The sequence below is a fragment of the Bacilliculturomica massiliensis genome (assembly GCF_900605495.1).
Classification (GTDB): Bacteria; Bacillota; Clostridia; order Peptostreptococcales; family Anaerovoracaceae; genus Bacilliculturomica; species Bacilliculturomica massiliensis.
Genome location: NZ_LR027603.1, coordinates 1,766,767 through 1,824,437 on the forward strand (window position 1 = coordinate 1,766,767; position 57,671 = coordinate 1,824,437).

The 57,671-nt window shown below is 57.4% G+C and carries 43 protein-coding genes (2 of these 43 only partly in view); 11 read left to right on the plus strand and 32 right to left on the minus strand.

Annotated features, from left to right (window positions below; all coding sequences use genetic code 11):
• The 3 genes from E0E37_RS17205 to E0E37_RS17215 form a co-directional block, all read right to left on the minus strand.
• A protein-coding gene (locus E0E37_RS17205) for an NAD(P)/FAD-dependent oxidoreductase (RefSeq protein ID WP_130864205.1) crosses the window boundary here: on the minus strand, window positions 1–269 show its beginning. It extends 1,498 nt beyond the left edge of the window; only the first 269 of its 1,767 coding nucleotides appear in the window; the start codon lies at window positions 267–269; its stop codon lies off the left edge, out of view.
• Between the two features lie 89 nt (window positions 270–358).
• Window positions 359–1,726, minus strand: coding sequence for a BaiN/RdsA family NAD(P)/FAD-dependent oxidoreductase (locus E0E37_RS17210; protein WP_246019794.1), 1,368 nt, complete (start codon window positions 1,724–1,726; stop codon window positions 359–361).
• Window positions 1,727–1,931: 205 nt separating this feature from the next.
• Complete coding sequence (locus E0E37_RS17215) at window positions 1,932–4,019, minus strand: immunity protein Imm33 domain-containing protein (protein WP_246019774.1); 2,088 nt, start codon at window positions 4,017–4,019, stop codon at window positions 1,932–1,934.
• A gap of 424 nt (window positions 4,020–4,443) precedes the next feature.
• Here E0E37_RS17215 and E0E37_RS17220 point away from each other — a divergent pair, with 424 nt between their 5' ends.
• From E0E37_RS17220 to E0E37_RS17230, 3 genes are all read left to right on the plus strand, one after another.
• The gene (locus E0E37_RS17220; RefSeq protein ID WP_130864207.1) at window positions 4,444–4,713 is read left to right on the plus strand and encodes an ACT domain-containing protein; all 270 of its coding nucleotides are present in this window, start codon (window positions 4,444–4,446) and stop codon (window positions 4,711–4,713) included.
• 205 nt (window positions 4,714–4,918) lie between these two features.
• Window positions 4,919–6,280 (plus strand): PFL family protein, encoded by a 1,362-nt coding sequence (locus tag E0E37_RS17225; RefSeq protein ID WP_130864208.1) that lies wholly within the window; start codon window positions 4,919–4,921, stop codon window positions 6,278–6,280.
• Between the two features lie 61 nt (window positions 6,281–6,341).
• Window positions 6,342–7,214 carry a metallophosphoesterase gene (locus E0E37_RS17230; protein WP_165445430.1) on the plus strand — a complete coding sequence of 291 codons (873 nt, stop codon included), beginning with the start codon at window positions 6,342–6,344 and terminating at the stop codon, window positions 7,212–7,214.
• A 159-nt stretch (window positions 7,215–7,373) separates the two neighbouring features.
• Here E0E37_RS17230 and E0E37_RS17235 read toward each other — a convergent pair whose 3' ends face one another.
• Window positions 7,374–8,930, minus strand: a complete 1,557-nt coding sequence (locus tag E0E37_RS17235; RefSeq protein ID WP_130864210.1) for a Na+/H+ antiporter NhaC family protein — start codon at window positions 8,928–8,930, stop codon at window positions 7,374–7,376.
• 155 nt (window positions 8,931–9,085) lie between these two features.
• Between E0E37_RS17235 and E0E37_RS17240 the strand changes: the two genes are divergently transcribed.
• Window positions 9,086–10,540, plus strand: a complete 1,455-nt coding sequence (locus E0E37_RS17240) for an aminotransferase-like domain-containing protein (RefSeq protein WP_130864211.1) — start codon at window positions 9,086–9,088, stop codon at window positions 10,538–10,540.
• A gap of 59 nt (window positions 10,541–10,599) precedes the next feature.
• Here the strand turns inward: E0E37_RS17240 and E0E37_RS17245 are convergent, their stop codons facing one another.
• The 9 genes from E0E37_RS17245 to dinB form a co-directional block, all read right to left on the minus strand.
• Window positions 10,600–11,550: a sensor histidine kinase gene (locus E0E37_RS17245; protein WP_165445431.1), complete on the minus strand. Its 951-nt coding sequence runs from the start codon at window positions 11,548–11,550 to the stop codon at window positions 10,600–10,602.
• 114 nt (window positions 11,551–11,664) lie between these two features.
• Window positions 11,665–12,429 (minus strand): ABC transporter permease, encoded by a 765-nt coding sequence (locus E0E37_RS17250; protein ID WP_165445432.1) that lies wholly within the window; start codon window positions 12,427–12,429, stop codon window positions 11,665–11,667.
• A complete protein-coding gene (locus E0E37_RS17255) occupies window positions 12,422–13,345 on the minus strand; it encodes an ATP-binding cassette domain-containing protein (RefSeq protein ID WP_130864214.1) in 924 nt (307 codons plus the stop codon). The genes E0E37_RS17250 and E0E37_RS17255 overlap by 8 nt, the downstream gene beginning before the upstream one ends.
• A gap of 278 nt (window positions 13,346–13,623) precedes the next feature.
• Window positions 13,624–14,349, minus strand: coding sequence for a response regulator transcription factor (locus E0E37_RS17260; RefSeq protein ID WP_130864215.1), 726 nt, complete (start codon window positions 14,347–14,349; stop codon window positions 13,624–13,626).
• Between the two features lie 238 nt (window positions 14,350–14,587).
• Window positions 14,588–15,130: an HdeD family acid-resistance protein gene (locus E0E37_RS17265; protein WP_130864216.1), complete on the minus strand. Its 543-nt coding sequence runs from the start codon at window positions 15,128–15,130 to the stop codon at window positions 14,588–14,590.
• A 165-nt stretch (window positions 15,131–15,295) separates the two neighbouring features.
• On the minus strand, window positions 15,296–16,201 hold the full coding sequence (locus E0E37_RS17270) for an ATP-binding cassette domain-containing protein (RefSeq protein ID WP_130864217.1): 906 nt from the start codon (window positions 16,199–16,201) through the stop codon (window positions 15,296–15,298).
• On the minus strand, window positions 16,192–16,944 hold the full coding sequence (locus tag E0E37_RS17275) for an ABC transporter permease (RefSeq protein WP_130864218.1): 753 nt from the start codon (window positions 16,942–16,944) through the stop codon (window positions 16,192–16,194). Before E0E37_RS17275 ends, E0E37_RS17270 begins: the two co-directional genes overlap by 10 nt.
• On the minus strand, window positions 16,919–17,935 hold the full coding sequence (locus E0E37_RS17280; protein WP_246019775.1) for an ABC transporter substrate-binding protein: 1,017 nt from the start codon (window positions 17,933–17,935) through the stop codon (window positions 16,919–16,921). The genes E0E37_RS17275 and E0E37_RS17280 overlap by 26 nt, the downstream gene beginning before the upstream one ends.
• The gene (gene dinB / locus E0E37_RS17285) at window positions 17,922–19,157 is read right to left on the minus strand and encodes a DNA polymerase IV (protein ID WP_130864219.1); all 1,236 of its coding nucleotides are present in this window, start codon (window positions 19,155–19,157) and stop codon (window positions 17,922–17,924) included. Before dinB ends, E0E37_RS17280 begins: the two co-directional genes overlap by 14 nt.
• A 298-nt stretch (window positions 19,158–19,455) precedes the next feature.
• On the opposite strand from dinB, the gene E0E37_RS17290 reads away from it, so the two are divergent.
• A complete protein-coding gene (locus E0E37_RS17290; protein ID WP_130864220.1) occupies window positions 19,456–19,836 on the plus strand; it encodes an adenine nucleotide alpha hydrolase family protein in 381 nt (126 codons plus the stop codon).
• Between the two features lie 260 nt (window positions 19,837–20,096).
• Window positions 20,097–20,849, plus strand: coding sequence for a gamma-glutamyl-gamma-aminobutyrate hydrolase family protein (locus E0E37_RS17295; protein WP_130864221.1), 753 nt, complete (start codon window positions 20,097–20,099; stop codon window positions 20,847–20,849).
• An 890-nt stretch (window positions 20,850–21,739) separates the two neighbouring features.
• On the opposite strand, the gene E0E37_RS17300 is transcribed toward E0E37_RS17295, so the two are convergent.
• From E0E37_RS17300 to E0E37_RS17310, 3 genes are all read right to left on the minus strand, one after another.
• Window positions 21,740–23,425, minus strand: coding sequence for a Na/Pi cotransporter family protein (locus E0E37_RS17300; protein ID WP_130864222.1), 1,686 nt, complete (start codon window positions 23,423–23,425; stop codon window positions 21,740–21,742).
• 201 nt (window positions 23,426–23,626) lie between these two features.
• Window positions 23,627–24,586, minus strand: a complete 960-nt coding sequence (pfkA, locus tag E0E37_RS17305; RefSeq protein WP_130864223.1) for a 6-phosphofructokinase — start codon at window positions 24,584–24,586, stop codon at window positions 23,627–23,629.
• Window positions 24,587–24,602: 16 nt separating this feature from the next.
• Entirely contained in the window at window positions 24,603–28,289 is a 3,687-nt protein-coding gene (locus E0E37_RS17310) for a DNA polymerase III subunit alpha (protein ID WP_130864224.1), read from the minus strand.
• 344 nt (window positions 28,290–28,633) lie between these two features.
• Here E0E37_RS17310 and E0E37_RS17315 point away from each other — a divergent pair, with 344 nt between their 5' ends.
• From E0E37_RS17315 to E0E37_RS17330, 4 genes are all read left to right on the plus strand, one after another.
• A complete protein-coding gene (locus tag E0E37_RS17315; protein ID WP_130864225.1) occupies window positions 28,634–30,055 on the plus strand; it encodes an S-layer homology domain-containing protein in 1,422 nt (473 codons plus the stop codon).
• Window positions 30,056–30,127: 72 nt separating this feature from the next.
• Window positions 30,128–32,008, plus strand: coding sequence for an ABC-F family ATP-binding cassette domain-containing protein (locus E0E37_RS17320; RefSeq protein ID WP_130864226.1), 1,881 nt, complete (start codon window positions 30,128–30,130; stop codon window positions 32,006–32,008).
• A gap of 1 nt (window position 32,009) precedes the next feature.
• Complete coding sequence (locus tag E0E37_RS17325) at window positions 32,010–32,741, plus strand: acyl-ACP thioesterase domain-containing protein (RefSeq protein ID WP_130864227.1); 732 nt, start codon at window positions 32,010–32,012, stop codon at window positions 32,739–32,741.
• Between the two features lie 201 nt (window positions 32,742–32,942).
• Window positions 32,943–33,218, plus strand: coding sequence for an S-layer homology domain-containing protein (locus tag E0E37_RS17330; RefSeq protein ID WP_130864228.1), 276 nt, complete (start codon window positions 32,943–32,945; stop codon window positions 33,216–33,218).
• Window positions 33,219–33,513: 295 nt separating this feature from the next.
• On the opposite strand, the gene E0E37_RS17335 is transcribed toward E0E37_RS17330, so the two are convergent.
• The 5 genes from E0E37_RS17335 to E0E37_RS17355 form a co-directional block, all read right to left on the minus strand.
• Window positions 33,514–34,506, minus strand: a complete 993-nt coding sequence (locus tag E0E37_RS17335) for a dimethylarginine dimethylaminohydrolase family protein (protein ID WP_130864229.1) — start codon at window positions 34,504–34,506, stop codon at window positions 33,514–33,516.
• A 166-nt stretch (window positions 34,507–34,672) separates the two neighbouring features.
• The gene (locus E0E37_RS17340) at window positions 34,673–36,238 is read right to left on the minus strand and encodes a Na+/H+ antiporter NhaC family protein (protein ID WP_130864230.1); all 1,566 of its coding nucleotides are present in this window, start codon (window positions 36,236–36,238) and stop codon (window positions 34,673–34,675) included.
• A gap of 307 nt (window positions 36,239–36,545) precedes the next feature.
• Window positions 36,546–38,699: a sigma-54 interaction domain-containing protein gene (locus E0E37_RS17345; RefSeq protein ID WP_130864231.1), complete on the minus strand. Its 2,154-nt coding sequence runs from the start codon at window positions 38,697–38,699 to the stop codon at window positions 36,546–36,548.
• Entirely contained in the window at window positions 38,674–39,390 is a 717-nt protein-coding gene (gene cuyB, locus E0E37_RS17350; RefSeq protein WP_130864232.1) for a cysteate racemase, read from the minus strand. Before cuyB ends, E0E37_RS17345 begins: the two co-directional genes overlap by 26 nt.
• Window positions 39,391–39,534: 144 nt before the next feature.
• Window positions 39,535–39,726, minus strand: coding sequence for a hypothetical protein (locus tag E0E37_RS17355; protein ID WP_130864233.1), 192 nt, complete (start codon window positions 39,724–39,726; stop codon window positions 39,535–39,537).
• A gap of 98 nt (window positions 39,727–39,824) precedes the next feature.
• Here E0E37_RS17355 and E0E37_RS17360 point away from each other — a divergent pair, with 98 nt between their 5' ends.
• Window positions 39,825–40,025, plus strand: a complete 201-nt coding sequence (locus E0E37_RS17360) for a ribbon-helix-helix domain-containing protein (RefSeq protein ID WP_130864234.1) — start codon at window positions 39,825–39,827, stop codon at window positions 40,023–40,025.
• A 242-nt stretch (window positions 40,026–40,267) separates the two neighbouring features.
• Here the strand turns inward: E0E37_RS17360 and E0E37_RS17365 are convergent, their stop codons facing one another.
• The 11 genes from E0E37_RS17365 to E0E37_RS17410 all read right to left on the minus strand — a co-directional run.
• Window positions 40,268–41,632 (minus strand): amidohydrolase family protein, encoded by a 1,365-nt coding sequence (locus E0E37_RS17365; protein ID WP_154939189.1) that lies wholly within the window; start codon window positions 41,630–41,632, stop codon window positions 40,268–40,270.
• Between the two features lie 196 nt (window positions 41,633–41,828).
• Entirely contained in the window at window positions 41,829–42,800 is a 972-nt protein-coding gene (locus E0E37_RS17370; RefSeq protein WP_207302983.1) for an ABC transporter ATP-binding protein, read from the minus strand.
• Window positions 42,793–43,773: an ABC transporter ATP-binding protein gene (locus tag E0E37_RS17375; protein WP_130864237.1), complete on the minus strand. Its 981-nt coding sequence runs from the start codon at window positions 43,771–43,773 to the stop codon at window positions 42,793–42,795. The genes E0E37_RS17370 and E0E37_RS17375 overlap by 8 nt, the downstream gene beginning before the upstream one ends.
• A 10-nt stretch (window positions 43,774–43,783) precedes the next feature.
• A complete protein-coding gene (locus E0E37_RS17380; RefSeq protein ID WP_130864238.1) occupies window positions 43,784–44,614 on the minus strand; it encodes an ABC transporter permease in 831 nt (276 codons plus the stop codon).
• A gap of 19 nt (window positions 44,615–44,633) precedes the next feature.
• On the minus strand, window positions 44,634–45,563 hold the full coding sequence (locus E0E37_RS17385) for an ABC transporter permease (RefSeq protein ID WP_130864239.1): 930 nt from the start codon (window positions 45,561–45,563) through the stop codon (window positions 44,634–44,636).
• A gap of 230 nt (window positions 45,564–45,793) precedes the next feature.
• Window positions 45,794–46,840, minus strand: a complete 1,047-nt coding sequence (locus tag E0E37_RS17390) for a serine hydrolase domain-containing protein (RefSeq protein ID WP_130864240.1) — start codon at window positions 46,838–46,840, stop codon at window positions 45,794–45,796.
• Between the two features lie 5 nt (window positions 46,841–46,845).
• Window positions 46,846–48,426, minus strand: coding sequence for an ABC transporter substrate-binding protein (locus tag E0E37_RS17395; RefSeq protein WP_130864241.1), 1,581 nt, complete (start codon window positions 48,424–48,426; stop codon window positions 46,846–46,848).
• 192 nt (window positions 48,427–48,618) lie between these two features.
• Window positions 48,619–49,812, minus strand: coding sequence for a helix-turn-helix transcriptional regulator (locus E0E37_RS17400; RefSeq protein WP_130864242.1), 1,194 nt, complete (start codon window positions 49,810–49,812; stop codon window positions 48,619–48,621).
• A gap of 100 nt (window positions 49,813–49,912) precedes the next feature.
• The gene (locus E0E37_RS18630; protein WP_165445433.1) at window positions 49,913–50,089 is read right to left on the minus strand and encodes a hypothetical protein; all 177 of its coding nucleotides are present in this window, start codon (window positions 50,087–50,089) and stop codon (window positions 49,913–49,915) included.
• A 132-nt stretch (window positions 50,090–50,221) separates the two neighbouring features.
• Window positions 50,222–51,718 carry an S-layer homology domain-containing protein gene (locus E0E37_RS17405; RefSeq protein WP_165445434.1) on the minus strand — a complete coding sequence of 499 codons (1,497 nt, stop codon included), beginning with the start codon at window positions 51,716–51,718 and terminating at the stop codon, window positions 50,222–50,224.
• A 5-nt stretch (window positions 51,719–51,723) separates the two neighbouring features.
• Window positions 51,724–57,671: the 3' portion of a beta strand repeat-containing protein gene (locus tag E0E37_RS17410; protein ID WP_130864244.1), read on the minus strand. 2,278 nt of this gene lie beyond the right edge of the window; the window shows 5,948 of its 8,226 coding nt (coding positions 2,279–8,226); the start codon falls outside the window, past its right edge; the stop codon is at window positions 51,724–51,726.

The following is a 57,671-nucleotide window of genomic DNA, read 5'->3' on the forward strand; positions in this document are numbered from 1 at the left end:
ATCTTCAGCTTCCGTTTCCGGCCCTGACGCAGCACGGACTCCCGGCAGTCTTCCGCTGACCGGCATCCCTTTCCGTCCCGCAGCACCGGAAGAAAATCCACGGTGTAGACTTTTCTGATGCGCGGCTTTTCTCTGGCGTCCACAGATTCCTTGACCGGTCTCCACTCTTCGATCTCCAGTCCTCTGAGCCCCAGCTTTTTCTTGATATGCTCCGGTATGGCCGTCATCGGCTCCCCCGGCTCCAGTTTGATCTCGTGTATACGTATCATGGTTTCCCCTGTTCCTCTGTCTGTTTCAATTCTCCGTCGGATCTCTTCGTTGTATCCCTATGTCCGGTCTCTCCGGCCCGGTCCTCCGTCTAGTCCCGCCCAGCCGTTCCCGGCACCATTCCGGCGGCCTTTCCAGCGACCATCCCGGAGGCGAAAGCCCACTGCAGATTGTAGCCGCCGCAGGGCGCGTCCACATCGATCAATTCTCCCGCAAAATACAGCCCGGGGATCAGTTTAGACTCCAGTGTGCGCCTGTGGATCTCCGCGGTATCCACTCCGCCGGCCGTGACCTGGGCGTCTTTCCAGGACTTCGTCCCCGTGATCTTCACGTCGAAATTCTTCAACATGGCCGCCAGCGCCGCCAGATCTTCCTCCCGAAGTTCCGCGGTTTTTCTGCCGGCAGGAATTCCCAGCTTCTGCATAAAAACAGCGGCCAGCTTTTCGTGCAGCACTCCGCTGAGAAAAGCCCGCGCCTCCCGCTGACCCAGATACTCCTGCCTCAGCCTGAGGATGGCCAGTACCGTTTCCTCCGGATACTCTTCCATAAAGTCGATGCCGACGTGATAACGCTCCGGCGCGCTGACAGGATTTCCACTGTAGCGCACATAGCGGCTCAGATTAAATATGCAGATCCCCGACAGCGTATCTTCTGTAAACTGTATTTCTCCCCTGTCGTCCCTGATCTTCTCCGATCCTTCAAAGAGCGCCGCTCTGGCCTTGACCCGAACGCCTTTCAGCGACGGGAGATCCGGATCGTCCGCTGTCAGCTGCACCAGCGCGGGGATGGGCTTGACCACCCCATGTCCCAGTTCCCGGGCCAGCGCGTAGCCGTCGCCCTCCGAACCGTACTGACAGCCAGCCTTGCCTCCCACCGCCAGAATGAGCCGTTCACAGGTCAGTTCGGATCCGTCTCTCAGCGTCAGGTGAAAACCGCCGCCAGGCAGGGCTTCCGCCCTTTTCAGCACGCTGCCGCAGCGGATCTCTACGCCCAGAGACGCCAGTTTGGAATACAGAGCCTGACAGATGGAAGAACCCTGACCAGAGTAGGGATAAACGCGGCCTTCATCCTCCTCCCTCGGCAGGATACCCATGCGAAAAAACGCCTCCATAACGCGCTTGGGCGGCGCCTGTACCATTACGCTGTCCGGGAAACCGGAAGTCTCCTTTTTCAGCAGAAAGGCGCCGGAGTAATCCCAGGACGTGCACTTTGCATTCGTAAAATTGCAGCGGCCGTTGCCTGTGGCAAGCAGTTTGCGGCCGGCCCTTTCATTCTTTTCCAGTATGCAGATGTCCTCCGGCCGGGCAAATCCGTACCCGCCCGCCGGCCCTTTATCCTGTCCTCTTTCGGCCGCATCCTGGCCCTGTTCTCCGTCCATCTCCGATAAACCGCCCGCCGCGGCTATGGCCGCCATCATCCCCGAGGCCCCGGCCCCGGCTATTACGATCTTCTTCCCCATTCCCGTCACTGCACGTCGTCCTTCCTTTTGAATTTATTTCACTGCCCACATGGCGCCTTCCGTCATCATCCGATCGTGGCCGCCGCGCACAGCATTCCGTATAATATCTGCTCTGCGGATATTATACCACAAAACCACCCGCCCCGTCCCGCTTTCTGCTCAGGACAGGACGGGCGTTGGACACAGGCTCCGGCCTTAAGCCAGATCAGTTGAGTCTCATCGGCTGCACGCGGACCTGCATAGTTCGGTCGCTTCCCTCCTGACAGTAGATAAGCTCGGCGCTGTAGTCTCCGTCAAAGATCACCCCGCACAGTTGGTACACGGAACCGTCCTTGCCCTTCCTGATCATGTTGTCTTCCTGTGTGACGCTTTCTTTCTGCGCCCACAGCCGGCTGTAGTCCAGTTTGGACAGCGCCGCCTCGTTCATGCGGAACATGCCTTCCAGTTCCGTGCCGCGGACCTTGAAGAAAAATGTGCAGTAAGGAGAGTCCGCCGTCCAGCCGTACGATTCAAAGAGTTCCTTGATGCGCGTCAGCCCTTTCTGATCGCAGCGAATGCCGGCGATGGCACGGAGCTTGCCGGTACTGTCCGAGAGCTCGCCTTCCTGAAGCTGGCGATCATTTTCCGGACTGATGTAGTGATATTCCATATCTTCCAGCGTACGTCCTTCTCCGATCTCTCTTTTCAGGGTCAGGAACTCAAAGTCTCCCGGCACCAGCTCCAGCCCGCGTTCCACCGCCGCCAGCGCCCCTTCTTTATCGCCGAAGTGACAGCGGAGCTTTGCCGCCTGCAGATAGCCCCAGGGATAATCCGGCTCCTCCATCAAGCCCTTCTCCGCGTATTCCAGCGCTTCCTCCAGTCTGCTGCAATACATCAGAGCGCAGGAGTAACGGTAATACCAGGTGCCGCAGCCCCCGGCGTTTTTTTCCGACGGCGGCATCCACTGCGTGGTCATATAATAATGATCGTAGTCGTCCAGATTGTTGCAGGCGTAAGAGTACCAGAGCGCAATATCCAGGGCCTCCCCGGCCTCCGTCTCGGTAAAGCGTCCCTCTTCCACGCCTCTTTTCAGGAATTCGTCGAGATAACCCAACATCTGTCCGTAGTAACCGCTGGAATCATCCTCCAGAGATTCCAGGACCGCTATGTCGTCCTGCCCCAGCAGGAACTTCCGCGGAGCCGAAACCGTCCGTTCACCCACGCTCCTGCTCTCTGCCTTTTCTTCCTCCACGCAGTTCCCCTCTCCGCAGTCTTCCCCGTTTCCGCAGGCTTCATCCCACGGCTCTGCCTGACAGAAAGCGCCGTTTTCATCCCGATAAAAAGCGGAGCCGTAAGGCGCCCTCAGCAAGGGCATGATCTCCGGGTCGGCGTTGCAGATCGAATTGAGCGAAAAGATCCCGGAGTGTTCCGGGTCGTCCATATACTCGTCGCTCTCATCTCCCGCGGTAAATCTCCAGCCGCTGTCCCAGAGATCGTCGCCTGCATCCGGCCGCTGCCGATAACAATATCCTACCGGGCAGCCGTCCACCGTGATCCGGTCGGTGGCCAGACATCCCTCGGGACCATCCCAGTCGGTGAGCAGGGGCTTTATGTCCTCGGGTCTGATCCTGTACTGTTTCTTACTTTCGGCGCACACGTTTTTCCGTTCCGGATCCAGCGGCAGGGGCGGGATCGCGTCCTCGCCCTCCCCGAACAATTCCATCAGCGCGTCGGCGCCGTTTCTGCACTTAAATTCCATCTCTTCCGCATACAGCGGAACTACGGCGTAAAAATTGATCTCGCCGCCGTCGGGCAGCCGGCATACCGACGCCTCCTGCGGAAATTGGCCGGGAGACAGCAGAATACTGCCGGACAGACCTGTATCTGCCGCGAAAGGAACCCCTCCCGGATTCGCTACAGTATGGCCCCAGCCCAGCCAGGAATCCTCTGCCACAGGCAGACGGGCCAGCATCTTCAGCCAGCCGATGGGCCAGAACCATTTCTCCTCTGAACTGTCGATCTTCCAGTAATCCGGCAGCGAGATGACCAGTTCCGCCCGTTCCAGCCTGTATTCCGCCAGTTCTTCGGGCACAGACATGAAGTGAGCGCCCATGCCCATGGTGACAAGGGTATAATAGTTCCGCTCTGGCGTGGGTTCGACGATACAGACATCCACGTGGATATCCGGTGAAGCGATCTCGTGGAGCACGTTGCGAAAAGGTCCAAAATAGTTCTCAATATGTTTTTCCAGCACGTTCAGCTCTTCTTCCGAATACATTTCCAGCATTGTATCTACCTCATTTTCTCTCTGCATTTCCTATACTCCCATCCAGACTGCTGCGGCCATTTTAAGCTCCTATGCCGGACTCTCCGCCCGGTCCGTACCGCACGCGCGGCCCCCGCAGCAGACCAGAGACTTCCATTTATATTAGCGATCATACCGGATAGCTGCCGGAATTGCAATATACTTCAGGGGAAAATCCGCCCATGCCGAATAAAAACCGTCATTCTGGCAATATGGAATTATGAGGTCTGCCAGTTTTCTGCACAGGCCTGGTCCATCCGCCGATAGTCCTTGAGTTTACCCAGCCGATTTGATATAATGATAAAGATTTTTGAACGACATCGATAAAACAACAGAAAAAACGGCGGCAAATGCAGTCCGGCGCGAAGGATCGGCCACGGGAAATATCCGTGGGGGTCTGCCGGTTCCTTCTGCCGCAACAGGAGGTGTGCATATGAAAGCAGTTATCACCGTCATCGGTAAGGATCAGATCGGAATTCTGGCTAAGATCAGCACGCTCTGCGCGCAGAAACAGATCAACGTGGAGGATGTAACGCAGAGCATCGTTCAGGGCATGTTCGCCATGACCATGGTCGTGGACCTGTCCCGCTGCGACGAAGAGATCACCGCATTGTCGGAACGGTTCGCCAAGGAAGGCGAAACCATGGGACTGGACGTCCGCATGACCAGAAGCGAACTGTACGACGCCATGCACCGGATCTAAGTCCGGGCCGGGCCGCGGCAGAGGCCGTAACGCCCGCTTCCCTATCCGGCGCGGCGGCAAGCGCCGCCGTCCTTCGTTCAGGTCAGAAAAAATCCACAGAGAGGGCCAGAGAGCGGACAAGATCCCGTGTAAAGCGCGGCAGGGATGCAGATAAAAACGTCCAGAAAAAAGACCGATCAACTCCGGAAAGGACTATAATCAAACTATGCTGAATACAAATGATATATTAGAAACCATACGCATGATCAGCCAGGAAAACCTGGACGTCCGAACAGTCACCATGGGTATCTCCCTGCTGGACTGCGCGGACGAGGACCCCAAACGGGCCTGCGAGAAGATCTACAGAAAAATTACCACAAAAGCCAGAGATCTGGTGCCCGTAGTGGAGAGGATCAGCTCCGCCTACGGTATCCCGGTGGTGAATAAGCGGATCAGCGTCACTCCCATCGCCATGATCCTGGCCAGCGCCAGAAACCCCAATCCCGTGGACTACGCCGAAGCGCTGGACCGGGCTGCGAAGGAGGTCGGCGTCAATTTCATCGGCGGCTTTTCCGCCCTGGTACACAAGGGCTTTTCCGCAGGAGATCAGGAACTGATCCACTCTATTCCCGAGGCGCTGGCAAAGACGGAATTCGTCTGCTCCTCCATCAATATCGGTTCGACGAAAAGCGGCATCAACATGGACGCTGTTAAGCTCATGGGCAGTATCGTCAAACAGACGGCGGAAGCTACGAAAGACGATCAGTGCATGGGCGCAGCCAAATTGGTAGTGTTCTGCAACGCTCCCGAAGACAATCCCTTCATGGCAGGCGCGTTTCACGGCCCCGGCGAACCGGACTGCGTCATCCACGTAGGCGTCAGCGGTCCGGGCGCGGTGCGGGCCGCCCTGGCCAAAGAAGGGAAAAGCTGTTCCATCGACAAGGTGGCTGAGCTGATCAAACGCACCGCCTTCAAGATCACCCGCATGGGCCAGCTGGTGGGCAATCTGGTCTCCGAGGAACTGGGCGTGCCCTTCGGCATCGTGGACCTGAGCCTGGCGCCCACTCCGGCTCCGGGAGACAGCGTGGCCAACATTCTGGAAGAGATCGGTCTGGAAAGCTGCGGTTCCTGCGGCACCACCGCCGCTCTGGCCATGCTCAACGACGCGGTGAAAAAGGGCGGCGTCATGGCCAGCAATCACGTGGGAGGTCTCTCTGGAGCCTTTATCCCCGTCAGCGAGGACGACGGCATGATCAACGCCGTTCGCAGGGGCGCGCTCTCTCTGGAAAAACTGGAAGCCATGACAGCGGTCTGCTCCGTGGGGATCGACATGGTCGTGGTCCCCGGGGACACCAGCGCCGCCGTTATCAGCGCTCTGATCGCCGACGAGGCGGCCATCGGCATGGTGAACAGCAAAACCACTGCGGTCCGCGTCATCCCCGCCATCGGCAAGAAGGTGGGCGACGAACTGGATTTCGGCGGACTTCTCGGCTACGCTCCCGTCATGCCCATCAGTACCTGGTCGCCGGAACGCTTTATCGGCCGCGGCGGGCGGATCCCGTCCCCCATCCAGGCTCTGAAAAACTGATTTTGCTGCGGTCCCGGCCGCGGCGCACCAAAAATAAACACTGACAGATCGAGGTATCAGCTTGATTCGATTTTTAAAAGCAGTCCTGCGTCTCATCGTTCTTCTTTGTCTCGCGGGACTTCTTCTGTTTGCTTACGCCAGATATGTGGAACCCCACCTTCTGATAACGGAAGAAGTCTCTATCTACAGTACGCACGTGACGCCGGAACAAAAAGAACTCAATATCGTAGTTTTCGCAGACACTCATTTCAGCGATAACTACACCATAAAAGATTTTGAACGGGCCGTCGGCAAGATCAACGATATGGAGCCCGACCTGGTCTTCTTCCTGGGCGACCTGATCGACCACTACGACCGCTACGAAGGCAGTACGGAGGCCATCTCGGAAAAGCTCTCGGAGATCAGGGCTTCGTACGGAAAATTCGCCGTCTTCGGGAACCACGATTACGGCGGCGGCGCGGAGCGGCACTATAAGGACATCATGACAGCCGGCGGATTTCAGGTGCTCGTCAATCAGCGGTCCGACCTGAAAGATCTGGGCGTCACTATCGTTGGCATCGACGACGTGATCATCGGCTACGGAGATCCCACGGCGGCCAGCCAATGCCGTCCGGAGTCGTTCAACATCGTTCTGGCCCACGAGCCGGACCTTGTCACAGAGATGACCGACTACGACATCGATCTGATGCTGTCCGGACATACCCACGGCGGCCAGGTGCGGATCCCCTATTTATCCGACGCCTACCTGCCGCCCTACGGTCAGCAGTATGAACGGGGGATCTACCGCTTTGAGAACGAGAGACAGACCACGCTGTACGTAAACTCCGGCCTGGGCACCACCTATCTGCCTCTCCGCTTCCGGTGTCCGCCGGAGCTCACCGAATTTTCGCTCACCGACGATCCCGACGCATCTTCCGCATCAGAATCCGAATAAAGAACAGATGATGTTCCAGGCAGGCGGCCGATGAGAGCCCATGCAAAAAGCGATTCCCGACCCGGAGGTACCGGATCAGGAATCGCTTTTTAGTGCATATTTATATGGTGAAGATTGATATCAGCCTATCCTTTCAGCAGACAGACGGCAGCTGTCTTCTTATTTGGCCGCAAGCTCTGCCGCGGCTTCAGACACTTTCTCCGCGTCCGCCTTCTGGGCGTATTTTTTCAGCCGCACCTGAGGCTCTGACGGCAGACGGAACAGGGGTACGAAGCGGTCGCCTCCGGTGAGCGTCAGCAGCAGGATGGATACCACCGCCACCATGGCCATCACATTATATCTGATGATATCCATGGCCACAAACTGGTGCAGCGGATAGACCGCCGTGGCGATGCCGATGTAAAATCCGATATAAACGTGCCAGGGGATCAGCTGTGATCCAAACACGCCCAGCGCGTCGGAGTACGTGGCGTTTCTCAGCTTCAGCTTATACAGATCCGCCTCGCTGCCCTCCACGTTGTCGTCCACCAGATCCTTGATGATCGGACCCACGGTGACGATCTGAGCCATCTCATCCGCCAGACAGGCGTTGCCGAACAGGGACAGAATTCCGTTGCAGAACATCAGCTGTCTCACGTTGTTGGAGATGCGGGCCACAAAATTGGAAAGCGGTGCAAAAGCCGCGATCTTTCTCATGATGCCGCCGAAGGCCGCCACCCACATCATCATGACGACGACCCAGGATCCGGCGTCCGCAAAACCGTCCATGAGCAGATCCAAAAAGAAACTGCCGTGATTTACGAAATCGGCGAACGCTCCGCCTCCCTCTAAAACCAGTTCCTCAGGCATGCCGATGGTCCCCGCGAACATGCCGAACACAAAGGCGGAAAAAATGCCGATGCCCAGGCAGATAAAGGTGGACAGCCCCATGATCGCCGTAGCGATGACCAGGATCAGAGGGATCACCATGAAATAGGGAACGCCGGACTGTACCTGATTAAGCAGATCCACGGCGGCCGGGCGCTCTTCCGCCAGCACCGTCCAGACCTCCTGCGGGATCTCCGCGATAACGGTGCCGGCATTGGTAGCGGCGGTAGGCAGTCCCATAAAGCTGCCGATGCCAAAGATGGCGGCGGCAGACAGCAGCAGGCAGGACACAGACCACACGCCCTGGTGACGTATCCGGTCGATCACTTCCACCCCCTGAATACCGGAGGACACTACCGTGGTATCGGAGATCAGTCCGATATTGTCTCCGAAGCACGCGCCGCCCGCGATGGCGGCTGTGGTCAGCAGCAGATCTCCTCCTACGATGTGATTCAGCCACAGGAAGATGGGCGCGCATGCCGCAAAGGTTCCCCAGGAGGTACCCGTGGCCACGGACAGGATCCCTGTGACCAGAATGCCCACCATCGCCACCGTCCTTCCGTTTACGCCCAGAGAGAGCGCCACATTTACAATGGACGCGCCCACCCCTGTGGACATGAACGCGCTTGCCATTGCGTAGGCAAACATCAGAATAAATAATGCGATCAATATTTTGCTGACGCTTTCCATCGCCGCGTCAATGCAATCCTGAAACTTCAGCTTATCTGTAGTCATGGCTACCACCGCGGCGCAGATCGTCGCGACAGGCGCAGCCATCAGTGCGTCCATGCCGCTGATCATCAGCGCGGCCAGAACGAAAACCGGTAAGAATTTGATAAAAGATTTCATTTGTCCTCCACCCGTCAGTATGTTTTCTTCGTCATTGATACTTTTTTAACAGCTGTTTACTGACAAGTTACTATATATTCGACAAAGATGCGCCAACCAAACGTTGACTTTTTTCCCAACCAAGTTTATAGTGAAAGCCCGGAGGTTTTTGAAACATGTCAAAAATTTCGATCGACTGGAGACCTGATCGAAGCAGTTCAGTCCCCGTATATAAACAGATCATCGACTATATGAGCATGAAGATTTCCACCGGCGACTGGGCGGTGGGAAGCCGGCTGCCCGCTCAGCGCCAGCTGGCGAAACAGTTCAACGTCAACCGCAGCACCATCGTCACCGCCATGGACGAGCTTTCCTCCTACGGCGTGCTGGAAAGCGACTTTGGAAAAGGGACCTATGTGGCCAGCAATACCTGGTCCCTCATGATGACCGACGCTCCGCCGGACTGGAGCCGCTACATCCAATCCGGTTCTTTTCATGCCAGCGATCCGATCATTCAGGAATGCCGGCGCTGCGAAGCCGACCCCCGTTTCATCTCTTTAGGCACCGGTCAGCTCTCCCCTTCCCTGTTTCCCCGAGAGGAGATGAGCAGAGCCATGGAGCGGGTGGCGGGAAAACTTTCCGCGCTGAATTATCAGGAGCCCCTTGGGCTGCCTGCCCTCCGAAGGAGCGTGGCCAGGCGCCTGCAGCGGGATGGCATCGATATCTCTCCCTCCTGCATACTGATCACCTCCGGAGCGCTGCAGGCTCTGCAGCTGATCTGTCTCACCATGCTGAAATCCGGTTCCACGGTATTCACCGGCGATCCGTCCTACCTGAAGAGCCTGCAGTTCTTTCAATCCGCAGGCATGAATCTCTCCGGCCTTCCCATGGATCAGGAGGGACTGGTCTACTGGCAGATCGATCCGGAGCGCATTCAGCGGGAAGAGGCGCTGCTCTACGCCATACCGGACTTCCACAATCCCACCGGTACGGTGATGAGCGCCGATCGCAGGAAAGCGCTCTTCCGCTTCTGTCAGCAAAACCACCTGCCCATCATAGAGGACGCCTCCTACCGGGAGCTCTGGTACGATGAAAAACCTCCGGCCACGCTGAAATCCATGGACAAGAATGGCATGGTGCTCCATATCGGTACCGTGTCAAAGACCCTGGCTCCCGGTCTGCGGACCGGCTGGATCGCCGGGCCGGAATCCGTCATCCACCGTCTCGCCGACATGAAAATGCAGATGGACTCCGGCGCCAGCACCGTCTCCCAGCTCATCCTGGCTGAATTCTTCTCAAGCGGCGCCTATGACAAATACCTGCCGCAGCTGCGCGTTCAGCTGAAAAGCCGCAGAGATACGGTGGTCGCCGCACTCGAACGCAACTTCAGTCAGATCGCCTCCTGGGACGCGCCTGCCGGCGGCTTTTACGTCTGGCTCCGCTTTGACGAAAACCTGAGCGCCAGGCAGCTGTTCCGCGCCGCTGTACGCGAACATATTCTGCTCTTTCCCGGCACGCTGTACGAATACGGCAAAAGCTGCAGTCTGCGCATCTCCTACGCCTATGCGGAGGAGCGGGAGATCCTCTACGCCCTGGCCCGGCTCTCCCGCATCGTGAGATCCATGATGTAACGATACATTAAAAGACCCGGCTTATCTGAGCCAGGTCTCCCGGTGGTGCCATCGTTTGGTTATTTTTTTCCGGACCCCTTATCCGCCTGCCTTTCCGCCCGCCAGGCGATCCGTACGGTAAACCAGTCTCCGTCCTCCCCCTGGGTCAGGCTGGCGTCCACCTGGTGTCCCATCTCTGTGAGCAGCTTCTGTACGATGGTCATGCCCAATCCCGTATTCTGCCCGGTACGCATCTCGTCCGCAGTAAAAAAACGTTCAAAGACCCGCGGCACATCCTCCTGCCGCATGCCCTGCACCATATTGGAAAAAGTGGTGATCACTTCGGCGCCTTCCCTTCTCTGCTCAATGCGCACCTGTGAGGTGCCGTGATTCAAAATGTTCTGCATCAGGTTGAAAAACACCCGCTTCGCCGCCTTTTTATCAGCCGTCACAAAGACCCGCTCCTGACTGATGCATGTCTCCACCGCCAGTCCGGCTGTCTGAAAATCCTCATAGAAGGCCGCCAGCGTCTCGCAGAGCAGGCCGTAAAGTTCCGTACGCTCCGGATCCAGCGAATACTCTCCCGATTCCAGCCGGGACAGATCGTAAAAAGCGGAGATCAGTTCCTGCAGCGCTTCCGCCTTTCGCCTCACCACATTCAAAAATTCCCTTCGTTCCATCTCCGATAGATCCGGGTCCTCCAAAAGCTCCAGATAGCCCAAGATCGAGGTCAGCGGCGTCCGCAGATCGTGAGAAATATTGGCGATCTGCCGCCGAAACTCCTTTTCCCGGCCGCAGTAAACGACCTGTTCCAGCCGTGCGTTCTCAAGCCCCTGATTGACGGTCTCCAGAAGTCTCTCCAGCTCCCTGTCGGGAGCCGTAAGGATCAGCTTCTGATTGGTGACCCTCCGGCCGTTGATCTCCTCCATCAGCCGTCTTGAGCTCCGCAGGCCGCGGCGCAGAGAATAAAAACGGGCGGCATAGAACACAGCGGCCGCCATGGCTGCCGCCAGCAAAATCCTTTCTATCATCTCCGCCCCTCCTTTCCCTCCGAGCCTATATCCCCGCCCTGTTCCCGCTTTCTCTCTCATCGCCGGGAGGCATACCGCTGAGCCCAAAAGCTCTGCGGTACGCCTCCGTTTGTTTTATATCTCCTTCCTCCGAAACAGCGCCATGCCGATCAGCAGGAGCACGACCATGTGTCCCAGTCCTACCAGCGCAGGATGGATCAGCTGATCCGGCGTCAGCATCTGCCCGGTCATCATCATGGGCGTCGTCATATGTCCGATCTGGTTCCACAGCAGATTTTCCCGTATAGCCGTGCAGAACGGCCCAAAACCTTCTTTCATGCCAAGCAGTGCAAATACCGAATCCGGAATGACCAGAAGTCCGGCAAAGAGAAAACTGGCGGCCGTTCCCCCTCTCACGAAGAACAGACACAGGTGAGCCAGAGCCAGGCATCCCAGCCACACCGGCACGCTTCCCAACAGCAGCAGGAAATAGGACTCTACCATGGGTCTTGCCTCCGGCGGATTTTCCAGAAGCAGGAACACGGACAGCAGATAGATCCCAAACACCGCGATGGCGATCCCAAAGGCGAAGATCACTTCCGTGGCGAATTTCCCCAGATAGATGGCGTTTCTGCTGTATCCATAGGCCAGGGCGTTTTTAAAAGTCTGATTTTTATATTCATTGCAGAATACCATGTCCGCCACCCCTATGGTCAGCAGGGACACCATATTAAACGTGTTCAGAGTCAGTGCCAGAGATACGGACGTGTTGTTAAACGGTTCCGTGTTCCTCATAAACAGGCTCGTGAGCACCAGCAGCACCGCGCAGGCCCCGAAAAAGATCACATAGCTCCTGCTCCTTATCGTTCGGTAACATTCGCTTCTGATGTAGTTAAGCACGCCGCTCACCTCCCACCAGATCCACAAAATACTGTTCCAGATCCGCCCCTTTCGACTGGATCACGGAGAGTGCGATCTGCCCTCCCACCAGCGCGGCGGCGATCTTTTCCGGCTGTTCCAGACAGGCGTAGATGTGAAGCACGCCTCCGGGCAGCACTTCGTATTGGTCGCACTTCAGCTCCCTCTCCAGCAGAGCGGCCGCCTTCTGCGGCTGATCCACTTTGACCTCCACATAGCGCCTGCATTTTTCATGCAGCGCTTCCGCCGAGATCTGTTCCACCATCCGTCCCTGCTCAATGAATGAGTAATTGGTGGCGATGGCGGAAAGCTCGCTCAGAATGTGACTGGAAATGAGGATGGTCAGATCCCGCTGCCGGTTGAGGCGCTGGAGCAGACTGCGCATTTCCACGATACCCATGGGATCCAGACCGTTCAGCGGTTCGTCCAGGATCAGGATGTCCGGGTCGGAGAGCAGCGCCAGCGCGATCCCCAGCCGCTGTTTCATCCCCAGTGAAAAATCCTTGTATTTCTTTTTTCCCGTACTTTCGATCCCCGCTTCCGTCAGTACATAATCGATCCTGGATCGCTCCGGTATCCCCTTCTGCAGCCGGTAATATTCCAGATTCTGCGCCGCTGTCAGATTCGGGTAAAAAGCCGGCGCCTCTACGATGATCCCCATCCGTTTTCTGGCCCTGGAAAGCTCCGACGGCGTTTCTCCGGAAAACAGCGCCATAGTCCCTCCCGTGGGATCCGTCAGCCCTGTGAGAAGTTTGAGCAGCGTGGTCTTTCCCGCGCCGTTTCGTCCCACCAGTCCCATGATCTGCCCCTTTTTCAGCTCAAAGTCCGTGGGCGCAAGAGCGGTAAACTGCCCGTAGCGCTTGCACAGCTGCCTTGTGACTGCGATCTTTTCTTCCATTTCTATCTGATTCCCCTTTCTCTGCTTCGCCGGCTTCCGTTCCTTCTCGGAGTTCCCTCCCCCGGGGTATTCCTTCCGGCCTCCAGACGTCCGCTTTCCTTTGCCGGCCGCCTGACAAATACGATTATAAAGGAGAATTTCAAAATAAGTCTTTAAGCAAATTTAAAGAAAGTATAAAGTTCACCGTCTCTGCCTCAGTCCCGGTCTCTTCCTCTGTTCAGGCTGCTTCTTCGGTCCCGGTCTCCCGGTCCCGGCGGGGCCGCGGCTCAGTCTCTGCTTTATTTATTCCGCCCGCCGCCGTCTGCCATCTTAAAACCGATGCCCCACACGGTCTTGATGTATTCTCTCCCGGGATTCAGCCTGCCCAGCTTGTTTCTGATATTGCTGATATGCACGTTCACCGTGTTGTCCTCGCCGTAGTATTCGCCGCCCCAGCCGTGAGTATACAGCGCTTCCCGCGTAAACACGCGGTCCGGATCGGACATCAGCAGCCACAGCAGATCGAACTCCGTAGCCGTCAGCGTCAGCGGAGCTCCTGCCGCTTCCGCCCGGCGGCTCAGACGGTCCAGACGCAGATCGCAGAAAGTCAGGTACCGGTCCGTTTCCTCCTTCGCCTCCGCCCTGGGCGCAAACTTCCGGAAACGGCGCAGCTGCGCCTCCACTCTGGCCAGCACCTCCGCCGCCTCAAAGGGTTTGGTCATATAATCGTCGGCGCCCAGAGACAGGGCGGACACCTTGTCCTCCAGCGCCGTTCGAGCCGAGATGACGATGACCGGCGTCACATTTTCCTCCCCTCTGATCTCCCGCAGAAACTCTTCTCCCGACAGACCCGGAAGCATGAGATCCAACAGGATCAGATCGAAAGACTCCACAGACAGCCTCAGTCTGCCCTCGCTGCCTGAGAAAGCCCCTTCTGTCCGGTATCCCTTCTTCGACAGGATCGTGCGCAGAAGGCGGTTGATGTCCTCATCGTCCTCCATGACCAGTATTTTGTACTCTTCCAAACCTACCACCCCACTTAGTCTATATATCCCTATCCGTTATCCGTTCAATGCCCATATCCGCACGGCGACTCCCGGGTGCAGCTCCTGAATGCGGCTCCCTGATCTCTCCCGCATACGGCCGGCGCACCGCACAGCATGCCCCCTGCTCCGGCCGCCGCAGCCCGCAGTTTCCCGATGTCTTTTCCCCGCAAATATGGAAATACTGTGCCCGGTATCCGGAACACAGTATCGACGCTCACTATTCGGCTTCTTTTCTTCTGAGCCGCTTTGTGTGTTTCTTGAAATGAAGGCCCAGCACAGTCACGCTGATCCCCTGGGCAATGAAATAGATCCCCAGAAGCAGTACGGTGGCTGTTTTCCCGGTGATGGGCCGGGCAAAGCAGCTGATCCCCACCACCGCGGCCAGAAGCCCGAAGGTCAGCCCAAGTCTCCAGTTTCGCTCCCCGAATCCCTTCACCACAATGGCCTGCAGAGCGTGCATAGTGCCGGAAAAGAGCAGCCACATGCCGAAAAATATGGGCACCACAGCTTCAGTGGCCAGCAGATTGGCCAGAACAGGCACCGACAGGACCAGCGTCACCGCGCCGTCTGCCAGCACATAGCCTGAGGCGTAGCCCTGGCGTTTTTCCGTAGCGCAGCTGGCGATGCTCATTACCCCGTGGATCAGCATAGCGATCCCCAGTACAAAAGCCATGGCCGCGTAAGTGGTCCCCGACCGGATAATGCAGTAAATTCCGGTCAATGTCAGGATGACGCCGGAAATTATCGTTACAAGTTTCATATTATCCTATCCTCCATCGACATTATACCGGTCTTCACGATTTCCGTCAACAGAAAGCGACAGAACCGGCCCCTCCGCAGTCCGGCCGCCGGCCGTCAGACGGCCGTCTGACGGCTGTCTGAGAGCCGGTTGTTCCAGTCAGGTCCACAGGCCGGAAAAAAGAACTCACCGACTGTAGACCAGCCTGGCCTCCACCGGCTGACCGGAAAACTCCCACAGCCGGTCGCCCAGAAATCCGGCGTCTTTTCTGTCGTGGGTGACCAGCACCACCGTGCTGCCTTTCTTCTTCCACTCAGCGGACAGGGCCGCCATGACCCGCATCTTCAGCGCGTCGTCCAGGCCCTTGAACGGCTCGTCCATGAGCAGCAGCATCCCGCCCCGGCCTGCGCCGCCTGCCGGGCTGCATGGGCAGTCCTGGCGCTCCGGCCCGGCAAACTGCCCACGGCCTTCACATTCCCGGTCTCTAACATATTCCGCGCTGTCTGCGTAGAGCAGAACCCGTCCGATAGCCGCCCTCCGCCGCATTCCTCCGGAGAGCTTCTCCGGATAATAATCTCCAAATCCGGACAGTTCCAGCAGACTCAGAAGTTCTTCCAGCCTTTCTTCTGCCTGCTGACCTTCCGCTTCCCGTGGCAGTACCAGCCGCATGTTCTCCCTCACCGTGAGCCAGGGCAGCAGCCGGTCTTCCTGAAAGAGGATCGCTGCCGACGGATCCCGTTCCGCCGTTTTTTCCCTTTTGACTGTTTTTTCCCGTTTCACTGGATTCATCGTTTCCGAGCCGTCCGCTGGTCCTGTCGGTCTTATCTCTTTCGCGCCCTCCGGTCTCGCGGAGCCGCCGCCCGGCTCCGCGAAGCCTTTGAACACGATGCTGCCGCCGTCCGGCTCCGCCAGCCCGGCGATCATCCGCAGCAGCGTAGTCTTTCCGCATCCTGACGGTCCGGTGAGCACGGTCACCGCGCCTCTTTCGATATCGAAAGAGAATCCGTCGTAGAGCGGCAGTTCCCCGTACGCCTTCCTCAGATGGCGTATCTCCACGGCCGCGTCCTTTACCCTGTTCTTTTCTACATCCATTTCAGCGCCTCCCTCACCCCTTTCTCAAAGAGAATGGACAGAATGATGATGGCGATGGTCCAGGCAAACAGCCGGTCGGCTTCCAGATAGACCTTGGCCGTAAGAAGCTGATATCCCATAGAATGGGCGGGGCTGGCCAGCACTTCAGCCGCCACCACCGCTTTCCACGAAAGTCCGGAAATCAGACTGAGGGCGGCCTTTATGTTGGCGGAGATCGCCGGCAGGTACACCTGCCGCAGCCGTTTGCGAAAGTCGATGCGATAAGCCCGGCAGAGCTCCAGATATTCTTCTCCGATACTGTCCAGACCCTCCAGCAGATTGGTGTGTACCACAGGATAACACATCAGGAAACAGGCAAAGACCGGCACTAAGCCGGAGACCATGCAGAGAATGGCAAAGAGGATCACCGACATCACGGGCATCGCCTTGAAGGCCGCGGCCACCCCTCCCAGAAGCATTCGCACAAAGGGAACGAAATACGCCAGCACCGCGCTGACCGCCCCAGCCGCAAAGGACAGCGCCATGCCAGACAGCACTCTGCCCAGCGTCACCGCCGTATCCACATAGAATTCCCCCGTACCCAGCATGGAGACCAGGACTTCCGCCGTATGAAAAGGAGAAGGTACAATGTAGTCCTTCTCCATCACCATATAGACCGCCTGCCAGATCAGCAGCCAAAACAAGCCGATCATCAGAGCCCTGACGGGTCCGCCGGCATTAATAAACGTAGTAGAACGTTTCATCCGGAAGCTTTCCTCCTAACGACTTTGGCTCCATCTCAAATAATATCTGATAGAAAGGCTCCAGCGCCGCTTTCGCATCGCCGCACGACAGGAAAATGATATTGCACCGCGGAATGGCCTTCTCAGCCACGGCCGCGTCCGCAGCGATCCCCGCATCTGCGATCATCTGCGCCGCCTCCGCGGGGTTCTGATTTACAAAGTTGACCGCCTCCTCATAATCCCGCAGGAAGATCTGCAGATCTTCCGACCGGTCGTCGATCATCGACCTGGAGGCGATGGTCACGCCCATAGGCAGCTCCTGTCCGTAAGTTTCCTTCCAGATGGCGTTGAGATCCGCCGCCACTCTCATATCAGGATTTTTCCCGGTGGTCACGGTCACAAAGGGCTCCGGCAGCAGCGCCACCGCTCCTTCCTCAACGGAAGCAGACGAGGCTACGTCGCTGTGATTTGCCAGCCACTGGATATTGACGTCCGATTCAGCCAGTCCCGCGTCCGCCAGCAGCCTGCGCAGAATGTATTCCGGCGCTCCGCCCTGCCCGCTGGCATAGATGGTCTTGCCCCTGAGATCGGACAGCCCGTTCACCGCCGTTCCGTTTTCCAGCACGTATAGAACGCCGCCGGTATTCACCGCCGCCAGTCCGACCTTGCCTTCCGTCTTGTTGTACAGGATCGAAGCCATGTTGGACGGCACCGCGGCCACGTCCACCTCGCCGGAGGTCACCTTCCCGACCACCTCGTCGGGACTCTGGTACACGGTGATCTTGTAGTTCTCGTTATCCATGAGCGGGGCCATTCCCATGCCTGTGGGTCCGTTCAGCGCCGCGATCCTGATGGGCTGCGATACCGAGGCCTGTCCGCCCTGATCCTGCCCGCCCGATCCGCCTGCTCTTTCCCCCTGGTCCTGCCCGCCGCAGCCGCCGAGGGCCGCCGCCAGCGCCAGCAGCACAGCCGCCGTCATTGTGATCCTTCTCATCCATTTACTCTTTTTCATTATTTACCTCCTCTTCTTCGTACAGCTCGATGCCGATGTCATTCTTCACGATACCGCCGAAGGTTATGGCGCTGCCGCCGTATTTTGCCCGAATGGAATCCATCGTCCTCTCCACCTTCTCCTGCTTTTCCCGGTCCCTGCTCCCCGCTGTAAAAAGGGACAGCTGTTCGGCGCTGTCCTCAGGGCACAGCGAGATCGCCGTCACCGTGATCAGCCGGATGGGTTTATCCGGATTCCAGCTTGCAGAGATGAGCTCCATGGCCGCCCTGGCGATCTCCTCGCCCAGATTGGTGGTCATATCCAGCTGCTTCTGCCTTGAGATCGTCTTGAAATCAGGGTCCCTGATGTCCACTTTCACCCCGCCGCACTTCAGCCCGTGGCCCCGCAGTCGGGTAGACACCTTGTCCGCCAACGCCGTGACCGCCGTCCGGCAGTCGGAAAGCCCCAGCAGATTCCTCCGGAAGGTCATTCCATTTCCCACTGACTTGACCTCCTGACGCTCCCGATACAGCGCCACGGGGCTTTCATCCTCGCCCCGGGCGTAATCGCACAGCTGACCGCCCTGCTTCCCAAGCACAGAGACCAGCAGCCTCCGGTCGGCGGCCGCCAGATCGCCGATGGTGCGGATACCCATTCTGATCAGTTTATCCGCCGTGGCCTGCCCCACAAAAAAAAGCTCCCGCACGGGCATGGGCCACAGGATGTCTTTATAATTCTCCCGGGAGATCACCGTGGTAGCGTCGGGCTTTTTGTATTCGCTTCCCATCTTGGCGAAGATCTTATTGAATGAGACGCCCACCGAAAGGGTCAGACCCAGTTCGGATCTTACTGTGGATCGGATCTCGTCGGCGATCTTTTCTCCTGAGCCGAATAGATTTAAGCTGGCCGACACGTCAAGCCACGATTCATCGATGCTGAAAGGCTCGACCATGTCCGTATACCGCTGATAAATGTCGTTGATCATCAGGGAATACTCCCGGTAGCGATCGTGATGTGGACGCACCAGTCTCAGCTCCGGACATTTTTTTCTGGCCTGCCAGACCGTTTCCGCCGTGACGACGCCAAAGGCCTTGGCCTTCTCATTTTTTGCCAATATAATGCCGTGTCTGTTGTCCGGACTCCCGCACACCGCCACCGGCAGCCCTTTCAGGTCCGGACGTGAAAGAAGCTCTACAGATGCGTAAAAGCCGTTCATATCACAGTGCAAAATTGTTCGCTCCATACAAACCCCCTTCCCTATTTTACACGCACTTCCCCGCCGTTACAAGAGCCCGGGACTGTGACGGCCAAAAAAATCCCCCGCAGATCTTCGACAAAATGTTTCCGGATTTTCTCCGCACATTTCTTCATTAATTCTCTCGTACCTGTGGTTATTCTCTCCGAAATCCTGTATAATTGAATGTAGGGTACGACTCTCGCGGGCGCGCCCGCAGTCAGGGCCCTGCGATACAAATGTTATAGCATGATTCTTTCATCCGGCAGAGCCACTTCCTGCCGGTCCAAACGGGGGTAGCAGCAAAATGAAAAACGTGATGGTCTGCGTGACGCAGCAGCGAAACTGCGAACGTCTGATCCAATTCGGCTACAATTTTCTGGGCGAAGAAAAGGGGGATTTATTCGTCGTACACGTCATAGGAAAACAGTATAAATTTCTGGGGACCGCCAAGGACGGCGACGCTCTGGAATATCTGTACGAGATCGCGCACGATTACGGCGCCAGCCTTACCGTTCTCCGCTCTGACGACATACTGAAGACGCTGGTGGAACAGGTCATGAAAAATAATATCACCCACGTCATCATGGGTGAATCCGGAAAGGAAAGCGGCAACAGCGATACGATCATCGCACAGCTGGCCAACAAAATTCTGGGAAGCGCGGAAGTCATCGTTGTGCCGGCCTGATATGCGCAGATAAAGCGGATATCGACAGTAAAATTGACAAAGGAAAAAGAATATCCGGCCCTGTCTGCGGGCCGGAATGAAAAAAGCGGTCTGAAATCCGGCTCGACCTGTGATTTCAGACCATTTTTGTGCGGTATAAGATTCTTGTGCGGCACGAACAGTAGCTTCAATTGACAAGAATAGAATTTCACTCTCAGCCGACGCCTTCCGGAGGTGGACAGCCCCTCCTCCGCACCGATAAAAGAAAGGAACCAGAACCTATGAAAAAAATACTTGTGGCAGGGCCGGACGATCCTCAGAAATGTACGAAAAACTGCGTCGACGCGGCGGCCCTGTTGGGACTGAATCCCTTCGTCTCCCTGGATCCCGCCGCTCTGGATCAGTGCGGCGCTGTCATCTTTCCCGGAGGATTTCCCGACATCGCCCCCAGCCGGTGGGGCGAGGCAGAAAACGGCAGCCGCGACGTGGACCCCGAGCTGGACAGGCAGCAGCTTGAAATGATCGAAGGGGCCATCGCGCGCGGCCTTCCTCTCATGGGGATCTGCCGCGGCATGCAGCTTCTCAACGTCTATTTTGGCGGAAGTCTCATCCAGCATATCCGCTGCGAAGACATCCACCGCTACGTGGAAAATACAGAGACCGTACACGACTCTGTCTGTACTCCCGGCCTCTTCCTCCACAGTCTTTACGGGGACCGCGCAGTGATCAATACCAAGCACCATCAGGCGGTCCGCAGGCTGGCCGACGGCTTTTCCGCGGCCCAGACCTGGTTCAGCGACGAAATCACGGCGGCTGAGCAGAAAGCCTGGCTGGACCGATGCGGGATGGGCCCATCCTCCCCATCCCACCCCATCGAAGGCACAGACGACTGCATCATCGAAGCCATCGTTCACCGATCGCTGCCCGTCTTCGGCCTGCAGTGGCACCCGGAAAACATGGTGCTGACACCCACCGAAGGCGCGGCAGACGCCGAACCGCTCTTCCGGTATTTTGTCTCCCTTATGACGGCATAGCCGGGCGGACGGCTGTCGGTTCCCTGCGGAGTGCGGGTACTCCGGGGCTGCGGTATCTGGCTGGCGGCGGGTGTCCTGGGGCTGGTGATATCTGGCCGGTGGCGGGTCTCCCCCGGGGCTGGCGGTATCTGGCCGGTGGCGGGTCTCCCGGGACTGGTGATATCTGGCCGGCAGTGGGTCCCCCCGGGACTGGTGATATCTGGCCGGTGGCGGGTCCTCAGGACCGTTATATCTGATTGGCGGCGGAGCTGTCGCAGTTATTAATATCCTGCAGGCGACGGATCGCCTGTCCGTCGCCTGCAGACAGCCCATCGGCCGCCGGTCTCTGTTGAATGCTTTGCACCGTTGGGCTTTCAGTACCTGGCCGGCGGCTGATTCTGATCACGAATAGGCGAAATACAGATTTTTTTCTCAATCTCACCGAAAAAGAGCTTCCAAATAGGTGAGAATCATTATTTTATTAAGTTTTCGCCCATTTTATGTAAAATATTGGTTAATATCTGTTGCTTTCTACGTGAATATAGGTGATATTTAATTTTTTTTGTCATTTTCACCTATCCTGCGGTCCGATCTTCAAACGATCAACCCATCAAACCATCTAGCAGTTAAGCGGTCCAGCTATCCAGCTCTCCCTGCATCCGACCAGCGGCCGCCCATTTAGGACATGCAGCCATTCGAGATATGCAGCCCTCTCGGGATATGCCCCCCTCCCAGGATATGCAGCCATTCGGGAAACGCAGCCCTCCCAGGAAACGCAGCCCGCTTGCGAAATGCAACCACTTAAGATATGCAGCCCACTCAGAATATGATCAGAAAAAGATATGGCGGGTGAAACAGAAGCAGAAGGATCGAAAAAGGCCGGCCGCAGTTTTCTGCAGCCGGCCTTTTTCCTATTCCGCGTACTCCTTCGAGTTGAAGTTGATATCCTTGAGCACCGCCTGAGCGATATTTTTGCAGTAATCGCCGATCTTTTCCAGATTGTGCAGCACGTCGGTGTAGAGCACTGTGAACTCCGGCGAACACTCGCCCCGTTCCAGCCGCTCCAGATGGTGATTTCTGAGCCGCAGTTCCAGATGATCCAGAGCGTCCTCCTGCACCAGCACGTCCCGGGCCAGATCTTCATGGCCGTCGTTCAGCGCGCGGATCGTATCCTCCACGATGCTTTTGACCTGGGCAAAACCGCCGGACAGCTCCAGCACCGCCCGATCTGAGAAACGGTAGCCCTTCTCCATTTTCTCCCTGGCAAACTCCGCGATGTTCTGGCACTGGTCGCCCATGTGCTCAATGTCTCCGGCCACGTGCATCAGCCCGGAGATCTGCGCCGACTGGTGAGCCGTCAGGCCGCCCCCCGCAAAGATGGAGGACATGTACTTCACCGTGGCCGCCTGCAGAGCGTCGATATTTTCTTCCAGCTCCGTGACCTCGTCCACAGCGCTCTCATCTCCCTCAAAGAACGCTTTCTCCGCAGATTTCAGCATGGGGAGGATCATCTGAGCGATGCGGGACAGTTCCCGGGTAGCCAGATGCAGCGCGAATACCGGCTGATCGATGATCTTGTAATCGAGATAGAGCGGCGTACAGGTGGCCACCAGCTCTTCTTCCTTCTCCGGCAGCAGCCTTGTCACCAGTTTTACGAGAAAACCAACAAAGGGCAGCCACAGCAGGGTACACACGATATTGAAGATAGAATGGGCGTTGGCGATCTCCCGGGAAATAATGGCCAGTTCCGGTCCAGGCGGCGAGACCAGCCGCACGATCCCGCAGAACTGAGGGATGAACCACATGAAGATCAGCGTGCCCGAAATGTTGAAGATAGTGTGGGCCGCAGCCGTCCGCTTGGCGTTGGTGGAACCTCCGATGGTGGCCAGGATGGCCGTGATGGTGGTTCCGATATTGCTGCCGAACAAAATGGGCAGCGCGCCCTCCAGTCCAATGATGCTGGCGCCGTCCGGCCCTGCCTGGGACGCCAGATTCTGCAGCACGGCGATGACTGCGCTGCTGCTCTGCACGATCACCGTCATTACCGTACCCAAAATGACGCCCAGAACGGGTATCTCGCTGACCTCAAGCATCAGATCCGAGAAAAACGGCAGCGCCACCAGCGGCTTCATGGTGCTTCCCATATACATGATGCCCAGGAACAGAAGTCCGAAGCCGAAGACTGTTTGTCCCACAAATTTGATCTGCGGCTTCTTGGCCGCAAAAAAGAGCAGAAAACCAATAAAGATGATGGGCCAGATGTAATCATCCAGCTTGAATGCGATGAGCTGTGCCGTCATCGTCGTACCGATGTTTGCGCCGAGGATGATACTGATCGCCTGCGGCAAGTTCATGAGTCCTGCGCTGACAAAGCCGATCACCATTACCGTGGTAGCGCTGCTGCTCTGCAGAACAGCCGTGGTCAGGGCCCCCGCCAGAACTCCTACGAAAGGATTCTTCGTCAGCAGCCCCAGGACCGACCTCATTTTCTCTCCGGCGACCTTCTGAAGTCCTTCGCTCATCAGATTCATACCGTAGATGAAAACAGCCAGGCCTCCCAGGAGTCCGAACACCATCTGTACTGTCTCGTTTCCCATATTCTTTCTTTTTCTCCTTTTGCAGACCTTGCTCCGCGCCCGCGGCAAACCGTCGGACTCCGGCAGGTCCTACACAGATTTTGCCGGATGATCCGGCCACATTTGCCGGATGACCCGGCCACATTCTCTGACGATCCCGGACGGACGCGTCTCGCCCCCGCAGGCTGTACGCCGCCCGCCGTACTGTCAGACCGTCCTATTTTACGACAAAATCTCCGCCAGGTCAATAATGGATTCATCGTGAGGGCGCTTCATTTTCAGAGCCTCTTCCAGATCATAATCCACGATCTCCGATCCTCTGATCCCGATGGCTCTGCTCCCGCTGTCCGCCAGCAGCAGTTCCACTGCCCGGTATCCCATGCGGCTGGCCATCAGACGGTCTCTGGCCGTTGGGGATCCGCCTCTCTGGATATAGCCCAGAACGACGACCTTCGTCTCCATGCCGGTGCGCTCTTCGATCATGTCCGCCAGATCCGCGGAGGACATGGCCACGCCTTCCGCCCGGATGATTATACTGTGCAGTTTCCCCCGGTTCCTGCCCTGGATCAGCTTGCGGCAGACCGCGTTGATGTCCACGGGGACCTCGGGGATGAGTATCGTCTCAGCGCCTCCGGAAAGACCGGCGTAGAGGGCGATATCCCCGCAGTTTCTTCCCATTACTTCCACCACGGTGGCCCGTCCGTGGGAGGAGGACGTATCCCGGATATTGCCGATGGCTGAGAGGGCCGTGTTCACCGACGTGTCAAAGCCTATGGTAAAATCCGTATAAGCCAGATCGTTGTCGATGGTGCCGGGAAGTCCCATCACAGGCACGCCCGCCTTCGTCAGATCCAACCCTCCCCGCAGGGAACCGTCGCCGCCGATCACCACCAGCCCCTCGATCTCGAAATTCTCGATCATGTCCAGAGCGCGCTTAAACCCTTCCGGCGTCTGAAACCGTTCGCTTCTGGCCGTCCGCAGCACCGTGCCGCCTCTCTGGATGATATCCGACACCGAAGAGATCTGCATCTCGTCGATATCTCCGCTGATCAGCCCCTCGTAGCCTCTCTTGATCCCGTAGATCTCCATCTTGTTGTAGAGTCCGCCTCTGACCACGGCGCGGATAGCCGCATTCATGCCCGGGGAATCTCCCCCGCTGGTGAGCACACCGATACGCTTCATATATGCACCTGCTTTCTTACTTCCTTATATTATCTCTCCCTATGAGAGCTTCCATCTCTTTAAAAAATCCATCGTCCGCCGTGATCCACATGTCGGATCTCGTGCGGTATTTCTTTCCGCCCGCAGCGGCGATGATCACAGGCGTGTCTCCCGGATGGGCCCGCAGCACAGTGCTGATGAGTCCCAGCGCCGAGCGTTCGTCCATGCCGGCCGGGATCAGAAGATTCACCGCTCTGGCGCCGGATTCCTGCGCCATTCCCTGCTGGGGCACGGCAGCTGCGCCGTATCCCCGCCGGTCAGCCGGTCCGCGCTGCCGTTCATCCTGGACAGACTGTCCGTACGGTGCGGACTCCCGATCGGGTCTCTTTCCCCACGGTTCGCCGGGATCCCGGTTGCCGCGGCGCCCGTTTCCGAAGATGCTCTCCGGCGCGGCTCCTTCCTCCGGTTCCTTCAGCTCCACCACCTGGTTGGCCAGAACCTTGGGCGCCTCGTCTTCCTTGAAATTAACGGTGCCCTTTACAGCGATGATCCCGTCCTCCCGGATCAGATCTCTGGCCCGCTCATACACATTTGGAAAAACGATCACCTCGATTGTGCCGTAGAGATCTTCCAGCTGGACGAAGGCCATCATGGTGTTTTTCTTCGTCACCAGCGTCTTCTTGGAACTGATGATGCCAGCCAGCCTCACCTCCATCCCGTCTGTGATCTGTGGATTCTCCTCCGCGTGGATCAGCTCTTCTGTGGACGTGGTCGCCACCTTCTCGATGAGCTCCGTCACATCCATCAGAGGATGCGCCGTCAGATACACGCCCAGCATTTCCTTTTCCATAGACATGAGCAGAGATTTGTCGAACTCCGTCAGATCGGGCAGGCGGTTCTGCGCGCCCTGAGCGTTCATCACGGTCTCACTGATCTGAAACAGCGACATCTGCCCCTCGATATTCGTCCGGGAATCGTTCTGCGCCGATTCCAGCAGCCCCTCGTAGACCGCCAGATGCTGCGCGCGGTTTCCCGGAAAGCAGTCCAGCGCTCCGGCCTTGATCAGGCTCTCCACCGCTTTCTTGTTGATCTCGTGGATGTTGAGATGCTCGATGAACTGAAAAATGTCCGCCGGCCTGCCGTGCTCCTTCCCGGCGCGGATGATCTCCTCGATCACGCCCTCGCCCACATTCTTTACACCCAGCAGCCCGAAGCGGATCTTGCCGTCTTTCACCGTAAACTTCTTGCCGCTCTCGCACACATCCGGAGGCAGCACGGAGATCCCCATTTCTGCACAGTTTCTGATGTATTTTGCGATCTGTCCCGCGTCGCCCATGACGCTGGTCATCAGCGCAGCCATAAATTCCACGGGATAGTGGGTCTTCAGATACGCGGTCTCATACGCCACGACGGCGTAAGCCGCCGCATGGGATTTGTTGAAGGCGTACTCTGCAAAGCTGATCATCTGGTCGTAGATCTCCTTCGCCGCCTTCTCCGGGATGCCGTTTCGCACACAGCCTTTTATTTCAACAGTTCCGTCTTCCCCATCCTTTCCATAAATAAAGTATTCCCGTTCCTGTTCCATTACATCACGTTTTTTCTTACTCATGGCGCGGCGCACCAGATCGCTCCTGCCGTAAGTATATCCTGCCAGGTCCCGAACGATCTGCATGACCTGTTCCTGATACACCATACATCCGTACGTCACGTCCAGGATCGGCTTCAGGCTGGGATCCACATATTTACTTTTTTCCGGATTTTTCTTATTTTCGATATACGTGGGGATCGACGCCATGGGGCCCGGTCTGTAGAGCGAGATACCGGCTACGATATCCTCAAAGCAGTCGGGGTGCAGATTTTTCATAAACTGACGCATGCCGCCGCTTTCCAGCTGGAACACCCCCAGAGTATTTGCGCTGCTGATCAGCTCGTAAACCTTCGGATCATCGTAGGTCATCCTGGAAAAATCTATGGTATCACCGCAATTTTCCTTTATCATCTCCAGCGCGTCCCGGATGACGGTGAGATTGCGCAGGCCCAGGAAATCCATCTTCAGCAGCCCCAGTTCTTCGATGGTGGTCATGGTAAACTGCGTGGAGATCCCTTTATCCGCCAGATACAGCGGCACGTATTCGTTGATGTTCTTTTTGGAGATCACCACCCCCGCCGCATGGGTGGAAGCGTGACGGGGCATGCCCTCCAGCGCCCGGGCGTAATCGATCAGTTCCCGCACGCGGGCGTCGCTGTCGTAGGCTCTCTTCAGATCGGGATTCATATTTAAAGCCTTGTCCAGCGTCATCTTCAGGTCAAAGGGCACCATCTTGGCGATGGCGTCCACTTCGCTGTAGCTCATGTTCAGCACGCGGCCCACGTCCCGGATAGCAGCCTTCGCCTTCATGGTCCCAAAGGTGATGATCTGAGCGACCTTGTCCTCGCCGTACTTGCGGATGACGTAGTCGATGACCTCCTGCCGCCGTTCGTAACAGAAGTCGATGTCGATATCCGGCATGGTCACCCTCTCCGGATTGAGAAAACGTTCAAAGATCAGGCCGTATTTGATGGGATCGATGTCCGTGATGTGCAGACAGTAGGCAACGATGCTGCCTGCGGCGGATCCCCGCCCCGGCCCCACCACGATGCCGTTTTGCTTGGCATAATTGATAAAATCCCAGACGATGAGGAAATATTCCACGTAGCCCATGCTCTCGATGGTGCTGAGCTCATACTCCAGACGCTGCCGCAGTTCATCTGCGAAGGTCTCATCCTTCGCCCCGGCGCCGCCCTCCGTCCTGAGACCATAGCGTTCTTCCATTCCGCGATAGCACAGTTCACGCAGATACTGGGGACTGGTCTTGCCCTCAGGCACATCGTAGTCCGGAATGTGGATCTCCCCAAAGGTGATGTCCACGTTGCACCGGTCCGCGATCTTTTCTGTATTTTCAACGGCCTCCGGTATTTCCGCGAAGAGCCATGACATCTCTTTTTCCGATTTCAGATAAAACTGATCGTTGGGAAAACGCATGCGGTCTTCCTCGTCCACCGTGGCCGCTGTCTGAATACACAGCAGCACGTCGTGGGCCCTGGCGTCTTCCTGGCGCACATAGTGCACGTCGTTGGTGGCCACAAAGGGGATCCCCGTCTCCTCCCGCAGCCGCTTCATTCCCGGCAGAATGCGGCGTTCCTCCTCCAGCCCCTGATCCTGAAGTTCCAGAAAGAAATTGCCCTCCCCGAAGATATCCAGCAGTGCCAGCGCTTCCTCTTTCGCGCCTTCGTAGTCGTCCTGCAGCAGGCGGTTCTGCACCTTTCCCGCCAGACAGGCGGACAGGGCGATGATGCCTTCGCTGTGCTGACGCAGCACCTCGTGGTCGATCCGTGGCTTGTAATAAAACCCTTCAGTAAAACCCACGGAAACGATCTTCATCAGATTGTGAAACCCGGTCTCATTTTCTGCCAGCAGCACCAGATGTCCCTGATGCTTATCCTTCGAGCCGTCTTTGTCCTTTCTCCCTCTTGCCGCAGTGTAAACTTCGCAGCCGAGGATGGGTTTCACGCCCTGCTTCTTCGCCTCTTTATAAAAATCAATGACCCCGAACATCACGCCGTGGTCCGTGATCGACACCGCGTCCATGCCCAGCTCTCTGGTCCGGGCAATGAGGTCGGGGATCCGCGCCGCTCCGTCAAGCAGGCTGTATTCCGTATGTACATGCAGATGTGTAAAACTCATAGTTCCTCCTGTTATCGCCATGGCTCCCCGCCGGCGATCACCGACGGCAAACGCCGCGCGCCGACGCTGACACGTCTGCGAACGCATATCATGAACACCGCCCGCGGACACTGTCCGCCGGGCCGTGCCGCGCTGTTCGGGCCCACGGGATAATCCGCCGGACCTTCACAGAAGCCATACGCAATTATTTTACCACACATTGCGCCGGGGCGGTTGTATTTCCTGTTGTTTTTTTTTATAATATAAGGGATGTCGTACTCAGATATTTCCGTATTTTTCAAGAAAAGTTTGAGATATCTCTCCTATGTCCGCGTTAAAATAACCAAAGAAAAGAGAATATTATAATGAAGAAAATGACCATGATCAATGGAGCGCGCCGCACAGCGCGGCGCGTGATCCCCGCGGCCCTCGCGCTGCTTCTGTGCTCCGGCGCAGCCTTCGCCGATGAGATCACCGTGGAGAAGGAACCCGGCTTCTCCAATTTCACTAGAAAACAGGATTACAACGCCGGCCAGTTTTCCGATGTGGCGGAAAGCGACTGGTTTTCCCAGGGCGTACAGAGCGTGTTTGAGCTCAGTCTGATGAACGGCAAGAGCCATACCGCCTTCGCCCCGGAAGCCACGGTCAAGATCAGCGAGGCGATCTCCATGGCCGCAAAAACACACAATATCTACAACGGCGGCGACGGCACGCTTCCCGAAACCACTTCAGGAAACTGGTACGACAGCGCTGTAAATTACGCCCTGAGCAGCGGGATCATCCGCGCCGGCGATTTCGCGGACTACGATGCGGAAGCCACCCGCGCCCAGCTGGCCTACATTTTTTCAGGCGCGGTGCCTCAGGAGACCCTGGCCCCCATCAACGCTGTGGACGCGGTGACGGATATCGCCGCCCGCACTCCCTACGCCGGCGATATCCTGACTCTCTACCGGGCGGGGATCGTCTCCGGTTCCGACGCTTCCGGCGCTTACCGGCCTGATCAGTCCATCACCCGGGGAGAGGCGGCTATCATCCTGTCCCGCATCGCCTCCCCTTCCCGCCGCATCTGTCTCACGCCTGAGCAGGAGAAGGTGTTTTCAACGGGAGATGCGGAGAACGCCGGCGGCGGTTCCGACGGCGGCGGGCAGACCAGCGGCCAGGAATCCGATGGCACCGACAAGACCGGCAGCACTGACAAGACCGGCAGCGCCGATAAAGCAGGCGCGTCCAATACGGAAAAGGACAAGACCGGGACCGGCGATCCCGCCGCCCCGGCTCCACAGATCTTTACCGCAAGCGGCGGCGCTTTTACGCTGACCGCCAGTACCAGCTGGACCACAGGCCCGGCGGTGTCCGATTCCATCAGCCTGAATCTGATCCTGCCCGATCCCACCGCTCCGGCGGACAATCCGTCCGGCCGGAACCGGGACAAAGCGAAGACTCAGCTCTCACCGGGCGCGGCCCGGGCAAGCATTCTGGGCTTTCTCTCCTCCCGTCACGACGCGGCGGCGCCCCTGTCCATTTTCCACGGCATCACGGCGAAGAGCGTGGCGGAGGAGATCTCCGGCGACCAGATCATGCCTTCCGTGTATTTTACGCTGTCCGGCGGAGCGGGAGCCTGCATCAGTCCCCTGCTTTCCAGCAGTCAGGAAGACGCGCAGTACTGGATCATTACCGCGGAGGACGGTGGCGATTTTGTGACCCTGGTAGGACGGGTGTCCAAATCCGCAGGCATGGACGTGCAGAACGAAGTGCTCTCCGTCCTGAAATCCCTGAGCCTGCGCTGAGACCCGGAAAAAACAGCGCCGGTTCCGGCCGGCGTCGTACCACCCTTAAACCACAGAAACAGGAGCAGAACCTTGATATTACTCAACGCAAGCGATATTTCAAAATTATATACAGAAAAGCCCCTTCTCTCCGGTCTGTCCTACAGCATCAATGAAGGCGACAAGATCGGGCTGATCGGCGTCAATGGGACGGGAAAGTCCACCCTGCTGCGGATCACCGCCGGTGCGGAGGACGCGGACTCCGGTACGGTGACGCTGACCAGAGGCGTTCGCATCGCCTGGCTACCCCAGACGCCCCGGATCGATCGGGACGTCTCTGTTCTGGAACAGGCCCTGGCCTTCGCCGGCAGAGACGCAGCCGACGAGGACGCCTACGAATGCCGGTCCATGCTGTATCAGCTGGGCATCACCGATCTGGACGCGCCCGTATCCCAACTCTCCGGCGGCGAGCGGAAACGGGTGGCCATGGCCGGTATTTTCAGCGTTCCCTCGGACATCCTCATACTGGATGAGCCCACCAACCACATTGACAGCGATACGGTGGAATGGCTGGAGGGGTTTCTCTCCCGCTACAAAGGCGCTATTTTCATGGTCACCCACGACCGTTATTTTCTGGACCGCGTGGCCAACACCATATTGGAGCTGACTGACGGAAAACTGTACCGGCATCAGGGTAATTACCAGGTGTATCTGGAAGAAAAAGCAGCCCGCGAGGAGATGGCCATGGCCGCCGAGCGCAAGCGGCAGGCGCTCTACAAGCGGGAGCTGGCATGGATCCGCAGAGGCGCTCAGGCCAGAAGCACCAAGGCGCAGTTCCGCGTAGACCGCTTTAAGGAGCTTGAGGACAGCAAACTGACCGTCTCCGACGCCAGGGTGGAAATGAGCTCCGTGGCCAGCCGGCTGGGCAGAAAGATCATCGAATTCTCTCACATCAGCAAATCCTACGGCGGGAAGATCCTGATCTCCGATTTCAGCTACACCGTCCTTCGAAACGACCGCATCGGCATCCTGGGACCAAACGGCTGCGGAAAGTCCACTCTGCTGCGCATCCTTCTGGGGCAGGAAACGCCCGACAGCGGCGATGTGGACATCGGAGAGACCGTGCGGATCGGATATTTTTCTCAGGAAAACGAACACATGGACGACAGGCAGCGCGTTATCGACTACGTGCAGGACATCGCCTTCAACGTAAAGACCAACGACGGGATCATCAGCGCTTCCCAGATGCTGGAACGCTTTCTGTTTCCGCCCGCCATGCACTCCATTGAGCTTGGCAGACTCTCCGGAGGTGAAAAACGCCGTCTGTACCTGCTGGGGATCCTCATGGGAGCTCCCAACGTACTGCTGCTGGACGAACCTACCAACGACCTGGATATCGATACGCTGACTATTCTTGAGGATTATCTGGACACGTTCCCCGGCGCGGTGATCGCCGTATCCCACGACCGCTACTTTTTGGACCGCATCTCCGTGCGCACTTTCGCCTATGAGGGAAACGGAACGATCGGTCACTATCCCGGCGGTTACTCGGATTATATGGAACTGAAAAAAGCCCGGGAGAGAGAGACCGCGGAAGCCGCAAGAAATTCAGCCGCAGCATCCCGAAGCGCCGATTCCAGACCCGCCGCCGGTCCCCTGGCTGAGAACGGAGACGGAGAGCAAAACGGTGAAAACGCCCGGGCTCCAGAGGGTCCCGGCCACCGGTCCGGCAAGCTGAAATTCTCTTTCAAGGAGCAGAGAGAATACGAGAACATAGACAGCGACATCGCGTCGCTGGAAGAACAGATCGCGGCCTGCGAAGAAAAAATGGCGCAGAATCTCACCGATTATGTAGAGCTGCAGCGGCTGGGCGATGAAAAAAGCCGCCTGGAAACGGAACTGGAGCTCAAAATGGAACGATGGGTCTACCTGAACGATCTGGCCGAGCGCATTGAAGCGCAGAAAAGAGGATGACATGAAAGAGGAACTTGACTGTATCTATGAAGCGGAGACCGAAGTCTCAATGATCAACGAAAACGGCGTCCTGAAGCCCCACGCTTATCAGGTGCTTTTCAATCAGATCGCAGAGAAGCACTTGAACGATTTTCACCTGAACGCCGGGGACATCATGGGCTACGGCGTGGCCTGGGCGCTGATCTCCATGACCATTGAGATCGAAAAACAGGCAGAGGGCTGCCAGAAGCTGTTCGCACAGACCTGGCATTCTCAGCACAAAGGGCCCTACTGGCGCCGTGAGCTGATCTTCAGGGACGCGGCGGGCGACACGATTTTCAAGGGTTCCACCTTCTCCGTCCTTCTCGATCTGGAAAAGCGTACGGTCTATCGAAAGAAAGAGATCCCCTTTTACGTGGGCGACCCCACCGACATCTTTACCACCGAGGCCCGCCCTACCCTGCGCTGTCACCTGGATTTCGCCGCCGCCCAGGAGCGCACGGCCTACAACAGCTACATCGACATGCTGGGTCATGTGAACAACTGCCGCTACACCGAATTCGCCTATGACGCCTTCAGCGAGGAAGAAAAAGCGCGGTTAGGCGACATGAAGCACATGGAGATCTACTTCGCCTCCGAGCTGCGCTGCGGCGACGCCTTCACCATCGGCAAGGCCTACGACGGGGGCAGGCTCTATATCCGCGGCCACAACAACTCGAAAGACGACACTTCCTTTGATATCGTGATCTACTGACGATCCCTTCCTTCAGCGGACAGGGACACGCACGCCCCAACAGCACAATGACAGTTCCGCACAAAAACAGTTACCGCCCGCCGCGCCTTTTGCGGCGGGCGGTTTTTTTATGAAAAACTTGGATTCTGACACTTTTTTAGAATTACCACTGATTACCGCTATTTTAGTTTGTATTTTTTACCATCCTCAATCAGTTTATCTATGTTTTCAAAAAGTACACGTTTTGATTATTTTTACGGTCTGCATCAAACTCAGATCTCTGCGATCGGACAAACAATAGAGGGGGGCGAAGACAGTCTGGCGGCCTTTCCGGACAGCGGCTCCGTTTCCCCCTATGCGGCCGTCCCCCTTCGCTGGGCGGCGGATCAGGGGCTGATCTCCGGCATGGAAGACGGCTCCCTCGATCCGACGGGCAGCGCTTCCCGCGCGCAGATCGCTTCTGTTCTGAGACTCTTCTGTCAGAAGTACAGTTGCTGATCCTTCCGGCCAGGTTCCAAAGACTGGCTCCCGGATAGGAGCGGCGTGCGCCCGCGCGGCCCGGGAACGCGCCGCCTCCGATGCTGCCGCTTGTATATTCGGGAACGCCGCCCGGGAACGCAGCCCCCGGGCGCACGCAAAAAGGCGAGGTTCCATATAGCAATGGTCCCTCGCCTTTTTAACATCATTCGGAGCTTTTCGCCTCGCTGTCACAGCCGGCTCTCAGCGCGCGCTTCTGCTTCCTCCGCCGGGAGCGCCATACAAACTTTCCCGGCCGCCGGATATCCTTCGTATCTTACTGCGCGTCTCTCTTCAGGAAAGCGGTCATGCAGTGCACGGATCCCCTGCCCTTGTTCAGTTCGGAGAGATCCAGCACGTCTACCTTGATCCCTGCCTTTTCCATCATTTCCACCGTTCTGGGCGCGCCCACGCTCATCACCACATGGCCGGGCTCGATGGGAACGAAATTGGTTGCGTAGCAGTATTTCGTCTCCGTGAGGGAGGGTGTTTCCAGGATCCGGTAGCCCTTCTTTTTCAGCGCGTCCACTACCATGTAGGGTACCTGGCAGGCGTGGATCACCACCGTATCGTTGCTGGGGAAATTCAGCAGACCGTCCACGTGAGCGTGGCCGTAAGGGATCTGCATGGGAATGACCTCCGTGACGCCCTGTCTTCTCAGCTCTGTCTCCATCTGTTCGAAGCCGGAGCGATTGGCGCGGCTGGATAATGAGAGGATCACCGTATGACGGTCCACCCAGGCCGCGTTGGCCCCCTCGAAGATACCGTCGCCGGAAATGGTCTTTACGATAGGAATACCCAGCTTCGCCACAGCCTGAGCCGTGTAGCGCTCCTCGCCTCTGCGGGCCGGCATGGCCAGTCTGGTGATGATCGCGCCCTCAGGAGTCATAAAGAGATGGTCTCTCTCAAACATGGCGTTGGGACGGTCCGCCCTCTGCTCTTCCACGTAGAACACGTTTACGCCGTGGCTTCTGTAATAATCCGCCAGTTCGTCGTGCTGCCGCCGGCATTTCTCCGGGTCCACCGGCGCCCTGAAACGGACTTCCTTATAGTCAAAATCGTCCAGCTCCGCTCCGGGCCGTCTCAGAAGCACCGCTCTCAGACGATTGCACTCCGACGAGCATCCAAAATCGCCGCCCCAGTATGTGGTCATGTCCTCTTCAATGGTGGTCTCCAGCGGAAACCACCGCTCTCCGTCGATGGCCTGAATATCCGGCAGCGGCGCCTGCGCCCCAAGGCATTCGTCCAGATCGATGATTTTCTTTTCCATTTTACTTCTCCTCCTGATCATGCAATATCTTTTAATTATCTCGGGATCGAACAGACGCCGCTCTCCCGTCTGCGCCGGACGCGGCGTCTGTTTCTCACTCTAATATGCTCTGCCGGTCCTGTCTTTGGACCCGGCAGTTGTGTGACAGTTCGGATCGCTCCGCCCCTTACGCCGCTTTTTTCGTGATATCCACGGCCTGACCGTACTTTCCTTTATAGATCTTGTGCAGTACGAAAATGGCGGCGACCAGTACGATCACGGCCACAGGCAGCATCACCAGCGGCGTGAAGATCCCTGCCAGCAGGTACATGACCGCGCAGATGGCAGCTACGGTAGTGGCATAGGGCATCTGCGTCTCGAAGTGATCGATGTGGTCGCAGGCCGATCCGATGGACGCCAGGATCGTGGTGTCGGAAATAGGCGAACAGTGGTCGCCGTAAATGCTTCCGCTGATGATGGCCGTGGCTACCAGCGGCAGCGATGTCTGATCAAAAGCGATCGCCATCGGCAGGGCGATGGGCATGAGGATAGCCATGGTGCCCCACGATGTTCCCGTGGCCAGGGACATCACCGCTCCGATGATAAACACCAGGCAGGGCAGCAGATCCGGATTGAGGAATCCCTCGCTGATCTGCGTCAGATAAGCTGCCGTTCCGATGGTCTTGGTGACGCCGGACAGCGACCAGGCCAGAACCAGCACCACGCACATGAACATCATGTTTCTCATGCCTCCGGTGATCACGTCCAGACATCCGGTAAAGGTGAAGATCTTCTCCTTCAGGCAGATCACGATGAGGACCAGAGTGGCGCACAGGAATCCGGAGGCGATACCCGTGCGGATATCGGAGCCGGCCACCTTCGTCCACCAGAGACCCTTGGCGGTCAGGTAACTGAACATTACGGTCAGCAGCACCAGCAGGGGAACCACCACCGTATAGATCTTCGGCGTCACGCCGTCGGGCAGAGCGATCTTCTTGTCCTCATTTCTCATGGGCGTTCCGCCGGGACGGATGGTCTCGCCCTTCTCCATAGCCCGGTTCTGCGCTTTCAGCATCGGACCGTAGTCCCACTGGGTGACCGCCATGAATCCCGCCATGAACAGCGTCAGCAGCGCGTAGAAATTCATGGGGATCCCCCGGGTAAATACGTCCCAGCTGGTCACATTGGTGATCCCCGCGTCGGTGAGCTCGGTCTCGATCAGGCTCATGGCGTATACGCCCCAGCCGATGATGGGGACCATGGCGCAGATAGGCGTGGTCGTGCAGTCCAGTATGTAGGCGAATTTTTCTCTGGATACGCGCAGGCGTTCTCCCAGCGCTTCGAAGATCGGTCCCACGATCAGGGAGTTTCCATTATCGGTGAACCAGACGAACAGACCGCCCAGCCACATGCCGGTCTCGCACTTGGCGCGGCTGTTGACGAACTTCGTCACGTAATTGGTAAAGGCCATGGCGCCTCCCGATTTGGTCAGCAGCGCCACAAAGCCACCGATGATGACCATCATGAACAGCGCCTGGGTGTTCATGCTGTCCTCAAGGGATACGAACATGTAGTCCTTGATCATGGACGGGAAAGCCAGGATCGGATTCCACCCGGTCACGATCGTCACACTGACAAAAACAGACGTAAACAACGAAACGATGATGTTCTTGGTCCAGATCGCAAGGCCGATGGCCAGGACCGGCGGAATCAATGACAGGATCCCGTAATTGACAACTTCAGCAGCTTCCATTTTGTTCCTCCTCTTCTATTCGGGGCCACGTTTATCCCGTATCCCGATTTATGATTGCGTGTCCTATGTTTAAGGCAATTTCCGTGCCATTCTGCCGAAGCCGGCCTGATTTTTTCTCATCCCATTGCATCTCTGTCCATGATCAGGCTGAAATTCCAACGCGTTTAGAAATATCAGAAATTTCTTGTCTCTTCTTTTCAGATCCCGTCCTCCCGCGCTCCCACCGCCCCAGGGGGCAAATCAAAATAGGGTCAACAGATGAATTCGTCCACCTATTGACCCTATTAAGCTCATTTCTTCTGCTGAATCAGAACGACTGACGGTCTCGGAACCGAAGGATCCGCAGCGCGTCCCTTCCGCGGGAGGTGATGACGCTGCCGCCCCTTCCCCGTCCCGACTCCACCAGCCCGCACGTATTCAGATAATGGAGTCCGTTTTTGATCTCCTGCTCCGTTATAAACAGATCCTCTTCTCTCGCCCTGACGGACAGGCGGCTGCGTCCCATATGTTCCCGCCGCTCATAGGCCGCGCACAGCTCCTCAAGCAAAAAACGGTACAGCCTTTCCTTCCGTCCTCCCAAAAGCAGCGGCCGGATCTGACGGTATTCCGCCTCCCCCGGAAATCCAAGGCTCATTCCGCCGTCTGATTCTTCTTCTGGACCGCCCGCCGCTCCGCTGACGTCCTCCCCGGCTGTCCAGCGGTCCGCCGTCTCCCGGTCATCCGCGAAAGGCAGATCTTCCTCCCGTATCTCATCCGCGCCCAGGCTGGCTATGTATTCCACCGTGTTTTTGAGTTCGCGGATATTCCCTTCCCAGGTATGGGCGATCAGCCGTCTGCGCGCTTCGTCGGAGAGCGCAAACTCCGCGCCCAGATTTTTCCGGAAGGTCTCAAACAGCGGAAAGATATCTTCCCTGCGTTCCCTCAGACTGGGAATATGGATCGGGAGAATGTTCAGTCTGTAATACAGATCGCTGCGGAACTGCTTCTCCTTCACCATCCGCGCCAGATCTCTGTTGGTAGCCGCGATGATCCGCACATCCACGTCGATCATGTCCATGCCGCCCACACGCAGGATCTTCCGCTCCTCGATGGCGCGCAGCAGCTTTGCCTGGGCGGACAGCGGCATTTCCCCGATCTCATCCAGAAACAGCGTGCCCTTGTGGGCCAGCTCAAAGAGACCGATCTTACCGCCTTTTCTGGCCCCGGAAAAAGCGCCCTCCTCATAGCCGTACAATTCGCTCTCCAGCAGGTTTTCCGGAAAGGCCGAACAGTTCACCGCCACAAAGAGATAGTCCCTGCGGTCGGAATGATTGTGGATCGACTGGGCGAACAGCTCTTTTCCCGTTCCGCTCTCACCGTACAAGACCACCGAGGAATCCGATTTTGCCATACGCATGGCGATCTCCCTCGTCTCCTGGATCTGGCTGCTGCCGCCCAGAATATCGCAAAAGTGATAGACTGCCCTGTGACCGCTTCCCGTGATTTTCTTTCTCATCTTGTGCTGGCGGTTTTCCGTCTCCGCGAAACTCTCCAGCATGATCACGTGACCCTTGGACGTCTCCCCTGACATGATGGGCGAGGCCGTGGCGATGAGAGGCACGCCGTTTACCGTCACCAGCTCCCCCGCCCGGTTCTCCGCCGAATCCCCGACGGCTCTGCCGCTTTCAGGGATAAACTCCGGCAGGATCTCCGCGATATTGAAGCCCACCAGCACGTCGGTCCGGCTGTTGAGCAGCTGTCTGGCCTTATCGTTACACAGACAGATCCTTCCCGATACGTCTGTTATGAGAAAGCCCTGACGCACCATCTTCAGCAGGCCCTCCACCTGTTCCGTCAGGTTCTCCTTCTCGCCCAGCACTTTCTCCATGCCTATCTTCTGGGCAAATACCCGTTTTCGCGCCTCCTGGGCCTCCTTTCCCCCGAAAGGCGACTCCACGCCCAGCACGTCCGCCAGCTCCATAATAAAGCTGGTGTTCAGCACCCGCTGTCCGATGTCGACCACCGTATTGATCCCCGGGGGCACCAGGCTTCCTTCTTCCGGAGTGATCGCCACTTTCACCGCAGGGTCGTATTTCAGTCCCGGAAAATAGGGGATCAGATCCAGACTCTGAAATCCTGCGCTGTAGATCAGAGTGATCACTTCCATACAGGATCTGTAGTCTATGTTTACCAGCAGGGCCCGCGTATCCTTCGGAAGGCGGGCCAGCAGTTCCATCCGCTCCATGTCCAGCGTCAGATCCGCGATCAGCAGCTTTACGTCTTCCTTCGTCTTCCTGCGGACAGCCTGAAAGATCGTGAAGGCGGAAATGACGATATACGTCTCCGGGATCACGCTCATGGCTTCTACTTCCTGCATGCTGTAGGACACGATCTCGGCGTACCCTGCAAAATAGCATCTGAGGTTGTCCGCCAGCCGGCTGGCATAATTTTTCTGATTAGCGATCACCGCTACGCGTTCCATGCCGCTTCACCTGCTTTCCCATAAATTCGATGCAGCGTTCCGCCAGCACCTCCATGGGATCAATGTAAAAATCGCTCAGATGCTCGTCGGCTTTGATGCAGGAGAGCTCCGTACAGGCCAGCAGCGCTGTGCCGCAGCCCGCTGACAGCAGCTCCTCCTCGATCCTGCGCCATGCGTCCATGTCCGCCGGTCTGCCGCTCTTCACACAGTCGTAGATCAGATGCATCACCAGCTTCTGATTTTCCGGGGAGGGCGTGAAGGGCTCGGCTCCCTCCTGCCGCAGGGCTTTCTGATACAGCTCTGTGCGGATCGTTCCGTCCGTGGCCAATATAGCGACCTTCCGTCCTCCGCAGCGCGCCGCCGCGGTCTTCGCCGTCTCCCTTATCATGTGGATGATCGGGATGGACAGCTCCGGCGCGATCATATCCGCAAAGTAATGAGCCGTATTGCAGGTGATGGCCACCGCCCTGCATCCGCTGCGCTCAAGCAGTCTGGCATCCGCCAGCATTCTGTCTCTCACTTCCTGCGTATTTCCGGACAGGATCGCTCCCGTGCGGTCCGGCATTCCCGCGTCTGATAAAAGAAGCAGTTCGATATGATCCTGATCTTTCTCCGCCGTCGTCTTTTCTGTGATCATTCTGTAAAACAGTTCAGAGGCGAAGGGCCCCATACCACCGATGATTCCAAGCATATCCAGATATATCCTCCGTTTCAGTAAAAATTCCTGACTCCAGGGTCTGTGTTCAGTGTAATACCCCCCGGCTCGCCCTGTCAACAAAAACCGCGGCCGCTTAAAACTCCCTGCCCTCCGCAGCTCCCGGTGATGAATGATCTCCTATACCGCTTTCGTCTGCATGTCCGTCTTTTCCTTAGGATCGGACGGCAGACTCTGCTCCGGCTGTTCGTCGGTCCCACTCTCCCAGCTCAGGCGTTCAAGAAACTCCACGCGGCGCCGGATCTCCGGATCAGCCAGTGCCTGATCCAACCAGAACTGATAATCCTCTAAAAACAATAGAATTTCCTTCATTTTCCTCTTTTCTTCTTGTAATACCCAAAGTATGCTAATAACGAATCTTTCATCAGAATACAATATGGCATACAATAAAACAAGAGGGAGGACAAAAGATGGCAGATTTTATTCCAAAACAATACAAAAAAGAACCTATTACGATCCGTTTTTCCCCTGCAAAGTTAGAGCGAGTGGACCAGTACGCAAGGGATTATGACCTGAGCAGAAGCGAATTTATCAATCAATGCATTGATTTTGCCTTGGAGCATATGCCGGAATCCGAATCCGGAGATTTCCACCGACTGATGAAAAAATGATCTGACGATCGTCTGCGGCTGAAAAGGGAACGGCAGTTTCCCCTCCTCAGCCTGCCGGCCAGGTCAACGACCGGCCGGTTTTTTATTGCTGAAGCCACAGCGCCGCCGGGCTGATCCGGCCAGTGCAAAAAGATGCCGGCCCTGCATGCGATACCCGCATTCCAGGGCCGGCGTTTTTTCTCAGACAGCGACAGATCCCTCTTTTCTATCGGCGGACCGGCTCCGGCCTCCGGCCGGATCCTTTAACCCCGATTGGCGTAGGGCACGTAGCGGCCCAGAGTGCCGTCTACCACCTGTCCGCCTTCCACAGCCACGCCGCCGCCCACCAGCACGTAATCGATGCCTTCCGGGGCTTCGGTGGGATGGTCGAAATCCGCCCGGTCGATCACCGTGTGCTCGTCAAAGATCACCAGATCCGCGTCGAATCCTTCCTCGATCTGTCCCTTGGACGCCAGCTTCAGACGGCTGGCCGGAAGTACTGTCATTTTTCTCAGCGCCTCCATCAGGGTCAGAACTTTCTTTTCACGCACGAAGCGGCCCAGGACCCGGGGGTAAGTCCCCGCGCCTCTGGGATGACCGCAGCCCTTATTGAAGCCGCAGTCGCTGCCCACCATCACAAAGGGTTCCCGGTAAGCCTGTTCCACCTCTTCCTCATTCATGACAAAGGCTACCACGGACATTTCCGGGTGTTCCTTTCTTGTCTTTTCGAACAGTTCCTTTGTGCAGCGCTGGTTCTTGAAAGGACCGTCCGTCAGCTGGATGGCGCTGTAATCCTTCTTCCACATATCAAAGCACCCCTCATCGAAGACGGCTGTGCCGATCCCAGTGCAGAAAGCCACGTAGGGATAACAGTCTGCCATGATGTCCACTCCCTGGGCTCTGGCTTCTTTCAGCGCGTTCAGTGCCTGATCCATGTAGCCGATCGCGCTGCAGCTGCCGATATGGGACATCTGGATGCCGTAGCCCGACGCCCGGGAAATGTCCACCAGCTCCTGAATGGACTCCACGCTGTGAGGACCATCCTTCCGGAAATGCACGGAGGTCAGATACCCCTCGTCGCCAAAAGCTCCCAGGAGCTCGATGGTCTCCTGAGCGGTGACTCCCGGAGCGTATTCAAATCCGCAGGAAAGACCCACGGGAGAAAAAGCTTTTGCTTCCTGCACCATCTGTTTCATCCGGTCCAGCTGCTGCCTTGTGGAAGGCTGATAGCGGTCTGCAGCGCCCGCCCGCACCCGAAGCGTATTCTGGCCGAGAAACATCAGGTAATTGGTGGGGCTGCCGTTTTTCTCTATATGCGCCACAAAATCAGAGAGCAGGTCGTAATTGTCTCCGCAGTTGCCAGCCGCCTTAGTGGTCACGCCCATCCGCAGCTCGCAGAGCGCTGTAAAAAACCTGTATTCTTCCGATCTGATCGGATCTTCGTGCGCGTGCATATCGATAAACCCCGGCGAAACCACCTTTCCCGCGGCGTCGATGGTCCGCAGCGTATCTTCCGCCGCATCCCCGATCTTTTCAATGACGCCTCTGTGGATCAGCAGATCCGCCGTCCTCCACTCTCCGGTGGAAAAACACGGAAACTTCGCATTGATGATTTTTAGATCTTTCATTCCCTCTCCCTCCTGATCAGTATTCCTCCCTGTGCCGGCCGCCGGTCCTTCCGCCTGCCGGCACCCGCGGCCTGCAGACCAGAGCGGCGTCTCCGGCCTGCGGCCGGGCAGATCCCCTGCAGACCAGAGCGGCGTCTCCGGCCTGCGGCCGGGCAGATCCCCGCCCGGCCGCATCGATCTTACCGATTCCGTTTCATTAAAATTCGATCTCCCCTGCAAAGTGGCAGGCGGCGAAATGGCCGTCTCCCATATCCTTCATGGCAGGCTCCTGCGACTCGCAGACCGGCTGCCGGAATTTGCAGCGGGTGCAGAACCGGCACCCCTCCGGCGCGTCGATCAGACTGGGCATGTCGCCTGTGAGCAGATACTTTTTCCTGTCTCTCTGTCTGGGATGCAGGGGCGGTACGGAGGACATGAGACCGAAGGTGTAAGGATGGACGCAGTTTTCGTACACGTCCGCCATCTTCCCCGACTCCATGACCTTTCCGCCGTACATGACGCATATCCTGTCGCTCATATAGCGCACCACCGACAGATTGTGGGTGATGAACAGATAGGACATTCCGTATTCCTGCTGCAGATTCAGCAGCTCGTTCAGCGTCTGAGCCTGTACCGACACGTCCAGCGCGCTGGTAGGCTCGTCCAGAACAAGAAGACGGGGCCGCAGCATGATAGCGCGGGCGATGCTCACCCGCTGCTGCTGACCTCCGGACAATTCATAGGGGAACCGCTCCAGCAGCTCTTTGCCCAGGTTCACCTTGGCCGCGGTCTCCCGGATCAGCGTTTCCGCCTCCCCTTTGCTGCAGCCGTTGATGAGCAGCGGACGCTCCAGAGAGCGGTACACCGTGCTTCTGGGATTCAGTGAGGAGGCCGGATCCTGAAAGACCGCGCCTACCTTCTTTCGGATCTCCTTCGTGTTTTTCCTGTCCCACACGTTCTTTCCGTCGATATAAATGGTGTTCTCCGTGGGAGGCAGCAGCCCGAGGATCATCTTCGCTATGGTGGTCTTTCCGCTGCCGCTCTCTCCCACCAGCCCCACCGTCTCGCCGCGGCCGATCTCCAGAGTCACATCGTCCACCGCTTTGACGAAGGCCTTTCCCCCGCCGCTCTTTCTCACGGGAAAATATTTCTTCAGGTGTTCTGTCTTCACTAAGATTTCATCACTCACGGGCGGTCCCTCCTTCTTCCAGGAAGCATGCGCAGAAATGACCCGGCTCGCATTCCTTCCACTCCGGCTTTTGTTCTCTGCACTTCTGCATGGCATAGGGGCAGCGGTCCGCAAAATTGCAGCCCGGCCGTTCCTCCGCCAGATTCGGCACCGTTCCCTTGATGGTCTCCAGCCGTCCTTCGTCCTTCGTGATCGTAGGCAGCGCCTTCATGAGCAGTCTGGTGTAGGGATGTCTGGGCCGGTCGAAGATGGTCATCACATCCGCCGTCTCGATGAGGTTTCCAGCGTACATGACGCCCACCCGGTCCGCGATATCCGCCACGATACCGAAATCGTGGGTGATGATGAGCACCGCTGAGTTGAATTTTCTGCGCAGCTCGTTCATCAGCTCTATGATCCCCGCCTGAATGGTCACATCCAGCGCGGTGGTCGGTTCATCGGCGATGAGCAGCTTTGGATTTCTGCAGAGCATCATGCCGATCATGACGCGCTGACGCATTCCGCCGCTGATCTCGTGGGGAAAGGATTTCATCCGCTGTTCCACGTCGGAGATCTTTACATCCCTCAGCATGTCTCTTGCCACCTGCCACGCCTGTTTCTTGTCCATCTTCTCGACCAGCAGTCCCTCTGTCATCTGCGCGCCGATGGTGTACACCGGGTTCAGAGAATCCAGAGGATTCTGGAAGATCATGCCGATATCCCGGCCTCTGACGCCGGTCATCTCCTCCCTGGACAGCTTGAGGAGATCCCGGCCGCCGAAGACGACTTCCCCTCCGCTGATGATCCCGGGAGAGCGGATCAGCTGCATGATACCCATGGCGGTGGTAGATTTGCCGCAGCCGGATTCTCCGACCAGCGCGAAGACTTCTCCTCTTTTCACGTCGAAGCTGACGCGGTCCACCGCCTTCACGCAGCCTCTGCTGGTGTGAAAGTCGATGCTTAAGTTTTTAACGTCCAATACCTTTTCTTCCACAGCGACCTCCTTATACCTTCAGACGGGGATCCAGGAGTTCTTTCACTCCTTCGCCCGCCAGATTGAATCCCAGTACCGTCCACACGATGGCCAGACCCGGCACGATGGAGATCCACGGCGCCTTGCCGATGTACTTGATCCCTTCAGAGAGGATCATGCCCCAGTCAGGCTGCGGCTGCTGAGCGCCCAGTCCCAGGAACCCCATGGAGGTCGTGGACAGGATCGCCGACGGCAGAGCCAGTGTGGCCAGGATCACGATGGTAGAAGTGAGATTGGGAAGAATATAGCGGAGTATAATATTTGTGTCGCTCTCTCCGTATATTCTGGCCGCTTCGATGTAGGACAAGTTCTTCAGCGACTGCACCTTGGCCCGCACGATCTTCGTAAACTGCGCCCAGCTCACCACTGCGATGGAGATCGCCACGTTCTGGGAACTGGGTCCCAGCATGAGCACGATGGCCATGGCCAGAACGATGGGCGGAATGGACCATGTGGCGTCCGTCACGAAAAGGATCACCTTGTCCACAGCTTTGCCGTAATAACCCGCCAGAATGCCCAGCGTGACGCCGATCAGCGTCTCGATGATGACCGCCGTCAGACCCACGTTCAGCGCGATGCGGGATCCGAAGATAACGCGGCTGAAAATACAGCGGCCATACTGGTCCGTTCCGAAGGGATACTCCGCGCTGGGAGCAGCCAGCTTCATGGCCAGATTCTGTTCGTCATAGGTGTGCGGCGCGATATACGGCGCGAAGATCGCCACGACCACCACCGTGAAAAACAACAGGAAGCCGACGAGAAACATCCTGTTTTTCGCGATTGCTTTTAATTTTTCTTTCATAATATTTCCCTGTACTCTCCTATTCCAGACGAATTCTCGGATCCAAAATACCCGCCACGATATCGCCGATGATATTGCAGACTACGGTCAGGATCGTGATGACAAAAATAATGCCCTGCACGATGGGGAAATCCTGCTTGGCGATCCCCTTCCACAGCAGCTGGCCCATTCCAGGCCACGCGAACACATTTTCCACTACCACCGCGCCGCCGATGAGCCAGGGCAGCGACAGGAAAAACATGACGGTCACCGGGATCATGGCGTTGCGCAGCACGTGCTTGAGCAGCACCTTTTTGTCGCCGACGCCCTTGGCGTATGCGGTCGTCACGTATTTTTCGTCCATTACATCCAGAACTTCGGAGCGGGTCAACCGGTAGATCTGCGCCAGCATGGGCAGAGCCAGCGTGACCGCCGGAAGGATCAGCGAAGGAAACCCGCTGTACCCGGATAAGGGAAGAATTTTCAAATTGATGCTGAAAACCAGCATAAACAGCACGCCCAGCCAGAATGGCGGCATGGACCACAGCACCACTGTGGTGACGGTCAGAGTCTTATCCACAGCCTTCCCCTTCCGCACTGCGGCCCACAGGCCCAGCGGGATCGAAACAAGGTATTCGATCATGAGGGCGGCGCCGGTGAGCATCAAGGTGTAGGGCAGCCGCTGAAGGATCAGGTCCGTCACGTTCTGTTTGATCGAGATCGACATGCCGAAATCCCCGTGGAGAATATTGCCCAGCCAGTAAAAATACTGGACTACCGGCGGCTGATCCAGTCCCCACTGTGCTTTGATCTCCGCTACCTTTTCCGCAGACACACGGGTATCCACCATCAGATCGATGGGATCTCCCGGCATGGCCTGCATGATGCAGAAGACCAGTACGGTGACGAAAAACACCACCAGTACGCCCATTAACAGGCGTTTTGCTATAAAACGTAAAGTATCATTCAACTTTCAGTCCTCCGGTCAGATCGACCAACATATTAGCAAAAAGAAGGGAAAACTCCCCCCTTTTTGCTTTCGACTTATTTGTGCCGGCTCCCCTCCTTACGGGGAGAGCCGGCATTCTTTCGCTTCTGTGGTTCTTTCTTTGCCGTCAGCGGCGCGGTCCAGAGACCGCAGTCAGCGCGGACGTCAGGCGGCATTTCCTTCCTCCGCCCCGCCCCGCCGCAGATCTCCGGTTACTCCGCGAAGATCACATCCGCCAGCTTCTTGTACAGCTCGTTTTTCGGAAGCCCTTCATAATTGGTCAGCATGACGACGGTGAGACCGTCGTCCACATAGCGGGAGCACCTGGAGATAAATCCATTGGTGCCTCCGGTATGCCAGATCTCTCTGTGGTCCTCAGGGTAGTGTCCTTCAGCGTTCTCCACGAAAAATCCAAATCCATAGCCGGTGCCGCTTCCGTCCTTCAGCTTATTCTCGCGGAAGGCCTCCGCCAGCCGTTCCCGGGGGAGCAGCGCTTCCGAGTCGCTCATGTAAAGGTACTTGTGCCATTTATACATGTCATCCACATTGGATTGTATATTCCCGTCGGCATATCCCACCAGCGCCATGTCGTAGACGCGCTTTTGGAAGCTGCCGTCCTCCTGAAGCGTATAGCCTTCGATGAGAGCCGACGGCTTTTGCCGGCTGTCGTCCGGCGCGCAGGTGTGGTCCATGCCCACCGGTTCGAAGATCCGCTTCTGCAGGAACTGTCCAAAGGACATGCCCGACAGCTGCTCGACGATATTGCCCAGCATGACGTAAGCGGAATTGCTGTAGGAGTACTGCGTCTCCGGTTCAAAGTCCAGATCGCCGAAACTCTTGATGATCTCCAGCATCTCCGGAGTCTCCGCCACCGAGATGCGCGGATTGCTCTCCCATCTTCCCTCTTCAAAATACTCTTTGATCCCGGAACGGTGAGACATCATCTGACGGATGGTCACATAGTTCCTGTATTCCGGAAAATCAGGGAAAAACCGTGCGATGGGCTCGTCGAGATCCAGAAGTCCTTCCTGTTCCAGCATCAGAATCGCAATGCAGGTAAACTGCTTGCTGTTGGAAGCGATCACGAAATTGTCATCCGGCCGGATGAGCCGTTTCGCTTCCATGTCTGCCAGACCGTAGGCCTTGCGGATCAGGACCTGATCGCCCTTCGCGATGAGCAGCGCCATGCCCGGCGTGTTTTCATTCATTACAGGGGAGATCACCGCGTCCAGGCGCTCTTCCAATGTCTTAATGTTCATTGAGCCTACTCCTTTACCACGTCGTTATAGAAGGATCTGCCGTCGTTGGTGATCTGCAGGCCTTTTACATTGCTTCTTGCAGCTACGCAATAATTGTCGGCAAAGAGGGACACGGCAGGCATCTGAGCGAACAGGGCATCCTGCGCCTTTTCATAGCCTTTCACACGCTCTTCCGCATCTGTGATATAGCGGGCCTCGGTCAGAGCAGCCGTGACCGCCTCGTCGTGCCACGGATAACCGGATTCCTCAGTGAAGACATAGTACAGAATATCCGCGTCGTTCCACACATAATTTCTGGACGCAGCCTGGAATTTGTTGTCTCTTACCATCTGCTTGATATAAGCCTGCTCGTATTCGCGGATCTGGAAATCGACGCCGATGGTCTTCAGCTGCGCCTGAATAACAGGTGCGGCGGCCTTTCCGGCGGCCTTATCCGTGGGGGAAGCGTACTCGATGGTCAGCTTCTTTCCGTTCTTGTCCACAAATCCGTCTCCGTCGCTGTCAGTGTAGCCCGCTTCCGCAAGCAGCGCCTTGGCGCCCTCCACATCAAACTTGTATTTCGCAGCGTATTCCGCCTCTTTCTCCGGGCTGTATCCTGCCTGCGCGTCGGAGATAAATCCGTACATGGGCGATACGACGCCGTCCAGCGCCTCGGCCAGACCCTCGCGGTCGAGACCGATGTTGATCGCCTCTCTGATCAGCTTCTGGCTGGTCGGTTCGTCTTCGGTCTGGAACATGATGTAATTCACGCCCGCCTGCTTGTAGGAATAGGTGGTGACGTCGGGATTGCTCTGCAGATCCGCCACGCTGGACATGGGAACGTCGTAGATGATGTCCACATTGCCGGTCTCAAGCTCGCTGACCCGCGTGAATTCGTCGGGGATAAAGCGGATGATCACCGTGTCGGCGTTCAATACCGCCTTGTTCTGTACGTTGGGATTCGTCGTTCTGTAGTACGGATTCTTTTCCAGAACTACCTGAGAACCCGCCTGCCACTCCTTGAGAAGATAGGGGCCGTTTCCAACAGCGCTGCGGTTGAACTCGTCCGTTCCCATCTCGTCGGCTCTGTCCACATCCACGACGCCGCCGTAAGTGCTGGCCAGGCTGGCCCACATGTAGGGCGCCGGCTTTGACAGAATGTACTTGAAGGTAGTGTCATCCACGATCTGAACTTCCTCGATGGCTTCTACGTCGCCGGCGTACTGGCTGATCTCCTTCATTCTCTCCACGGATTTCTTCACGCTCTCCGAGGTCAGGGGATCGCCGTTGGCGAATTTAGAATCCTCATACAGATGGAACGTGATCTCCAGACCGTCGTCGGAGACCTCATAGCTCTCCGCAAAGCAGGGCTGGACCTCGCTCAGGTCGGCGTTGAACGTTACCAGCGGATCGTAGATCAGCGCGTGGACCATGTTCTCCCACCCGATCTGATGAATGTCGGCGCCTTCGATCTCGTCCTGGATCGCGACTACCAGCGTGCTGCTGTCGCCGCCATTGGAATCGCCGCCGGCGTCTCCGGAACCGCCGCAGCCTGTCAGCATCAGCGCTGCCGCCAGAAATACAGCCAATGTTTTCTTTAATTTCATAGCTTTCTTCTCCCTTACATAAATAATATTGCAGACAGCCAACCGGCTGTTTGTAACCTTTTTTGTCTCCCCGCGTACAGCGGAAAAATACGCCGCCTATACCGAAAAAAGGGGTTGTCTATATAGAATATAGACAACCAAGGGGGCGCCCCCTTGGCCATGCCTCCGATCTCCCGGCGGGCATTCCTGTTCTTATTCGGTTTCGGTCTCTCCCCCTACCTCGTCCGCTTCCCTGTCCGGGTCGGCCTGAGGATATCGCAGGGCCGCCGAAAACAGCGGCAGGATTCCCCTGTCCTCCCGGATATAAGTCTCCGGGTCAGCGTCTCCGCCAGGATCCGTGGTGATGACAGCCTGCAGTCCGCGCGCTTTCGCCGCTTCCCTGAGCCTGTCCGCGAATTCCTCCGCTCCGGCCTCCCGCAGGATCTCCGCAAAGATTCTTTCCGGGATGTCCCCGCAGCCCATCTCCCCTACCTCCTTCTGCCTGGCGCCGTACCGGACCGCCTCGGACTCATAGGCGCGGACCAGACACTCCACATAGCTGTGGTTGATCGGAAACGCCTGACATTCCTCTTTTCGGTTCAGGTACATCCCTTTGAACTCCATAGGCGTGCAGTTCAGATAGTGGGCAAAATACTTGTAAAAATACCGGGGCGCGGAAAACCCGCACTGCTCCGATATCTGCGTCACCGACATGCTGCTGGTGATCAGATACCGCACCGATTGGATCACCCTGAAATACGCCAGCGTATCCTTAAAATTGATCTTCAGTTTATCGTTAAACTCTTTCGACAAATACTGCGGGCTCAGAAACTCACCGTCGGCGAGATTTTTGAGATTTATTTTCTTGTGGCAGTTCTCCAGTATATATGTATAGATCCTCAGAAAACGCTCTTCCCGGACGTCGTCGCCCATGGCGTTTCTGAACATGTTGCGCATGTCGTGGCAGTGCTCTCCAATGAAGTGGACGATCTCTCCCACGGCTTTTTCCGCCAGAAAGTCCCCGGCGTCCGCCAGATAATAATGGTAGAGCAGCCGCAGTCTTCCCTTCAGGACATCCTGATCCGCCGTCGCCGTGACGGAAGTATAAAACAGCGTCGTATTGCAGTTATATATGCCTCTGTCGATCATATCGCAGTATTTCTTGGCCCTTGCCCCATTGATCTCAAAGAGCAGCACCAGATTTTCCGAGCTGGTCTTTCTCATCTCCACCGGTTCGTTGATGTTGATGATCTCGATCTCTCCCTCTTTCAGTGTGTGGACGCCGCTGACCCAGTGCAGAGCCACGCTTCCTTCCAGCACATAAATAAGCCTGAGATTCCTGCTCAGATGAAACGGATGATGTCCGATCCGTTCCGCTTTAATACCGTATAGCCACGAATCGCTCATGATAAGATTCCTCCAAAAACCTTACAGTTCTATCATACTTGTTAGAAAATTATAAAAACAACGCAGGAATTTAATCAATCTGTGTATTTTTTTATCTAAATTACGTTGAAAACGCTTTCCATTCAATATCGCCGGCCAAAACCGGAGAAAAATGGGAAAAACGTTTCACCTGCTCATTTCCTGCGGCGCGCCGCAGATCGATGATCAGAACTATTATAACATAATAATAAAACCTGTGTACGGTTTTATCAACAGGATCAGGAACAGATTCTTCCACCCCAGCCTGCCGCCGTGTTCTGTGAAAAAAATGCAGGAGGGACAGTGGCTCGTGAGCCGCTGTCCCTCCTGTTCAAAACGATGTATTTCCCGACAGTTCCTTTCAATGGCAGCGCCGCTCAAAAGGGCCGTTCTAAAGGCATTTGAAAATGACGGCGGCAGCCTCGGCCCTGGTAGAGGTCTTCTCCGGTTCAAACACATGACCGCCGTCAGCTGAGCTGCCGCTGACAATGCCCCGCCGCTGAAGCAGATTTACAGGATCCACAGCATAATCCGCGATGGCTCCCGCGTCCAGAAACGCCGCCGTCGCCCCGTCACCGTCAGCCGGCGGCTGCGCGTTCTTTACTTTCGTCAGATAGCCGCTCAGCATGACCGCCATATCCTGCCGGCTGATGCTGTCCTCCGGCTTGAAAAGCACGCTCCCGTTCTCCTGAGGGAATCCGGAAGCCAGTCCCTGCCCCCAGGCCCAGAGCACGGCGTCGGCGTACCAGTCTTTTTCCCCCACGTCTTCATACTTTGAAGTCCAGGTCCCTCCGGGGCTGCCGCTGATATTGTACAGCAGCTGCACAAACTCGCCCCGGGTGATGGCGTTCTCAGGGCTGAAAGTGGTATCGGAGGTCCCTTTTACGATTCCCTTGGCCGCCAGCCCGTTCACCGTGCCTTCCGCCCAGTGACCGGCCATATCGGCAAACCCGGCCGTTTCCGGTTCCGATGTTTTTTCCGCAAGCTGCGACTTGTCCGCCTTTTCCAATACGGACAGCGCCTGGTCCACTTCCGCCTGAGACGCCCCCGGTCTCTCCAGCGTCTCCATGGCTTCCCTGTACGCGGTCAGAGCCTGCAGCGACGTCTTTTCGTACGCCGCGTTCAGCTCCGCCACCTCCCAGATCAGCCCATCCTTGTCTCCGGCCTTCACAATGCTTTCCTGCCCCCATTCGGAATTATCCGCGTTGAGATCCGCGCCGTATCCGTAGAGGGTAAACTGCCACCGCATGATCTGTCCGTCTTTCAGCGTCCAGTCGGCAGCTCCCACGTTGGGAAAGGAGTAGTCTCCCGTCTTTTCCGCCGTACCTATGCAGTACATCCATCCGGACATGCTGGTGTAATCAAATTCTCCCAGATATTCATCCCCCGGCGTCTCTTCCTGCAGGGATGCGACCGCCTTCTTGAGGTATTCCGGCAAAACCGGGGCTCCCCTGTCCGGATCGTACACCTGAGACAGATAAAACGCGCTGTCCACGGATCCGGTCATCTTCAGGGGCGCTTCCACTCCCGGATATCTTTTTTCGATCAGATTGACGATCACTCTGGACGCCTTTGTTCCCTCGGGCACGGTGACCAGAGTGGGCTCTATGATAAAGCCCTGGCCCAGAGTCAGCTTTTCCATCGTAACTGCCACTGTGACCGTATTGCCGGCCGCCCTGTTTCCTGCGGCGCCCGCCGCAGCAGTTCCCGATCCGTCCCCGTTCTCCGCCGCGAATACCTGACCGCAGAGCATGCTCAGGCACAATCCCAGCGCCAGGACCACGCGGGCCGCTCTCCTTACCGTCCCCCTGCCGTTTCTTGTTTTCGCTGTCACTTCCGGTCTATTGTCTGCCGATCTTCCTCTTCTGCCTTCTGTTTTTTCTTCCATTTCTTCTACCTCTGTTTTCTGATCCTCATGTAGCCGCCTACTGCGGCCACCATCGCCGCCGCCAAAAGCAGCGCCAGGACCATCCAGGGATTTTCCTGTATGGTCTGTCTCACCACTTCCCATATCGTGATCTTATCCTGATCCTGCTCTTCTTCCGCTTCTTCGCCCGTTCCCAGGGCTCCGGACGCGCCTTCCTCCAGACCGCCGGAATCCGCCGGGGCTGCCGCGGCGACGCTCTGCGCCTCCGGGGCATCCTCCGCCTCTTCCGTGACGACGGTAGTGGAAGTCTCGCTGCCGTTTTTCGCCCCGCCTTCTATCGTACCCACGCTTTGACTGGAACCTTCCTGTGCGCCCGGGGCCGTGCCGCCGCCCTGCCCCTGACCTTCCGGCGTTCCTTCGGTTCCGGCGCCTGCGCCCGAACCGCTGCCGGACGTCCCGGCTCCCGTTCCTGTTCCGCTTTGCCCTGTGCCGGAGCCGTTTCCGGAGGACCCATGCCCGTTATTGCTGTCCGGCTGTGGTTCTTCCTCCTGTATCTCCAAAGCTACGGTCACATGCAGCCTCCCGTCTTCCGACAGGAGGAAAGCGCCCTCGGCGGTAATATCTGCCGCGCTGCCCCCTGCAGACTCCGGCGTCCATTCCACCTTTTTCACCCGGTATGCCATTTTTTTCACAACGCCGTTCACGGTCTCAGTTACGGTCTTTCCCTTCACCTTCACCATTACCTTCGACGATTGGTCGCCCGCCATGTAGGCGGCCCTGCTCACGCCGTCCTCCATGGTATAGTTCCTGCCGTCTGTTCCTGTGACGGTGACCGTATAAAGGCCTTCGTTTCCTGAAATGTCCAGCTTATAGTAAGCGGGCCTGCCCAGGATGGGATATCCGTCGCTTACGCTCTGGGTCCACAGACCGCTGCGCACCGGCGTTCCGCCGCCGTCCAGCAGATAGGCCAGTTCGCCGGAAGCAAACTGCTCCTCCTCCGCCATGGTCACCACCTTCCCGTCCGGCGGAGCCACCGCGGAACCGGACAGGCCGTAGCTGTTGGTTACTGTAATATAAGACGAACCTGCGTCGCTGGCGAAAATTCCCACGCCGCTCTCGCCTCTGATCACCCCTTTATTGTAGCAGTTCCTGATCTGTGCGTTCAGGCTCCCCGACTTGTTCAATCGGCCCGCCAGACCGCCTACGTCCTCTTTCCCGCTGACATTTCCCACATTATAGGAATCGACGAACCCGCACTGAACGCTGCCGGACAGAGAGAAATCGGATCCTCCCATCAGTCCTCCCACGAAAACGTCCACACCGGATATATCGCCGTAATTAGCGCAGCGCTCTACCATTCCCCTCATGAACCAGCCCGCCAGACCGCCTGTGGCGGAAGGATTGCTGTAGCCCACATAGCAGGTGCCCTCCGCGGTAACGTCTCCCATATTGGTGCAGTCCTCAAACTGGTGATCGGCGTAGCAATATCCCACCAGGCCTGCGCAGGCTCCGCCGCTGCCGTAGATCTCCGCCGTATTCGTGCAGCCGGAGGCCAGGATGAGATCCGCTCCGCCGCCGCTTCCCCAGCGATTGGAATCGGATCCGCCCACCAGGCCGGCCACGCCGCTGGCTCCGGATACTCTTCCTGTGACTGTGATATCTTTCAGCGTCAGCGTTTTTCTGCCTCCGCTTCCTGTAAAATAATTGACCACCGCCCCTACATAGTTGCCTCCTGCAATGTCAGCTTCCACTGTAAAATTGGAGATCTCGCATTCCCCCACTGTGTGGAACAGCCCTGCGCTTCCCTGGATCCGGATCACCGCGCCGTTTCCGTCAAAGACTCCGGCGAACGGGTTCGACGAAGTGCCCGCGGCCTCCCATCCCTCCAGCGCAATGGTATCCGCTCCGTCATCCACCTGATAACAGGCCGCCGCGTAGGTCGTACTGCCCCCGTTGATCTTCGCCGCCATCAGATCGAAGTCCGCCGCGCTCTTCAGAATGAAGGGATCTTCAGGTTCGCCGGTCCCTGCGGCAAAAGCGCCCTCCGACCGGCTCCATCGGGCGTACACCGTGGCGTCGGCGTCAAAAGTACGCGAGGAAGGGACCTGGCTCCCCCCGCTTTTGGCGTCGTACCAGCCTCCAAATTGAAAGCCGTCTCTCTCCGGAGCAGTGGGAAAATCCGCCCTCTCTCCCACACTTATAATGGAAGAATAAATTTCGGCGCCTCCGGCAAACTGTCCGCCGTTTGCATCAAAATTTACCACCACCGCGTCCTCCGGCACTTCAGATCCCGCAAAGACGGCCACTACCTCTCCGTCGGAGGCTCCCACGGCGACCTGAGCCGAAAGACCGCTTCTGGTAGCCACAGCTCCGGTCACAGTAAACCGCAGCAATTTCTGTTCGGCCTCCGGTTTCGCCTCGAAGCTGACGATGCTGCCGCTTTCCGCGTACTTGGCCCCGGAAGCGGCGGCTCCCACTCCGTCTACCTGCAGTGTTCCCCTGCCGCTCGCGTGGTAGGACAACCGATAGACCGGGCCCTTATCCCCGCCGGCGAATACCGGACCGGAGACGCCCTGACTCCAGTCCGCCGTCCGGTTTCCTCCGGCCCCGCCGTCCAGCAGATAGGCCAGCTCACCCGACAACACCTGTTCGACGCTGACCTTCGTCACATATTTTTTGTCTGCTCCCGCGCTGTCCGCGCTGTAAGAATTGACGTTCAGCTCATAATACAGTCCTGTGATACCGCCTGCGCCGCCTTTGGACGAGCGGATACTTCCCGTATTGTAGCAGTTTTCTACGCTGCTGGAGGCTGAGTACGTAGGGATATAAAACCCTCCGTCAGACTTGGCTCCATTCTCCCCCGTTATTCCTCCCGCAGCGCCGCCGCCTTTGCTCCGCACCGCTTCCGTATTGTAGCACGCCCGGACTCTGGCGCCCGTTTTATCCACCTTTCCAATGATGCCGCCCACCGGTCCCTTAGAGCCGGTGACCCCGCCCTCATTGACGCAGTACTTCAGTTCCGGCAGCGCAAGGTAACCTGCGATGCCTCCCACATTGGCTGCGCCATCCACGCTGCCCGTATTGGCGCATCCCTTCACCAGAGCGCCGCTTCCTGTGACATAGCCCAGGATCCCGCCGGTGTGGCTGCCCTTTCCTGTCACGCTGCCGCTGTTCTCACAGCTTTGCATGGTACTGGAAGCATTCATGTCCATATATCCTGCAATGCCTCCGGTATAGTCGCCGCTGCCGTTCACAGCGCCGTAGTTTCCGCAGTGTTCTACCGTGTTGGCTCTGCCTGCATAAGCGGTCACGCCGCCGGTATAATTACCGGCTCCGGTAACCGTTCCGCCGCTGCCATTGCTGCAGCCTGTGATACTTACATACTGCTCCGCATAGCCGGCCACGCCGCCGCCGTGACTTCCTGCCGCGTTCACGGTTCCCATGTTCGTACAGTCCCCTATCACGGCGGAGCTTTGACTGCTGCCGGACAGATATCCTGCGATTCCTCCCGCATACCGTACTCCCGCCACGATCCCGCTGTTGGTGCAGTTTGACATGCTGCTTGCGATATGATAGCCGGTGGCTCCGCTTCTGGCCGTGATCAGCCCCGCCACACCGCCGGCGCAGGAATTGTCGGCCCCGCCGTTCACACTGCCCAGATTTTCGCAGTTCGTAAAGCCGGCAGCGACGGATATCCCCGGGCTGTTGGTCGTCACCCTGCCCGCTATGCCGCCGGCGGCCTCGCCGGTTCCCGTTACCGCCGCCAGATTGCGGCAGTTTTCAAAGACCGCCCGCTGGCCCGCAGCGTTCATGACCACGCCGCCCAGGATACCTCCTGTGCTTTCCGCGCCTTGTACCCGTGAGGGATCGCTCCCTGAGCCATCGCCGCCGCGTCCGAATTGTACCGCCGATATGGTACAGCTTCCCGCAGCGCAGCCCACCACGCCGCCTGTATAATTCCCGCTGCAGTCCACTGTTCCCGATACCGTCAGATTTTGGATCGCTCCGCCGCTGATGTATCCGAACAGCCCCTGATGATCTTTTACCGAGGAAATCTTCAGTCCATGGACGCCGTGCATCTGTCCGTCAAAGGTCCCCTCGAAAGGCGCTGACAAAACTCCCACAGGCGTCCAGTTTCCGCTCTTCATTGCCACATCGCTGGTCAGACAGATCCTCTCGCCCGCAAAACTGACCGGTGCAAGCACGCCGCTGCCTGTGGCGTCCAGCCCGTTGACCAGATTGGAAAGCCCCTTCAGCTCCTGCTCTGTCCCGATCTCATAATCCCCCGATATATGTCCGGTGTACCAGGCATAATCCGGTATGATGCGTACAGAAAAATGGTAAACGTAATCCCTGTTTTCCATTACCGGTATTTCGTAAAATGGGTCCGCGTACGTCATATCCACAGCCGGCGTGATGACCGCTTCACGATCTGCTTCAAGCCGCATTTCCAGCTTGAGCCTTCCCTCCTTCACCGCGAAAGCGCTCTGGGTGGATCCGTCCGTCACCGGCGACGAAACGGCGCCCCCGGTTATCATAATGCTGCTGCCCGTGACGGCGGCGTCACCAGGGGCCAAAGTGACCAGAAGAACCGGATCGCCGCCAAACTGCGGATACGCGGTTCCGGTCTCCTGGGTCCAGTACGTTTTCGCATTTGTGACGGCGCCTCCGTCCATCAGCCAGCTTACAAGTCCAGAAGCAAACTGCTCCGCGCTCTTTATCTCGCTGTCCGCATCGGATGTCCCGATCTCCCCAGGTGACGGCAGACGGTAGCAATCGGAGATCCCCGGCTTAGTCTCCCCTGCCAGCGGCAGAGGCGTCTGCGCATTGTAATAGAAACAACCCTTCAAATTCAGAGAGTTCGCAGGCGCGGAACCTACCAGACCTCCCGCGGAGCCGCCGTCAGTTCCTCTTACTTCGGCCAGAGAATAGCTGTAGGTGATCGTTTCCGCGGTTCCTGCGACGCCGCCGGTGACTGCGGAACCGGAGACCACGGCTGCGCCCACGCCCACCGTTGTGATCGTTCCGTCGGCCTGCCCTGCGATCCCTCCTACCGCGGTGGTACCGGAAATGGACCCGGTGACGGCGTATCCTGTGGTCTTCGCCCCTGTGATACTGCCCGCAGCGTAACCCGCCAGACCGCCCACAAACCTCTGTCCTGTCACATCTGCCAGAGAGACGGAGGTGACCACGCTCCTGCTTCCTTTCGCATAACCGGCCACGCCTCCTGTGTAATCACCGCCGGCCGTATTCCCTGAATTCTTCATGTCCGTCACCGCGCCGTCGGCCCAGCCCGCGCCGCCTCCCGTATATTTGCCGGCGCCTGTTACCGCTCCGCTGTTGCTTCCTGTGGAGATGCCGCCGGCATACCCTGCCAGGCCGCCGGTATAATCTCCGCCGCCGGCAACGGTTCCGCCGTTGCTTCCCCGCGTGATGGTGCCGGAAGCATATCCCGCAAGACCTCCGGTATAGTTTCCTCTGCCGGAGACCGCGCCTTCGTTGTTTCCGTCTGTGATGCTGCTGGAATATCCCACCAGGCCTCCGGTGTAGATCCCGCCTCCGGACACATTCCCCGTATTGGAGACTCCATACAGGTACCTGGTGGTCTTTCCGCAGATCCCGCCCGCATGATCTCCCGTACTGCTGACGCCGCCATAGTTAACGTTGGCGTTGACGTCTCCGCTGGAGCCGATATTCCCGGTGGACGATCCGATCAATCCGCCCACATACTCGCTGCCGCTGATCTCCCCATAGTTGAAAAGTTTCCTGCACGCCGCCGTATTATAACCGGCAATACCGCCGGCGAATCTGCCGCCGCTCACGCTGCTCCTGGCATTCATCGCTCCGAATGTGCAGTTTTGAATGACCCCTGTGTTATACGCGGCGATACCGCCTGCGTAGTCGCCTGCAGTGTAAATGGTTCCGACCACCTGTAGGTTGCGGATCGTTCCGCCGTTATTGTTGGCAAAGAATC

Coding starts and splice junctions, on each gene's coding strand:
- E0E37_RS17275 (WP_130864218.1), bottom strand. CDS start 16,944: ATGAAACGTTCTACTACGTTTATTAATGCCGGCGGACCCGTCAGGGCT.
- dinB (WP_130864219.1), bottom strand. CDS start 19,157: ATGGAGCGAACAATTTTGCACTGTGATATGAACGGCTTTTACGCATCT.
- E0E37_RS17330 (WP_130864228.1), top strand. CDS start 32,943: ATGTTTTCAAAAAGTACACGTTTTGATTATTTTTACGGTCTGCATCAA.
- E0E37_RS17220 (WP_130864207.1), top strand. CDS start 4,444: ATGAAAGCAGTTATCACCGTCATCGGTAAGGATCAGATCGGAATTCTG.
- E0E37_RS17380 (WP_130864238.1), bottom strand. CDS start 44,614: ATGAAAGAAAAATTAAAAGCAATCGCGAAAAACAGGATGTTTCTCGTC.
- E0E37_RS17265 (WP_130864216.1), bottom strand. CDS start 15,130: ATGAAACTTGTAACGATAATTTCCGGCGTCATCCTGACATTGACCGGA.
- E0E37_RS17335 (WP_130864229.1), bottom strand. CDS start 34,506: ATGGAAAAGAAAATCATCGATCTGGACGAATGCCTTGGGGCGCAGGCG.
- E0E37_RS17405 (WP_165445434.1), bottom strand. CDS start 51,718: ATGGAAGAAAAAACAGAAGGCAGAAGAGGAAGATCGGCAGACAATAGA.
- E0E37_RS17255 (WP_130864214.1), bottom strand. CDS start 13,345: ATGGAAGAAAAGATCGCAGTCACAAGGCAGCTGTGCAAGCGCTACGGG.
- E0E37_RS17355 (WP_130864233.1), bottom strand. CDS start 39,726: ATGAAGGAAATTCTATTGTTTTTAGAGGATTATCAGTTCTGGTTGGAT.
- E0E37_RS17315 (WP_130864225.1), top strand. CDS start 28,634: ATGAAGAAAATGACCATGATCAATGGAGCGCGCCGCACAGCGCGGCGC.
- E0E37_RS17400 (WP_130864242.1), bottom strand. CDS start 49,812: ATGAGCGATTCGTGGCTATACGGTATTAAAGCGGAACGGATCGGACAT.
- E0E37_RS17390 (WP_130864240.1), bottom strand. CDS start 46,840: ATGAACATTAAGACATTGGAAGAGCGCCTGGACGCGGTGATCTCCCCT.
- E0E37_RS17345 (WP_130864231.1), bottom strand. CDS start 38,699: ATGGAACGCGTAGCGGTGATCGCTAATCAGAAAAATTATGCCAGCCGG.
- E0E37_RS17240 (WP_130864211.1), top strand. CDS start 9,086: ATGTCAAAAATTTCGATCGACTGGAGACCTGATCGAAGCAGTTCAGTC.
- E0E37_RS17365 (WP_154939189.1), bottom strand. CDS start 41,632: ATGAAAGATCTAAAAATCATCAATGCGAAGTTTCCGTGTTTTTCCACC.
- cuyB (WP_130864232.1), bottom strand. CDS start 39,390: ATGCTTGGAATCATCGGTGGTATGGGGCCCTTCGCCTCTGAACTGTTT.
- E0E37_RS17270 (WP_130864217.1), bottom strand. CDS start 16,201: ATGGATGTAGAAAAGAACAGGGTAAAGGACGCGGCCGTGGAGATACGC.
- E0E37_RS17245 (WP_165445431.1), bottom strand. CDS start 11,550: ATGATAGAAAGGATTTTGCTGGCGGCAGCCATGGCGGCCGCTGTGTTC.
- E0E37_RS17215 (WP_246019774.1), bottom strand. CDS start 4,019: ATGCAGAGAGAAAATGAGGTAGATACAATGCTGGAAATGTATTCGGAA.
- E0E37_RS17210 (WP_246019794.1), bottom strand. CDS start 1,726: ATGGGGAAGAAGATCGTAATAGCCGGGGCCGGGGCCTCGGGGATGATG.
- E0E37_RS17225 (WP_130864208.1), top strand. CDS start 4,919: ATGCTGAATACAAATGATATATTAGAAACCATACGCATGATCAGCCAG.
- E0E37_RS17310 (WP_130864224.1), bottom strand. CDS start 28,289: ATGAGTTTTACACATCTGCATGTACATACGGAATACAGCCTGCTTGAC.
- E0E37_RS17295 (WP_130864221.1), top strand. CDS start 20,097: ATGAAAAAAATACTTGTGGCAGGGCCGGACGATCCTCAGAAATGTACG.
- E0E37_RS17360 (WP_130864234.1), top strand. CDS start 39,825: ATGGCAGATTTTATTCCAAAACAATACAAAAAAGAACCTATTACGATC.
- E0E37_RS17340 (WP_130864230.1), bottom strand. CDS start 36,238: ATGGAAGCTGCTGAAGTTGTCAATTACGGGATCCTGTCATTGATTCCG.
- E0E37_RS17235 (WP_130864210.1), bottom strand. CDS start 8,930: ATGAAATCTTTTATCAAATTCTTACCGGTTTTCGTTCTGGCCGCGCTG.
- E0E37_RS17280 (WP_246019775.1), bottom strand. CDS start 17,935: ATGAAAAAGAGTAAATGGATGAGAAGGATCACAATGACGGCGGCTGTG.
- E0E37_RS17325 (WP_130864227.1), top strand. CDS start 32,010: ATGAAAGAGGAACTTGACTGTATCTATGAAGCGGAGACCGAAGTCTCA.
- E0E37_RS17300 (WP_130864222.1), bottom strand. CDS start 23,425: ATGGGAAACGAGACAGTACAGATGGTGTTCGGACTCCTGGGAGGCCTG.
- E0E37_RS17290 (WP_130864220.1), top strand. CDS start 19,456: ATGAAAAACGTGATGGTCTGCGTGACGCAGCAGCGAAACTGCGAACGT.
- pfkA (WP_130864223.1), bottom strand. CDS start 24,586: ATGAAGCGTATCGGTGTGCTCACCAGCGGGGGAGATTCCCCGGGCATG.
- E0E37_RS17395 (WP_130864241.1), bottom strand. CDS start 48,426: ATGAAATTAAAGAAAACATTGGCTGTATTTCTGGCGGCAGCGCTGATG.